Origin of the sequence: Streptomyces sp. NPDC047853 (genome assembly GCF_043204535.1) — a bacterium.
Taxonomy (GTDB): Bacteria; Actinomycetota; Actinomycetes; order Streptomycetales; family Streptomycetaceae; genus Streptomyces.
Genome location: NZ_JBIDCI010000008.1, coordinates 1 through 54410 on the forward strand (window position 1 = coordinate 1; position 54410 = coordinate 54410).

General features: G+C 70.2%; 53 protein-coding genes and 12 pseudogenes (1 of these 65 running past the window's edge). 28 read left to right on the forward strand and 37 right to left on the reverse strand.

All coding sequences use genetic code 11. The features are described 5' to 3' along the window. Window positions 1-348 precede the first annotated feature (348 nt). Window positions 349-636, reverse strand: a pseudogene (locus tag ACGF5T_RS16775) (transposase); the annotation flags it as partial. A 22-nt stretch (window positions 637-658) separates the two neighbouring features. Here ACGF5T_RS16775 and ACGF5T_RS16780 point away from each other — a divergent pair. Further along, window positions 659-1008 (forward strand): annotated as a pseudogene (locus ACGF5T_RS16780) (IS5/IS1182 family transposase); the annotation flags it as partial. A gap of 9 nt (window positions 1009-1017) precedes the next feature. On the opposite strand, the gene ACGF5T_RS16785 reads toward ACGF5T_RS16780, so the two are convergent. After that, window positions 1018-1248 (reverse strand): e9imm peptide, encoded by a 231-nt coding sequence (locus tag ACGF5T_RS16785; RefSeq protein WP_356609895.1) that lies wholly within the window; start codon window positions 1246-1248, stop codon window positions 1018-1020. Between the two features lie 35 nt (window positions 1249-1283). Between ACGF5T_RS16785 and ACGF5T_RS16790 the strand changes: the two genes are divergently transcribed. Beyond that, window positions 1284-1430: a hypothetical protein gene (locus tag ACGF5T_RS16790; protein WP_366767005.1), complete on the forward strand. Its 147-nt coding sequence runs from the start codon at window positions 1284-1286 to the stop codon at window positions 1428-1430. A 270-nt stretch (window positions 1431-1700) separates the two neighbouring features. Here the strand turns inward: ACGF5T_RS16790 and ACGF5T_RS16795 are convergent, their stop codons facing one another. Continuing rightward, entirely contained in the window at window positions 1701-2438 is a 738-nt protein-coding gene (locus ACGF5T_RS16795; RefSeq protein ID WP_366767006.1) for an NAD(P)-binding domain-containing protein, read from the reverse strand. 130 nt (window positions 2439-2568) lie between these two features. Here ACGF5T_RS16795 and ACGF5T_RS16800 point away from each other — a divergent pair, with 130 nt between their 5' ends. After that, the gene (locus tag ACGF5T_RS16800) at window positions 2569-3417 is read left to right on the forward strand and encodes a LysR family transcriptional regulator (protein WP_366767007.1); all 849 of its coding nucleotides are present in this window, start codon (window positions 2569-2571) and stop codon (window positions 3415-3417) included. 459 nt (window positions 3418-3876) lie between these two features. Here the strand turns inward: ACGF5T_RS16800 and ACGF5T_RS16805 are convergent. The 9 genes and pseudogenes from ACGF5T_RS16805 to ACGF5T_RS16845 all read right to left on the reverse strand — a co-directional run. Continuing rightward, window positions 3877-4164 (reverse strand): annotated as a pseudogene (locus ACGF5T_RS16805) (integrase core domain-containing protein); the annotation flags it as partial. Continuing rightward, entirely contained in the window at window positions 4092-4370 is a 279-nt protein-coding gene (locus ACGF5T_RS16810) for a hypothetical protein (RefSeq protein ID WP_366767094.1), read from the reverse strand. The gene ACGF5T_RS16810 and the pseudogene ACGF5T_RS16805, both read right to left, overlap by 73 nt. Window positions 4371-4641: 271 nt before the next feature. Continuing rightward, complete coding sequence (locus ACGF5T_RS16815; protein ID WP_366767008.1) at window positions 4642-5022, reverse strand: Rid family hydrolase; 381 nt, start codon at window positions 5020-5022, stop codon at window positions 4642-4644. Window positions 5023-5069: 47 nt separating this feature from the next. Next, window positions 5070-6563: a carboxylesterase family protein gene (locus ACGF5T_RS16820; RefSeq protein ID WP_366767009.1), complete on the reverse strand. Its 1494-nt coding sequence runs from the start codon at window positions 6561-6563 to the stop codon at window positions 5070-5072. 20 nt (window positions 6564-6583) lie between these two features. Next, window positions 6584-7498, reverse strand: a complete 915-nt coding sequence (locus ACGF5T_RS16825) for an MBL fold metallo-hydrolase (RefSeq protein ID WP_356609905.1) — start codon at window positions 7496-7498, stop codon at window positions 6584-6586. Window positions 7499-7852: 354 nt separating this feature from the next. Beyond that, complete coding sequence (locus ACGF5T_RS16830) at window positions 7853-8110, reverse strand: hypothetical protein (RefSeq protein ID WP_392888245.1); 258 nt, start codon at window positions 8108-8110, stop codon at window positions 7853-7855. 242 nt (window positions 8111-8352) lie between these two features. Then, a complete protein-coding gene (locus tag ACGF5T_RS16835) occupies window positions 8353-11136 on the reverse strand; it encodes an AAA family ATPase (RefSeq protein WP_366767010.1) in 2784 nt (927 codons plus the stop codon). A 617-nt stretch (window positions 11137-11753) separates the two neighbouring features. Next, window positions 11754-12782 (reverse strand): YdcF family protein, encoded by a 1029-nt coding sequence (locus ACGF5T_RS16840; RefSeq protein ID WP_366767089.1) that lies wholly within the window; start codon window positions 12780-12782, stop codon window positions 11754-11756. Window positions 12783-12953: 171 nt separating this feature from the next. After that, window positions 12954-13141: pseudogene (locus ACGF5T_RS16845) on the reverse strand (fic family toxin-antitoxin system, toxin component); the annotation flags it as partial. A 60-nt stretch (window positions 13142-13201) separates the two neighbouring features. Between ACGF5T_RS16845 and ACGF5T_RS16850 the strand changes: the two are divergent. Beyond that, window positions 13202-13414: pseudogene (locus tag ACGF5T_RS16850) on the forward strand (IS5/IS1182 family transposase); the annotation flags it as partial. Between the two features lie 252 nt (window positions 13415-13666). Here ACGF5T_RS16850 and ACGF5T_RS16855 read toward each other — a convergent pair. Beyond that, on the reverse strand, window positions 13667-14293 hold the full coding sequence (locus tag ACGF5T_RS16855; RefSeq protein ID WP_366767011.1) for a TetR family transcriptional regulator: 627 nt from the start codon (window positions 14291-14293) through the stop codon (window positions 13667-13669). A 144-nt stretch (window positions 14294-14437) separates the two neighbouring features. On the opposite strand from ACGF5T_RS16855, the gene ACGF5T_RS16860 reads away from it, so the two are divergent. Then, complete coding sequence (locus tag ACGF5T_RS16860) at window positions 14438-15199, forward strand: SDR family NAD(P)-dependent oxidoreductase (protein WP_356609911.1); 762 nt, start codon at window positions 14438-14440, stop codon at window positions 15197-15199. Window positions 15200-15303: 104 nt separating this feature from the next. On the opposite strand, the gene ACGF5T_RS16865 is transcribed toward ACGF5T_RS16860, so the two are convergent. Then, window positions 15304-17106, reverse strand: a complete 1803-nt coding sequence (locus tag ACGF5T_RS16865; protein WP_366767012.1) for an NAD(P)/FAD-dependent oxidoreductase — start codon at window positions 17104-17106, stop codon at window positions 15304-15306. A gap of 175 nt (window positions 17107-17281) precedes the next feature. Here ACGF5T_RS16865 and ACGF5T_RS16870 point away from each other — a divergent pair, with 175 nt between their 5' ends. Further along, a complete protein-coding gene (locus ACGF5T_RS16870) occupies window positions 17282-18310 on the forward strand; it encodes an SMP-30/gluconolactonase/LRE family protein (protein WP_361013531.1) in 1029 nt (342 codons plus the stop codon). A gap of 9 nt (window positions 18311-18319) precedes the next feature. Here the strand turns inward: ACGF5T_RS16870 and ACGF5T_RS16875 are convergent, their stop codons facing one another. The 3 genes from ACGF5T_RS16875 to ACGF5T_RS16885 form a co-directional block, all read right to left on the reverse strand. Next, entirely contained in the window at window positions 18320-18913 is a 594-nt protein-coding gene (locus ACGF5T_RS16875; protein WP_356609917.1) for a helix-turn-helix domain-containing protein, read from the reverse strand. A gap of 556 nt (window positions 18914-19469) precedes the next feature. Further along, window positions 19470-19919: a nuclear transport factor 2 family protein gene (locus ACGF5T_RS16880; RefSeq protein ID WP_366767013.1), complete on the reverse strand. Its 450-nt coding sequence runs from the start codon at window positions 19917-19919 to the stop codon at window positions 19470-19472. Between the two features lie 113 nt (window positions 19920-20032). Further along, window positions 20033-20377, reverse strand: coding sequence for a hypothetical protein (locus ACGF5T_RS16885; protein ID WP_366767014.1), 345 nt, complete (start codon window positions 20375-20377; stop codon window positions 20033-20035). A gap of 292 nt (window positions 20378-20669) precedes the next feature. Between ACGF5T_RS16885 and ACGF5T_RS16890 the strand changes: the two are divergent. Next, window positions 20670-21103 (forward strand): annotated as a pseudogene (locus ACGF5T_RS16890) (hypothetical protein). Window positions 21104-21149: 46 nt separating this feature from the next. Further along, a pseudogene (locus ACGF5T_RS16895) lies at window positions 21150-21493 on the forward strand (IS5/IS1182 family transposase); the annotation flags it as partial. A gap of 51 nt (window positions 21494-21544) precedes the next feature. Here the strand turns inward: ACGF5T_RS16895 and ACGF5T_RS16900 are convergent. After that, window positions 21545-22171 carry a TetR/AcrR family transcriptional regulator gene (locus ACGF5T_RS16900; protein WP_361013521.1) on the reverse strand — a complete coding sequence of 209 codons (627 nt, stop codon included), beginning with the start codon at window positions 22169-22171 and terminating at the stop codon, window positions 21545-21547. A gap of 99 nt (window positions 22172-22270) precedes the next feature. On the opposite strand from ACGF5T_RS16900, the gene ACGF5T_RS16905 reads away from it, so the two are divergent. Next, complete coding sequence (locus tag ACGF5T_RS16905; RefSeq protein WP_366767015.1) at window positions 22271-22924, forward strand: CatB-related O-acetyltransferase; 654 nt, start codon at window positions 22271-22273, stop codon at window positions 22922-22924. Between the two features lie 84 nt (window positions 22925-23008). Continuing rightward, window positions 23009-24178: a macrolide family glycosyltransferase gene (locus ACGF5T_RS16910; protein ID WP_392888389.1), complete on the forward strand. Its 1170-nt coding sequence runs from the start codon at window positions 23009-23011 to the stop codon at window positions 24176-24178. 241 nt (window positions 24179-24419) lie between these two features. On the opposite strand, the pseudogene ACGF5T_RS16915 reads toward ACGF5T_RS16910, so the two are convergent. The 3 genes and pseudogenes from ACGF5T_RS16915 to ACGF5T_RS16925 all read right to left on the reverse strand — a co-directional run. Further along, window positions 24420-24677: pseudogene (locus tag ACGF5T_RS16915) on the reverse strand (GNAT family N-acetyltransferase); the annotation flags it as partial. Between the two features lie 154 nt (window positions 24678-24831). Beyond that, window positions 24832-25674, reverse strand: a complete 843-nt coding sequence (locus ACGF5T_RS16920; protein WP_366767016.1) for a MerR family transcriptional regulator — start codon at window positions 25672-25674, stop codon at window positions 24832-24834. 179 nt (window positions 25675-25853) lie between these two features. Further along, a pseudogene (locus ACGF5T_RS16925) lies at window positions 25854-26091 on the reverse strand (hypothetical protein); the annotation flags it as partial. Between the two features lie 360 nt (window positions 26092-26451). Here ACGF5T_RS16925 and sigJ point away from each other — a divergent pair. The 3 genes from sigJ (at window position 26452) to ACGF5T_RS16940 (ending at window position 29560) form a co-directional block, all read left to right on the forward strand. Further along, on the forward strand, window positions 26452-27408 hold the full coding sequence (sigJ, locus tag ACGF5T_RS16930) for an RNA polymerase sigma factor SigJ (protein ID WP_366767017.1): 957 nt from the start codon (window positions 26452-26454) through the stop codon (window positions 27406-27408). A 142-nt stretch (window positions 27409-27550) separates the two neighbouring features. After that, entirely contained in the window at window positions 27551-28750 is a 1200-nt protein-coding gene (locus tag ACGF5T_RS16935) for an FAD-dependent oxidoreductase (RefSeq protein WP_361013506.1), read from the forward strand. Between the two features lie 357 nt (window positions 28751-29107). Further along, window positions 29108-29560, forward strand: a complete 453-nt coding sequence (locus ACGF5T_RS16940; RefSeq protein WP_366767018.1) for a hypothetical protein — start codon at window positions 29108-29110, stop codon at window positions 29558-29560. Window positions 29561-29686: 126 nt separating this feature from the next. Here ACGF5T_RS16940 and ACGF5T_RS16945 read toward each other — a convergent pair whose 3' ends face one another. The 3 genes from ACGF5T_RS16945 to ACGF5T_RS16955 all read right to left on the reverse strand — a co-directional run bounded on the left by ACGF5T_RS16945 (window position 29687) and on the right by ACGF5T_RS16955 (window position 31852). Continuing rightward, on the reverse strand, window positions 29687-30097 hold the full coding sequence (locus tag ACGF5T_RS16945; RefSeq protein ID WP_366767019.1) for a cupin domain-containing protein: 411 nt from the start codon (window positions 30095-30097) through the stop codon (window positions 29687-29689). Between the two features lie 57 nt (window positions 30098-30154). Continuing rightward, complete coding sequence (locus ACGF5T_RS16950) at window positions 30155-30997, reverse strand: SDR family oxidoreductase (protein WP_356609941.1); 843 nt, start codon at window positions 30995-30997, stop codon at window positions 30155-30157. 90 nt (window positions 30998-31087) lie between these two features. Beyond that, window positions 31088-31852 carry an SDR family NAD(P)-dependent oxidoreductase gene (locus ACGF5T_RS16955; RefSeq protein WP_356609943.1) on the reverse strand — a complete coding sequence of 255 codons (765 nt, stop codon included), beginning with the start codon at window positions 31850-31852 and terminating at the stop codon, window positions 31088-31090. A 237-nt stretch (window positions 31853-32089) separates the two neighbouring features. On the opposite strand from ACGF5T_RS16955, the gene ACGF5T_RS16960 reads away from it, so the two are divergent. After that, window positions 32090-32977 carry a helix-turn-helix transcriptional regulator gene (locus tag ACGF5T_RS16960; protein WP_361013493.1) on the forward strand — a complete coding sequence of 296 codons (888 nt, stop codon included), beginning with the start codon at window positions 32090-32092 and terminating at the stop codon, window positions 32975-32977. A 134-nt stretch (window positions 32978-33111) separates the two neighbouring features. On the opposite strand, the pseudogene ACGF5T_RS16965 reads toward ACGF5T_RS16960, so the two are convergent. After that, a pseudogene (locus ACGF5T_RS16965) lies at window positions 33112-34032 on the reverse strand (TIGR03564 family F420-dependent LLM class oxidoreductase). A gap of 220 nt (window positions 34033-34252) precedes the next feature. Between ACGF5T_RS16965 and ACGF5T_RS16970 the strand changes: the two are divergent. Then, window positions 34253-34429 (forward strand): hypothetical protein, encoded by a 177-nt coding sequence (locus ACGF5T_RS16970; protein ID WP_361013490.1) that lies wholly within the window; start codon window positions 34253-34255, stop codon window positions 34427-34429. 102 nt (window positions 34430-34531) lie between these two features. Next, complete coding sequence (locus tag ACGF5T_RS16975) at window positions 34532-35038, forward strand: N-acetyltransferase (RefSeq protein ID WP_361013488.1); 507 nt, start codon at window positions 34532-34534, stop codon at window positions 35036-35038. 263 nt (window positions 35039-35301) lie between these two features. On the opposite strand, the gene ACGF5T_RS16980 is transcribed toward ACGF5T_RS16975, so the two are convergent. Then, complete coding sequence (locus ACGF5T_RS16980; RefSeq protein WP_366767020.1) at window positions 35302-36213, reverse strand: SDR family oxidoreductase; 912 nt, start codon at window positions 36211-36213, stop codon at window positions 35302-35304. Between the two features lie 90 nt (window positions 36214-36303). Further along, a pseudogene (locus tag ACGF5T_RS16985) lies at window positions 36304-36748 on the reverse strand (LLM class flavin-dependent oxidoreductase); the annotation flags it as partial. Between the two features lie 301 nt (window positions 36749-37049). Between ACGF5T_RS16985 and ACGF5T_RS16990 the strand changes: the two are divergent. The 5 genes from ACGF5T_RS16990 to ACGF5T_RS17010 all read left to right on the forward strand — a co-directional run bounded on the left by ACGF5T_RS16990 (window position 37050) and on the right by ACGF5T_RS17010 (window position 40959). Next, window positions 37050-37625, forward strand: a complete 576-nt coding sequence (locus tag ACGF5T_RS16990; RefSeq protein WP_366767021.1) for a winged helix-turn-helix domain-containing protein — start codon at window positions 37050-37052, stop codon at window positions 37623-37625. A gap of 13 nt (window positions 37626-37638) precedes the next feature. Next, window positions 37639-38865: an acyl-CoA dehydrogenase family protein gene (locus ACGF5T_RS16995; protein WP_366767022.1), complete on the forward strand. Its 1227-nt coding sequence runs from the start codon at window positions 37639-37641 to the stop codon at window positions 38863-38865. A 178-nt stretch (window positions 38866-39043) separates the two neighbouring features. Next, window positions 39044-39133 (forward strand): putative leader peptide, encoded by a 90-nt coding sequence (locus ACGF5T_RS17000; RefSeq protein ID WP_356609955.1) that lies wholly within the window; start codon window positions 39044-39046, stop codon window positions 39131-39133. 377 nt (window positions 39134-39510) lie between these two features. Then, on the forward strand, window positions 39511-40410 hold the full coding sequence (locus tag ACGF5T_RS17005) for a TauD/TfdA family dioxygenase (protein WP_366767023.1): 900 nt from the start codon (window positions 39511-39513) through the stop codon (window positions 40408-40410). A gap of 90 nt (window positions 40411-40500) precedes the next feature. Beyond that, complete coding sequence (locus ACGF5T_RS17010) at window positions 40501-40959, forward strand: Rrf2 family transcriptional regulator (RefSeq protein ID WP_361013477.1); 459 nt, start codon at window positions 40501-40503, stop codon at window positions 40957-40959. Between the two features lie 311 nt (window positions 40960-41270). Here ACGF5T_RS17010 and ACGF5T_RS17015 read toward each other — a convergent pair whose 3' ends face one another. Both ACGF5T_RS17015 and ACGF5T_RS17020 read right to left on the reverse strand, forming a co-directional pair. Then, on the reverse strand, window positions 41271-41855 hold the full coding sequence (locus ACGF5T_RS17015; protein WP_361013474.1) for a YrhB domain-containing protein: 585 nt from the start codon (window positions 41853-41855) through the stop codon (window positions 41271-41273). A gap of 265 nt (window positions 41856-42120) precedes the next feature. Continuing rightward, entirely contained in the window at window positions 42121-42555 is a 435-nt protein-coding gene (locus ACGF5T_RS17020) for an Rrf2 family transcriptional regulator (protein WP_356609963.1), read from the reverse strand. Between the two features lie 119 nt (window positions 42556-42674). On the opposite strand from ACGF5T_RS17020, the gene ACGF5T_RS17025 reads away from it, so the two are divergent. Continuing rightward, complete coding sequence (locus ACGF5T_RS17025; protein ID WP_366767024.1) at window positions 42675-43433, forward strand: SDR family oxidoreductase; 759 nt, start codon at window positions 42675-42677, stop codon at window positions 43431-43433. A 345-nt stretch (window positions 43434-43778) separates the two neighbouring features. Here ACGF5T_RS17025 and ACGF5T_RS17030 read toward each other — a convergent pair. Continuing rightward, a pseudogene (locus tag ACGF5T_RS17030) lies at window positions 43779-44489 on the reverse strand (VOC family protein); the annotation flags it as partial. 155 nt (window positions 44490-44644) lie between these two features. After that, a complete protein-coding gene (locus ACGF5T_RS17035) occupies window positions 44645-44794 on the reverse strand; it encodes a hypothetical protein (RefSeq protein ID WP_361013467.1) in 150 nt (49 codons plus the stop codon). Between the two features lie 219 nt (window positions 44795-45013). Between ACGF5T_RS17035 and ACGF5T_RS17040 the strand changes: the two genes are divergently transcribed. The 4 genes from ACGF5T_RS17040 to ACGF5T_RS17055 all read left to right on the forward strand — a co-directional run bounded on the left by ACGF5T_RS17040 (window position 45014) and on the right by ACGF5T_RS17055 (window position 48241). Further along, complete coding sequence (locus ACGF5T_RS17040) at window positions 45014-46027, forward strand: serine hydrolase (protein WP_361013464.1); 1014 nt, start codon at window positions 45014-45016, stop codon at window positions 46025-46027. Window positions 46028-46243: 216 nt separating this feature from the next. Then, a complete protein-coding gene (locus tag ACGF5T_RS17045; protein ID WP_356609973.1) occupies window positions 46244-47017 on the forward strand; it encodes an SDR family oxidoreductase in 774 nt (257 codons plus the stop codon). Window positions 47018-47048: 31 nt separating this feature from the next. Next, complete coding sequence (locus tag ACGF5T_RS17050; RefSeq protein WP_356609975.1) at window positions 47049-47417, forward strand: nuclear transport factor 2 family protein; 369 nt, start codon at window positions 47049-47051, stop codon at window positions 47415-47417. After that, the gene (locus tag ACGF5T_RS17055; RefSeq protein WP_361013460.1) at window positions 47414-48241 is read left to right on the forward strand and encodes a MerR family transcriptional regulator; all 828 of its coding nucleotides are present in this window, start codon (window positions 47414-47416) and stop codon (window positions 48239-48241) included. Before ACGF5T_RS17050 ends, ACGF5T_RS17055 begins: the two co-directional genes overlap by 4 nt. 353 nt (window positions 48242-48594) lie before the next feature. Here the strand turns inward: ACGF5T_RS17055 and ACGF5T_RS17060 are convergent, their stop codons facing one another. Genes ACGF5T_RS17060 through ACGF5T_RS17070 form a run of 3 tightly spaced genes read right to left on the reverse strand, consistent with a single transcriptional unit; the run spans window position 48595 to window position 50076 of the window. Beyond that, window positions 48595-49221 carry a hypothetical protein gene (locus ACGF5T_RS17060; RefSeq protein ID WP_356609979.1) on the reverse strand — a complete coding sequence of 209 codons (627 nt, stop codon included), beginning with the start codon at window positions 49219-49221 and terminating at the stop codon, window positions 48595-48597. 4 nt (window positions 49222-49225) lie between these two features. Next, entirely contained in the window at window positions 49226-49879 is a 654-nt protein-coding gene (locus ACGF5T_RS17065) for a sigma-70 family RNA polymerase sigma factor (RefSeq protein WP_356609981.1), read from the reverse strand. Beyond that, window positions 49876-50076: a hypothetical protein gene (locus tag ACGF5T_RS17070; RefSeq protein WP_361013453.1), complete on the reverse strand. Its 201-nt coding sequence runs from the start codon at window positions 50074-50076 to the stop codon at window positions 49876-49878. The genes ACGF5T_RS17065 and ACGF5T_RS17070 overlap by 4 nt, the downstream gene beginning before the upstream one ends. A gap of 801 nt (window positions 50077-50877) precedes the next feature. Here ACGF5T_RS17070 and ACGF5T_RS17075 point away from each other — a divergent pair. After that, window positions 50878-51675, forward strand: coding sequence for a hypothetical protein (locus ACGF5T_RS17075; protein ID WP_366767025.1), 798 nt, complete (start codon window positions 50878-50880; stop codon window positions 51673-51675). A gap of 22 nt (window positions 51676-51697) precedes the next feature. Here the strand turns inward: ACGF5T_RS17075 and ACGF5T_RS17080 are convergent, their stop codons facing one another. Then, window positions 51698-52294 (reverse strand): TIGR03086 family metal-binding protein, encoded by a 597-nt coding sequence (locus tag ACGF5T_RS17080; protein ID WP_366767026.1) that lies wholly within the window; start codon window positions 52292-52294, stop codon window positions 51698-51700. Window positions 52295-52492: 198 nt separating this feature from the next. Here ACGF5T_RS17080 and ACGF5T_RS17085 point away from each other — a divergent pair, with 198 nt between their 5' ends. Beyond that, window positions 52493-53281, forward strand: a complete 789-nt coding sequence (locus ACGF5T_RS17085; protein WP_366767090.1) for a helix-turn-helix domain-containing protein — start codon at window positions 52493-52495, stop codon at window positions 53279-53281. A 63-nt stretch (window positions 53282-53344) separates the two neighbouring features. Here ACGF5T_RS17085 and ACGF5T_RS17090 read toward each other — a convergent pair whose 3' ends face one another. Next, on the reverse strand, window positions 53345-53953 hold the full coding sequence (locus tag ACGF5T_RS17090; RefSeq protein ID WP_366767027.1) for a type VII secretion system-associated protein: 609 nt from the start codon (window positions 53951-53953) through the stop codon (window positions 53345-53347). Next, window positions 53946-54410, reverse strand: partial view of a lonely Cys domain-containing protein gene (locus tag ACGF5T_RS17095; RefSeq protein WP_366767028.1) — the final stretch only. The gene runs 28347 nt beyond the window's last position; the window shows 465 of its 28812 coding nt (coding positions 28348-28812); its start codon lies off the right edge, out of view; the stop codon is at window positions 53946-53948. Before ACGF5T_RS17095 ends, ACGF5T_RS17090 begins: the two co-directional genes overlap by 8 nt.

The window sequence follows — 54410 nt, forward strand, 5'->3', positions numbered from 1 at the left end:
CACGATCCACGGCCGCGACTGACGGTTTCCCATAACCAGACTTACGAGACAGCAGGCCGAGAGTCTCATGATCAGCAGCTTTTGTTAGAGCCAGTTAGACGCACCGCGTCACTCACAGCGCCCCGCGGTGGCCCCCGGCCGCCCGAGGGCGCCGAATCGTGGGACCGGCTGCAAGAACGGCACTGCCATGACCACACTCCACCCGCGTAAACGCCCCCAGCGGCGCAGCGAGACCCCTCACGGCCCGCAACAGACCGTAGGCCTCCAGTAGGTCGGCGACAGCTTGCCGCCCGCCCTCGGCTCCTGCACCGTGCCCCGGCCCTTTCCCGGCCGGTGACGGAGCCCCCCGTGGACGACGTCGTCGGGGACTCCTGCGCGGCGGCAGCGATCCGGCTCGCCCGTCCACTTCCGCGGCAGATACAACTGCCAGTTCAGCGGGCATGAGACGGTGTCGGTGGCGGCATGGACGCTGACCGCGACCTGACAGTTTGCCCCCTTGCCGAGCGCACCGCAGCACTGCCGGGCCATGCCGGCCGACGCCTGCCCGCACTTGGGGAACGACACGTCGTCGATCACCCACACCTCTGGCATGACCGTCTTTGTGAGCCGCTCGGCGATCCGCCGTCTGACCGGCAGCAGTTCAAGCCGGTGCTGGAGAAAGATCCGCGTCCCCCGGCTCGGGCCAGGCAGGCCCCGCTCGAAGCCGGGCAGCGTCTCGGCGGCCAAGGCCTACAGCAACGCCCCGTCCGCGAGTACCTACGCGGGCGGGGTACCCGACACACGATGCCGGAGAAGACCGACAGCCGGGCCGCCCGCCTACGCAAAGGCTCACGCGGCGGACGGCCACCCGGCTCCAACGAGGAGCGGTACAAGAGACGCAACACGGTCGAACGGGCGATCAACCGCTTGAAGCAGCACCGCGCAGTCGCCACTCGCTACGACAAACGCGGCCACGTCTTCCTCGGTACCGCCACCGCGGCAGCCATCATGATCTGGCTCCGCAGCTGAGCACCGGCGTCACAAGGCAATGGGCCGGTACGCCAAGGCCAGGTCGACCACTTCCTCGGCCGACAACTCCCGCTCCAGCGGCCAAAAGATCAGGTCGTTGACGTGACCGGACGGACAGGCCAGAGCTCTGTCGAGCCTGTCGAGCCAGTCGTTCACCTCATCTTCGGAGACGTAGTCCGCTTCAATGATCCGCTGCACGAGCGCGACCGCTTCCGCCCGACTCAACCCCACTGCACGCATCCGGCCCCTCCCCCGACGTCACCATAGCGAGCGGCATGATCGGCCGGAGAAGCCTAGTCGGCACCCTCGCCTCCTACCTCCAGCGTCAGGGCCTCGACGCCGACCTGCTGCGGCGCTACCTGCAATCCCCCGACCCCGACCGCTCCATCACGTGGAGGCCGTCAAGCACCTCGACGGCCTGACCGGCGCCGTGCCCGAGGCAGCGGCCGAGCCGGTCTCGACCGGCGTCGGCCGCCACATGGACCGGCGTCGGCCCACATCGCCCGCGACGCTGCTGCTGGGGCACGGTGGAGCCGAGGTCCGCCGTGACGGCGACGGCTTCGCCCTGTTCGCGTGGGCCTGCTTCCGCCGCCACCGACGTGACTCCCGCGCCAGGCAGCGGTCACAGTCGGCCGTCCGGGCCGCGGCCGGCCAGAGCCGCCGATACGACAGAGCCCGAACCCAAGCCGCTGCTACATTCGGAAACCCGCCGGCCCCCGCACCGCAGCGGCGGCGAGTTCGTTGACCCGGGCGGCGGGTACGGGTACACCGGGCGCCTGCTGGACCCAAGCCACGAACTCCCTGACGGTGAGGCCGGACGGCGGCTGTCCCACGTACGGGAGCGCGTACAGAGGGCTGTTGGGTTCGCTGCGCCAGCTGTCGGCCAGCGTACCGAGGTCCACCGCATCAAACCCGAGGTCGTCCAGCAGGTCGGCCACCTCCTTCTTGGCGTCCGGGGCGTCGCCGGAAAGCGGCAGCGCGGTACGGTCGGAGGCTCCGGTCGGGCGGAACAGCTCCATCAGCTGCTTGGGGCCGATGTTGTGCAAGGCCTTCACCACTCGGGCGCCCTCGAGGTGGCGCTGCACCATTTCGCTGGAGGTCAGCTCGTCACTGTCGAGTACCGGTATCTCGAAGTCGGCATGGGGCGCGTAGTTCATCGGGTCGATCACAATCTTGCCGGCCAGCTCGGCTCGAGGCAGTTTCTCGTAGGCGGCCAGTGGCACGGAGGCGAGGACGAAATCACCGGCGCTCGCCGCTTCGGCCGGGGTGGCCGCGCGGGCCCGCTCGCCCAGCTCCGCGACGAGACCGGCCAGGGTCTCTGGGCCGCGTGAATTGCTCAGGACGACGTTCAGACCGGCGTCGACGGCGCGGCGGGCGGCCCCGAGGCCGACCATGCCGGTGCCGATGACGCCGAGGGTTGTTGTGCTCACTCTGTTCTCCGTTCGCGTGTCCCCGCGTCGCGGCATCCGGCGGGCTCCTACCCATCACAGCCGGATTGGCCGGTGCGAACAATGATCAGAAACGCTCGGCAGCAATCACATCATGTGATAGATCAGGCAGATGGAACTGAGAGCGCTGCAGTACTTTGTGGCCGTGGCCGAGGAGCTGCATTTCGGGCGCGCTGCGCAACGGCTGGGCATAGTGCAGCCGGCGGTCAGCCAGCAGATCGCCAGGCTCGAACGCGAGCTCGGCGTACGCCTGCTTGATCGCACCTCGCGCCGGGTACGGCTCACCCCGGCCGGCGAGCGAGTGCTCGCCGCGGCCCGTAGGACCCTCGCTGCGGCGGCCCGGGTGCGGGTGGTTGCCGGAGAACCGGCGGCCGTCCTGCGGATCGGTGTGGCGTCCTGCGTCACCCGACGGCTCGACCGTGCGGTGGGCCGCCTGAGCGCCGGCGAACGCCCCGCCGAGCCGAGACTGGTCGACCTGCCGGTGGCCGCGCGACTCGACGCCGTCCGCGACGGTGAGCTGGACCTGGCGCTGGTGCGGGGCACACTCACCTCCGCGGCGGTGACGGTGGTGCGCGCCTGGTCCGAGCCGCTGCACGCGGTGCTCCCGCGTGAACACCCGGCCGCCGACAAGGCCGTGGTCAGCCTGCACGACCTCGACCCGTACGGTCTGCGGCTTCCCGCCCGCGAAAGTGACCCGCCCATGCATGACGCGATCCTCGCCGCCGTGCCGGTGGTCCCGCTGCGGCCACCGGCCGGGGACATGCTCAACGTACTGTTCGAGGTCGGCCGGCATCTCGAGGGCTGGACTCTGATGGCTGCCGAGCAGCTCGACGTGTCCCGCTCCGAGCGGCTGCTCCAGAGGCCGCTCGACCCGCCGGTGACCGTCGACGGCCACGTCGTCACCTCACTGGCCACTCCGGAGCCGTGCGTGGCGTCGTATGTCGCCGCATTCGCGGACTGAACTGCCGCCTCTGGTACGTATTCTTTTTCCTGCTTCTCTGTCCCGGCTGGAACGCCGCACCGCTCCCGACCGGTGATCGACGGCACTCGCATCCCCCGCGTCGCACCGGAAGGGCCGCCTGACCCGAAGCACTCCGGTGAACACCGCCACCAAAGCCTGCGCTTGCAGGTCCTGGGGCACGCCCCGGGAGCTTCAGGACTACTTCAACCGTTGGCGGATGCGTTGCCGTGCCCAGAGCGCCGGTACCGTGGGCACGATCGCGGGGCGTTCAACACTGCCGGAGACGCAGGAACCAGCCGGCGGTCGGCCAGGTCCCGCGCGGCTGGGCCAGGGCCGGCGACAACAGGGGCTCCACGTCGTCCAGGCCCGCCCCCGGCGGCGGCCCGGGCCGACTCGGCCAGGGTACTGCGGGCGGCGTCGACCCCGGCCGGCCCGAGACGGTCCACCATGGCGGCGAGCGCCGTCAGCAGCCGCACCTCCGCGGTGTCGGCCGGATCGGAGGCAGGAGCGCCCGGTGTGCAGGAGATCCGCCAGAGCTTCGGTGCGTTCAGCCTGGCTGGAGTACGGGCGCACGTACGCCCATTCGTCGAGCAGGGTGCGATCCAGGCGCTCCCCCTTGCCGTTCGTTTGCGGACGGTAGGGCCGGGTGCGTTTGTGGATGATGCCTACGGCACTCACGGCCTGTCCGAACAGTGTGGATGCGTAGCAGGAGCCGTGGCCTGCGCGGCGATGTCGTCCAGAAAGTCCGGCTGCTCGTGGCGTTCTCCCGCCAGAGATGCGGTGACGCCCCACGCGAGGTCGTCGCGAGTCATGGCGGTACAGCGTGCCGGCGTCCACAGGTCGGCGGGCCGCAGGTCGTCGACCGTGTGCTGGATGCAACGTGCGATCGCGTCCGACAGCGGCGGGACGTGGGCGTTCGGGAGGCCGGCGCGCACCTCGGTGGCCGCGCTCACGTCGCCAGGTTGCAGCGCGCCCAGCGGCAGCGAGGTCGCTGCGTGAAGTACGCGCCCGTAGACGCGCCGTGCCGGACGAGGACCGGAGGGCGGTGCAGGGCGCCCCGACTGGGAGCACCAGGCGTCCAGCAGTTTCACCGGTGCAACCCTCAGGTCGACGCACGCTCTCGACGGGCGATCATCCATCGTGTCCCCCTCCATCTTCAGGGATGGAGCCCGGTCTGGCGCGGTCCCGGGGGCCGCGCCGGACCGGCCGCGCCCTGCAGTCGAGTCAGTCGTCCAGGACTGCCAGGGCGTCGATCTCCACGAGCAGTCCCGGAGGGAGCTGCATGGAGACGGTGGTGCGGGCGGGGAACGGTTCGCCGACGGCCGCCGTGTACGCCTCGTTCGGCTCCGGCAGGTGGGCGGGGTCGGTGAGGTAAGCGCGGAGCATCACGACGTCCTTCGGTCCGGCGCCGGCCGCCTTGAGGACGGCGATGACGTCGCGCTGGGTCTGCGTGGTCTGCTCGGCGACCGTGGTGCCGACGACCGCGCCGGTGGCCGGGTCGAACGGGAGTTGCCCGGGAACCTGAAGGATCGGGCCCTTGCTGATGCCCTGGGACAGCGGGGCTGCCGGAGTGGGTGCGTTCTCGGTGGTGATGACGGCTTTCATGGTGTGTCCTTGTCGGAAGGGCTCACAGAGCGATCTGTGCGACGGGGTCAGGCCCAGGCCCGTCGCTCCTGGCTGCGGGGGTCGTCGACCTGGGTCCACTCGGCGTCGATGTGCATCGTGGTCCGGCGTGTGGTGTCGTACTGGTCCCAGCCGGGGTTGCCGGTCCTGGCGAAGCGGATCCAGGCCTCGTGTGTGCGGGTGGCGAGGTCCCCGGGGGGCTTGTCGGGGCCGAGCAGGGCGCCCTCACCCGCCAGCTGCGGGAGTTCGGTGTTGTCGAAGACGAAGGGGAGTTCCATCGTGTGGGTGGCGCCGAGGTCTCCGCTCAGGGCCTGGGAGCGCCAGGCGAACTCGTAGCTGAACGTGGCGGACTGGGGGTGGGCGGCATGTGCGCCGGCCAGGGCCCAGCTGCCCGCTCCGAACAGCGCGTCGCCCATGATGGCCGACCGCAGCTCGCCGAAGGACGCCTCGGGGCGGGTGGTGCGGTACGTCTCCACAAGCTGGGCGGGCTGTGGGTGCGAGCGCGCCGCCGTATCGTCGACATCGCCGGCGGTCGAGGTGGCGTACTTCTCCACCGGGACCAGGTAGAGATTTCCCTCCTCGGTGTTGGTCCCGATGAGCAGGTCGACATCGGCGCTCAGGCCGGCGCCGACGGAGACGGCAGGCTGTGTGTCGAGCACCAGGCTGAAGGGGCTGAGGCCGATCAGCGGATCGTGGTGTGTCCCGGTCTGCAGGTCGATGCCCGCGAGCCGGGAGGCGGCCTCCACCAGGCGCTCGTCGGAGATGTCCGCGAAGGCGTCGGTATGCGGCTCGATGCCCAGTTCCTCGGCCACGGCCTTGGTGACACGGGCGGCCTGCTCGGAGGTGAACGCCCCCAGACCGCTGCCGCTCTGCACGATCGCCCGGCGGAAGAGGCCCGCGGCCTCAGGGGTGGCGAGGATGCCGCCGACGACGGTCGCCCCGGCCGACTGGCCGAAGAGGGTGACGTCGTCCGGGTCACCGCCGAAGGCGGCGATGTTCTCCCGTACCCAGCGCAGCGCCGCGACGACATCGAGCAGGCCACGGTTGGCGGGCGCCCCGGGGATGTCGAGGAACCCGGCGATGCCCAGCCGGTAGTTGAGTGTGACCAGGACGACGCCGTCGCGGGCGAAGGCGGAACCGTCGTACAGCGCGGACCGCGTCGATCCGGCGACGAACCCGCCGCCGTGGACGAACACCATCACGGGCAGACCGCTGTCCGCGGTGGTGGGCTGGAAGACGTTGACGGTGAGGTAGTCCTCGCCACGGCTCCAGCCGGCGCCGAAGTAGGGGGTCATGTCGATGCTGCCGAGCTTCCGCTCGGGCTGCGGGGCGTTGGGGCCGGGCGCGGTGGCGTCCCGTACGCCGCTCCAGGGCTCGTGCGGCTGCGGCGGGGCGAACCGGCCTGCGCCCATCGGAGGAGCGGCGTAGGGGATGTTCAGGAAGGTGGTGGTGCCGTTGTCCTGACGGAGACCGCGGACGGCTCCCTGTGCGGTGGTGACGACGGGCTCGGGTTCGTGGTTCACAGCTATGCCTTTCCGGGACGTCAGCCCTGCTCGGAGTACGGGGCGAAGGGCGCCCAGCCCTTGATGTCGAACGTGTTGCCGTTACGCGCGATCTCGGCGGCACCGTGACCACCCAGGTGCGCGGGGATCAGGAGCGCGTTGTTGTCGGCCGCCCAGCCCAGCACCTTGCGGCGGGTGGCGCGGGCGCCCGCGGGGTCCTCGCAGAAGCAGCTGTTGGCGTCCGGCTCGACGATCTGCACCGGGTTGTGCAGCAGGTCACCCACGAACACGGCGCGGTCCGTCCCGGAGCTGAGGGTCAGCACGGAGGAGCCGGGGGTGTGTCCGGGAGCCGCGTCCAGGCGCAGGTCGGCGTCGATTTGATGGCTGTTCTCCCACAGCAGCGTCTGGCCGGCCTGGTGCACCGGGGCCACGCTGTCCTCGAAGACATTCTGGTTGCCGCGCCCGGGCAGCGGCTCGTGGCCGTTTGCCGGGTTCCAGAAGTCGAAGTCGTCCTTCGGCATCAGATAGGTGGCGTTGGGAAAGGTGGGAACCCAACTCCGCCCGTCGAGATATGTGTTCCAGCCGACGTGATCGATGTGCAGATGCGTGTTGATCACGATGTCCACGTCCTCGGGCTGGACACCTGCCCGGGCGAGGTTGGCCAGGAAGTCCGTCTCCAGGTGGCTCCAGACCGGCGCGTACGGGCGCTCCTTGTGGTTGCCCACACCGGTGTCGACGAGGATGGTCCTGCCTCCGCTGCGCAGCAGCCAGGTCTGGATCGCGGAATTCACGATGTTGGTCTCGGAGTCCAGGAAATGCGGGGCCAGCCAGTGGACGCCGTCCTTCCAGACTTCCTGCGAGCTTTCCGGGAAGAAGACGTGGGGCTCCATTTCGACGGACCCGTAATATTCCCAGACGCGGGTGATGGAGACGTTGCCGAGCGTGATCTTTTCCATGTGAATTCCTTGGAGTCCCTAGGGTTTACCCCACCGTACGAGCGACTTCAGCGGGCGCGGTATCCGTCACATGACTGCACCGGTGTGTACGGCTCTGAACAGGGACTTCACTTCTTCTTGGACCAGGTGAGAGGCGAGGCGGCTCCCCGTTTCCAGTTCCGTTCCCGGATGTCTTGTGGGTGAGCGCGTGGCTACCTCACCGCGTTCACGAGACGGCAGCCGCATCCGTATGCCCGCTTGTCGGCCGTGTCGTGTGCGGTGGCTGTCCCTGCCTTGCACACCGACGGCTTTGATGCCTGCAAATCAGCAAAATGCAAGGGTGTGCGGTCGCCCCGTGATGCGTTCCGGCGGGTGTCAGACGGCTTGGGCGTTGCCGTGGCCCTCGGGATCGACGCAGCGCACCGCGACAACCGGGACCGGCCCGTGCGGCGACGGGATGTCAACGCGCTCGGGCGGGACCATGGTGGTGCGGCCGGGGTCCGGGACGAGCGGGTCCGCAGCTCGCACCAGCGCGGTCAAGGTCGCGTCGAGGCGACTGATGTGCTGCTGCAGGCGACACGACGAGGCCAGAACCATCTCAGCCCACCACCGGAAGCAGAGGGCGCCGTCCATCCACGGGCACCAGCGCGGGTGGAACACGCCCTGCCGCGGCTTCGGCAGCTGCCGCTGGCCTGACCGGACCACGACCCGCGCTGGGATTCTCACCTTCATCGAGACCTTCCAGCACCGCAAGCGGCTGCGGAGGCATCCGGTGTGGGGCTACCTCACCCCGCTGGAGACCCGGCAGCGACACGAGCACGAACACGCCCTCACAGCGTAGGCATCGAGTGTCCACAATTGCGGGCAAACGGCACTCAACCCTGGACGCCCGTGCCCGACAGGATGCTTTCGACCACGTCGCGGAGCTGTGAGCGGGCGGTGATGCCGAGCTTGGGGAACACCCGGTAGAGGTGAGAACCGACCGTACGCGGTGAGAGGAACAGCTTTCCCCCGATCTCACGATTCGTCAGGCCTCGGGCCGCCAGTCGGACGATCTGCTGCTGCTGGGGGCTGAGTTCCGCGAAGGCAGTGGGTACGACATCGCCGGCCTCGATTCCGGCGGCGCGAAGTTCTGCCTTTGCCCGCTCGCCCCACGGCCGCGCGCCCAGCCGCTGGAAGGTTTCGAGGGCGGAGCTCAGCAGCGGACGGGCCTCGGCGATACGGCGCTGCCGCCGAAGCCATTCCCCGTAGTCGAGCTGTGTCTGCGCCCGTTCGAACGGCCACTGCTCACCTGCGGGTTCCTTGAGCGCTGCGCGGAAGAACAGCTCCGCGTGCTCGGGTTCCGCCAGCAGGGCGCGGCCCCGGTCGATCAGTGCCCTCACCCGTGCCGACGTGCCTGTACCGAGGCGCCGCGCCGACCGTTCCAGGAGCTCTGCCGCGTGCTCCTGTCGTCCTCGGCGGGCGGCTGCCGCCGCCAGTTCGGCCAGGAGGGTGTAGGAGACGTGGTAGTGGACCGGATCGCCGTCATCGGTGAACGCGGAGCGGAACTGCGTGTACGCGGTGTCGTAGTCGCCCTCGGCCACGGCCGCCATCCCCAGGGCCCGACGCGCGAAGACCGCGACGGAGCGGCTCTCCAGTGGATCGACGAGAGCCAGGGTTCGTTCGACGAGCCGGCGTGCGGTGGCCGGATCGCCCCGCAGAGCGACCACCGTGGCATCGAGTGCGTGAGCACATGCCTCGGCATGGTCGAGTCCGGCCGACGATGCCATGGCCGCGATGTCAGTCGCCACCGAGCGGGCCTCGGCCCATCGGCCCTGCTCCAGGCGGGTCCAGCCGATCGCGCATCCCAGTCCGTCCGGGAGCCATCCACGGGCCTGCCACTGGTCGAACGCCTCGCCGAAGGTCCTGGCGGCGAGGGTGGTCTGGTCGAGCAGCCAGGCGACGATGGCCAGCATGGTCAGGCGACTGGCGTCGCCCCTGGCCTTGGCGATGAGCCCGGGCAGGGCCGGTGTGAGGACGGCTCCTGCGCCGCTGGGGTCGGAGACGGCCAGGACCCAGGCGCGCAGCGCCGCTGAGGCGGCATCGTCGGGCATGCGGGAGAGCAGGCTCTGGATCTGCCGCTGTTGGGACTCCTCGCCCGAGTAGTAGCAGACCACCGCCGCCGCGGCCAACGCGTCGAGAACGAGGGACGACCGGGCTTCCCTCGCCTCGTCGGCAACACGCTTGAGCAGAGCGAAGGCTGCTGTGTGAGGGGAGCCCAGGGACATGAGCTGTCCGGTGGCCAGCGCGGCTTTGCCCAGCAGTGCCTGGTCGTCGGTGCACTGGCGGACTGCGGCGGCCAGTTGTTCCACCCAGCCGAGTTGGCCGGTGAAGACGGCGGTGGTGGCGGCTTCGGTCAGAAGACGCGCCCGGTCCTCGCGGCGCGGGCTGAGTTCCGCGGCACGCTCCTGGGCCGCGGCCGCGGCCGCGAAACCACCCCGGCGCAGGGCCCGGTCGGCCGTCTGCTGCAGTGCGGCCGACACGTCCTGGTCGGGGCGTACGGTCGCGGCGGCGAGGTGCCAGGCGCGGCGGTCGGGCTCCTCGCGCAGCAACTCCGCGAGAGCGAGGTGGGCCCGGCGGCGCTCCTCGAACGACGCGGCATGGTAGACGGCGGAGCGGATGAGCGGGTGGCGGAAGGAGATCCGGGATCCGTTCTGGCGTACGAGACCGGCCCGGTCCGCGGGTGTCCATGCCTCGTCGTCCGCCTCGGGGAGTCCCACGGCCACCGCCCGAGCGTCCGCCGCGTCGGCGGCTGCGAGCAGCAGCAGGACGCGGCGGGTCGGTTCCGGCAGGTCCGCCGTGTGCCCCGCGAAGATCTGCTCCAGTCGGTCGGTGACCGGCAGCGGGCCCTGCACGCCACTGCCCTCGGGGTGCCGGATCGCGGTGGCGTGGGTCAGTTCCACCAGGGCCAGCGGGTTGCCGGCCGCCTCCTGGAGGATCCGCTCCCGGGCTCGGCCGGTGGGCGGCGTGGGTTGCCGGTCCAGCAGGAGGTTGGCCGCCTCAGCGTCCAGCGGGCCGAGTTCGAGGCGCTCGTATCCCTTGTCGAATCCAGGCAGGGCGGCCGCGGTGCGGACTCCGACCAGCAGCGTGACAGGCTCGCTGTCCATGCGTCGCGCCACGAACGCGAGAACGTCCAGTGATGCGCGGTCGATCCACTGGGCGTCGTCGACCACCACCAGCAGCGGGGCGGTTTCCGCCAGTTCCGACAACAAGGTCAGGACCGCCAGACCGACGAGCATTGCGTCGGGAGTCTCCGCACACTCTTCGAGCCCCAGGACGGCTCGGAGCGCGGAGCGCTGCCGCGACGGCAGTCCCTGCGCTTCAGCGAGTACCGGGCGCAACAACTGGTGAAGACCGGCGAATCCGAGGTGCGCCTCGGATCCGCTCCCCACCGCCCGCAGCACTCGGCCACCCGCGCCCCGTGCGCGATCGGCCGCGAGGTCGAGCAGCGTGCTTTTTCCGGCACCGGGGTCACCCGTGACGATCAGAACGTCGCTGTGGGACCGGTCGGTGCCCACACGCCGGATGATTTCTGCGGTCTCGGCTTCTCGGCTCACCACCGCCGGACCGGAATGACGCGTTGAGCGCTGGTCCCCATGAGCCCTTCCATCGTTGTGCACGGATGCTCCAAGGAATCGAGATACCCCAGACACTAACGTGGGGCTACGGCGGGAGCGCCGGCAGCGGTATCGAACCCAGTTCAGAGCATTCGGACGGTGACGGTCTGCTCGTCCAGGGCGGTTACGAGCTTGTCGTACCTCGTGGCCACGGCCCGGTGTCTCTTGAGGCGCTTCATGCCGCAGTCGACCACGTGCCGAGCCTTGTAGTCCTGCGGGTCGGACTTCGGCGGCCGGCCACCGTGCGAACCGCGTTTCGGTTGCCGGCCTGGCCGGCCTTGTCCGGGATGGTGCAGCGGATCCCGCGCCGCCGCATGTAAGCACGGTTCTTCCGGGGGCGTACGTCTTGTCGGCCCGCACACGGTTGGGCCTGGTGCGCGGGCTGCCCGGCCCAGGTTTCGCGGGAGTGGACACCCCGTCCGCTCGTGTCAGCGCGGTGCATCAGGCTCGTATGTCGTGGGGGCCGGCGTCGGTGATCCCTCGCCCGCAGGTCGCAGGCGGCTTCTCGCTGGACGATGTCGTACCGCTGCAGACCCGGGTGGTGTTCCGGCTTTTCGGAGTCGGCAGTTTCAGCGTATGTCCACGGGGTCGGCGGTTGCGTCGCTGAGAGATCTCGACTTTCAGGTGACGGCCCCTGGCGAGGGCCACCCCAGCCACCAGATGAAGAGGCCGCTCAGCAGGACGAGCAGGAAGAGTGCGGTGTTGGTGCGGCGGTAGGCGACCAAGAGGGCCACGAATTCGCGGATCATGGCGCTCGGCCAGAAGTAGGCGGCGGTCGGGGCACCGATCACGTGGCCCCGGACGCCGGTGCGGCGGGCGGTGATGGCGGCGCGGAAGACGTGGTAGTTGTTGGTGACTATGACGCACCGGTAGTTCGGATTCGCCCGCTCCATCAGGGCTTTGCTGAACATCAGGTTCTCGTCCGTGGTCGTCGAGCGGTCCTCGCGTTCGATCAGGTCGGCGGGGAAACCGCGGGTGACCAGGTAGTCGGCCATCGCGTGGGACTCAGGCAGCTTCTCGTCGGGCCCCTGTCCTCCCGAGGTGATCAGTACTGGGCGCCGGCCCTTCCGGGACAGCCTGGCGTGTTCCTTCCGGGCCCGGTCGAGACGGCCTGCCAGCAGCGGGGGCACGGTGGTGCCGCCGGTCAAGCCCGAGCCGAGGACCACCACGTAGTCCGCCCGGCGCCGGATGCGCAGACGTCCGTACAGGCCTCCGTAGACGAGGAAGCAGAGGAACAGGAAGGCGACGTACCCGGCGAGTGCCACCGCCGTCGCCGCGACGACCACGAGCGTGTGCGTGTGCAGCACCAGCGCGGTGATCAGCAGCGCGAGCAGGGCGACCAGGGCGATGCCCGCCCCCAGGGAGAGCAGGTTCGCCAAGCTCCTGCCCTCCTTGCGAACCATGGTCATCCCGTTGGCGATGAGGAACCACGCCAGCGTGACGACCCCCACGCCCGCCAGGGTCAGCAGCACGACGGCCAGGTCGCGGCCCAGTTGGGCCCGTTCGGAGGCCACATGCTGCAGGAGCGCGAGCACCGCGAAGACGGCGGACAGGCCCAGCAGGACCGCGTTGCTCACTCGGCGGCGGTCTTGTACCACACCAGCACAGAACAGGGTGAAGCAGACGAACGACGGTACGAAGGCCACCATGGCGCCGATCCTACGAGGCTCGGTGCCGTCCCGGGCAAGCCGGGTGGTGCCCACGCACCGGCCGTTTCGTGGGGCCGCCGACGGCGCACACTGCGGGGCGGTTACTGCGGAACCCTCGCCAGCCACCGGGGACCCGCGCAGGGCGGTCTCGGCACTGGCGAAGCGTGAGCGGCGGCCGGGATGCCGGAACGGTGCGGCCGCCTTGGCGTAGGGGCCGTCGTAGACGGGCTGCTCGAAGAGTTCGGCCCGGTGGCGAGCCACCGCTGAGACCGGGACGCCGTAGTCGTCGGGGCCGGGTCGTCGACCCCTGCGGCTTCTGCCAGCTGGAGGATCCACGGGACGTCGGTGTGCAGGTCCATCAACGACGGAGCCCACGGTCACGCAGCCATCGCCGCAGGTGGTCGTAGTCATAGCCCCATCGCATCGCCCGCAAGGGCATCGAATCTTCGCAGCGGCCGGGCCGACACCGCTGGGTGGTCGAGCGGACCGTGTCCTGGCTGGCCGGCTGCCGCAGGCTCCACCGGCGGTACGCACGCAAGGCCGAACACGGCCTCGCCTTCGTCGGCACAGCCGCAATCCTCATCGGCCACCGCCGCCTCGCCCGCCTGGATGCGCAAGGGCATTCAGTGTGATGTTCCAACGTTGCTGGTCCAGATAGGCAAAGGCGTGATCTCAGGCTCCGCCGTGGCGTGCTCCAAGTGGTCTTCCGCTTGGTCCAGGTCCGACCAGGCGACGACGCCGGGCATGCTGTCGGCCAGAAACCCCTCGACAACCGGACCGAGATGGTCGGCAACCACGTAGGTGCCGTTGGACGGCAACTCGTCCGGAGGAATCGAGCCGGTCGACCACCTCGTTCGAGGAGTGCGCGCCGTTACGGACGGCGTTCAGCCGAGGCCGGCCGCCGTGGCTGCCAGCGCGGTGCGCAGGGTCACGGCGAGTTCGGCGCGGGCGGCTGCGGCGTCGATGGCGGGCTCGGCCGTGCGGTACGCGTGGTGTTCGACGGCCGCGCGCAGCGCGGCGTTGAGCATGGCGGCCCAGATGGCGGGCCGTACATCGTCGTGGGGCAGCCCGGCCCGTTCGGCGAGGGCACGCGCGAAGACGGGTTCCGCCTCGTCATGGGTCTGCAGCCAGACGGCCCGCAACCCCGGTTCGTTCCGGGTCAGCCGCACGAGAGCGCCCACGTCCGGGCCCGGAAGGACGACGTCGGCGGCCCACAGGTGGTCGAAGGCCCTCTCCAGGGGTTGCCCGGGACCCCGCTGCCGCAGCGCGGCGGCGATCGCGTCGACACCCGTCGAGAAGAGCGGCCGTACGCAGCTCTCCTTCGTCGGGAAGTAGCGCCAGACCGTGCGTGCGGAGACGCCGACCGCCTGCCCGATCTGCTCTCCGGTCGTCGCGGCGACGCCCTGGGCGATGAACAGGTCGACCGCGGCCCGGGCGATCTCCAGCCGCATGGCGGTCCTGCGCTCCTCGGTCAGCGGAGGTCGCCCGGTCCGTCCACGAGCTGCGGTCATCTGAACCTCCGGCGCCGGTCGAGCAATGCCGTGGCCATTCTCCCCCGGTCCAGAGTTTATGTCACTGAGAGACATAAACAGGTAGGCTGGCGGTGCGGCGTGACATGGGTCCCCCGCGTCAGCACGTCCTGGATGGAGTACTTCATGACCGACGATCTGAACGGTCGCAGCGTGATCGTCACCGGAGGCGGCTCCGGTATCGGGCGCGCGGCCGCGCTCGCTTTCGCCGCGCAGGGTGACCGCGTCGTGGTGGCGGACCTCAACGCCGACGGGGCCGAAGCGGTCGTCGGGGAGATCGAGCAGGCGGGCGGCACGGCGGTCGCCGTCACGGGCGACCTGAGCGTGCAGGGAGTCGTCGATCGGGTGACGGCGACGGCGGTGGAGCGGTTCGGGGGCGTACACGTCCTGGTCAACAACGCCGGGATCATGGACAGCATGTCGGCGCCGGCCGACGTGAGTGACGCCGAGTGGGAGCGGGTCATCCGGGTCAACCTGACCGCGCCGTTCCTGCTCTCCCGCGCGGTGCTGCCCCACATGCTCGCCGCCGGCCGCGGTGCCATCGTGAACACCGCGTCCGAGGCCGCCCTGCGGGGCAGCGCGGCGGGTGCCGCCTACACGGCTTCCAAGCACGGTGTGGTGGGCCTGACGAAGTCGCTGGCGGTGATGTACCGCAAGAACGGCATCCGCGCCAACGCGATATGCCCCGGCGGCACCGCCACCGCCATCGCGGTCGAGGCCGACCGCACGGCGCACGGACCGGCGGCGATCGGCCCGCACTTCGTGAACCTCGGCCGCGTGTCGCAGCCGGAGGAGCAGGCGGCCGCGATCCTGTTCCTCGCCTCGGACGCCGCGAGCAACATCAACGGCGCGATCCTGCCCGTCGACGACGGCTGGTCCGCCGTCTGACGGCTGCTCCCCCACCTCGCCCGACGACGTGTCGCGGTGAGGAACCGTGCGGGGCCCGGCTCACGCAGCCGGGCCCCGCACCGCATCGTGTCCGTGCCGTGGGCTCAGGCAGGCCCGCCGACCCGGAGGACCTCACTCATGGATGTCTCACGCCACTGCTCCAGGAGGTCGTGGAAGGCGGCCGCCCCGTGGGGGTAGGCGATCGGCCCGTTCGGCCGGCCACGTCCCTCGCCGTTGTAGTACCCGGGTGTGCACTCGGCATGGAACCACTCGTGGTCGGGCGCGCCCTCGGCGAGGACCGCGAGCCAGGCGTCCTCGGCCTCACGGGACGGCTCGATGACGGCCCCCTCGGCTTCGGCTGCCGCGACGAGAGCCGCCGCGTGAACCGCGTGTTCGTCGAGTACGTGGGTGAAGTTGACGCTGCTGGCACTCTGCGTGGCCCCCAACTGGATCAGGTTGGGGAAGCCGTTGCTGGTGAACCCGTGCAGGGAGCGCGGTCCGCGTTCCTTCAGCGCGTGCAACAGCTCGACGCCGTCCCGGCCGCGGACCGACAGCTTCCCGGAGTGGATGCCGGAGACCCCGACGGAGAAGCCGGTGGCGAAGACCAGGCAGTCGAGCGCGTACTCGGTGCCGCCCACCACCACCCCGTGCTCGGTCATCCGCTCGATGCCGTGCGTGTCCGCGGTGTCGACGAGGGTGACGTTGTCGCGGTTGAACGCCTGGAGGTAGGCGTCGGAGAACGTCGGCCGCTTGCACGCGTACCGGTACCAGGGCTTGAGCTTCTCCGCCGTGTCCGCGTCGGCGACGATCCGCTCGACGCGCGCCCGTACCTCGTTCATCTTCGCGGCGTCCGCGACCTCGTAGGCCGCTTCGAACGCCTGCCGGTCGGCCGGACGACGGAAGCCCGGCAGCAGCTTCTCCAGCAGGCCGGCCGTGGCGGTCCACTGGTCCGCCACCAGGTCGTGCTCCACGGTCTCGCCGGAGACGATGCGCAGGAAGTTGTCCCGGCGCTCGCGGGCCCAGCCGTCGTGGTCGGCACCGACGTCCCGCGCGGTGGTACGGCGGTTGTCACGCACGTCGACCGACGAAGGGGTGCGCTGGAAGACGTAGACGTGCCCTGCGTCCTCGGCCAGCTTCGGAACGACCTGGACGCCGGTGGCACCGGTGCCCACGACGCCCACCCGCTTGCCCGCGAGCCCGGTGAGACCGCCGTCCGGGGTGCCCCCGGTGTAGCCGTAGTCCCAGCGCGAGGTGTGGAAGGTGTGCCCCTCGAACTTCTCGATCCCGGGGATGCCGGGAAGCTTGAGTTCGGAGAGGGTGCCCGTCGCCGTGATGACGTACGTGGCCCGGAACTTGTCACCCCGGTCGGTCGACACGATCCAGGCCTCGGAGCTGTCGTCCCAGGTCAGAGAAGTGACGGAGGTGGAGAACAGGGCATCCGCGTAGAGGTCGAACTTCTCCGCCATCCGTACCGCGTGGCGGCGGATCTCCTCCCCCGGCGAGTACTTCCACTCCGGCACGTACCCGGTCTCGTCGAGCATCGGCAGGTACACGTGGGATTCGACGTCGCAGTGGATTCCCGGGTAGCGGTTCCAGTACCAGGTACCGCCGAAGTCACCGCCCTTCTCCAGGACGCGGACCCGCTCGACCCCCTGCTGACGCAGCCGCGCGCCCGCCAGGATGCCACCGAATCCGCCACCGATCACGGCCACGTCCACACGGTCCCGCAGAGGTTCGCGTTCCTGCACCTCCGAGGCGTAGGGGTCATCGGCGTAATAGCCGAACCGAGCGTCGGCGGGCAGGTACTGCCGCGTGCCGTCGGGGCGTACGCGCCGCTCCCGCTCCTGGCGGTAGCGGCGCCTCAGCTCGGTCAGTGCCTCGGAGGAAAGTGCATCCGAGTACGTCATGTGGGGGGACCTCTGTCTTCCGGTTCGGTGCGAGGAAGCCGCTCGGTCCGCCAAAGACGCACGGGGGCGGCGGACTTGAGCCAGCATGCACTACCGTAACAAGACCCGGACAACACTGTCCGGTTGCGATGCGGACAGCTTCCGCAAACTTTCGGACAGGAAGAGTGAACCCCCCATGCAACGACTCCCGATCCGATCCCTCACCGGGCTCGCCGCGATCGGTCTGCTGGTCCTCACCGGCTGCGGTACGGACACCCGGGGCAGCGGCGGCTCGCAGCACGTGGGCGGCACCGAAGCGGACCGGAGCATCCGCGCCCAGAAGCTGATGCAGCTGACGAAGGTGCATCCCCAGACCGGCATGACCCTGCTGGAGGGTCCGACCTTCGACGCGGACGGGAAACTGCTCGTCGTCGACGTCACCGCACCGGCCGGCAAGCCCAAGGTCCTGCGCATCGACGTGAAGAAGAAGACGTCACGCCAGGTCCACACCGACGACCGCGGCACCTACACCTCGGCCCAGTTCAGCCCTCACGACGGGCGCATCTACCTCACCGACTTCTCCCACGGCGAGATCGTCAGCCTGGCTCCCGACGGCAGCGACCCGCGGACGTTCTTCTCCGGCCAGGTCGACGGAGCGGCGATGAACCCCGACGACCTCGCCTTCGACGAGGACGGCAACCTGTACGTCAGCGACTCGCGCGGCATGTCGGAGGGGAAGGCGATCGGACGCGTGGTGCGGATCGACCGCGAGGGGAAGAACGCCACCGTCCTGGCGGACGGCATGGCGGCACCGAACGGCATCTCCTTCGACTCCGAGTACCGTGGCCTGTGGGTCAGCGAACTCACCCAGAACCGCGTCTCCTACCTGCTCCTCGACGGCAAGGGCGGCGTCGCCTCACAGCACACGGGCATCCGGGTGGACGGCGGCATCGCCCAGACCGACTCGATCGCCGTGGACGCGGACGGCAACCTCTACCAGGCTCTGCACGGTCGCCCCGCCATGGCGGTGTACGACCGGCACGGTGAGCGCCTGGCGACCGTGGAGATCCCCGCACACGCCGCCGAAGGCCTGGAATCCGCGACCAACGTCGCCATCACGCCCGGGGGGACCAAGGCCTACATGACGGTCAGCGGGCCCGCCGGCGGGTACCTGTACACCTTCCAGGCACTGGCGGACGGCATCCGCCAGTCCAACGGCGGCTGACCGCCCTCCTCATCCCGTGAACGGGCGCACCGGCCCCACGTCCACGCCCAGCAGCCGCCACGCCGCCATCGCGCGGCGCTCCCGCTGCTCCCGGTTGGGGCCGGTGACGGCGCCCGAGACCATGGCCACGGCGATCATGAGGTCACCCTTCGTCGTGGCCAGTCGGTGACCGTCCGGGAGGTGCGCCCGCAGAGCCCGTTCGACCCGTTCGGACAGTGCCGCAGCAAACGCAGGCACGCCGACACCGTCGGCCGCCCCGTCGGCGTGCAGGATGCTGATGAAGGCCGCCGACTCGGCCTGATGCCAGGTCAGCACCCCGAGGACCTCGGCAAGGTCCACGTCCGGAACTGCCGCTGCCTGCTCGATCTGACGGACGTTCTCCTCCAGGACGGCGGACGCGACGGCTGACCGGTCGGGGAAGTGGCGGTACAGCACGCCCTGCCCCACCCCGGCACGCCGCGCGATCGCGGACAACGGGGCGTCGAGTCCCTGCTCCGCATAGATTTCACGTGCGGCGGCCACGAGAGCGGCCCGGTTGCGGGCAGCCACTCTGCGCCCGTCGTTCGCGGGCCGCCGCTCACCGGGTATCGATTGCTGGGTCACCCTCCAGAGCGTATCGCCGCAGCACGCTTCCCCCCGTTCAGTACCCCACTCGCCCTGGACGAGCGCGTCGCTTCCGGTGCGACCCCAGCCCTCGAGGAACGGCGCACGCGGCAGTGGCCACGCATCTGTGCCGGTCAGCCGAGGTCAGGGAGGCAGACCCGCCGGCAGAAGGTCGACCCGGTGCTCCATGCACGCGGGTGCCTCGTCGGCCGTACGGTGTGGATCTGCATGGCGGGGCCTGCCCCCCTTCCCGAGGGTGGTTGCGCCCAGAGACGACTCACCTCGAAGGGCGCCTCACCGCCGCCGCAAAGCGGTCACCAGCTGTGTTCCTGCGCGACGTGTCCGTCCTGGCCGCGCCCATGACCGAGCTGCTCCAAGACGGCGCCGCGACGCCGTCCGGCCACCTGTCACCCACCCGGCCGCAACAGTCAATGGACGCACACGCCACCCGTAAGCGGCCCGGTGGGCCCAGTGTGCAAGCCCTCTGCACAGGCTGGCCGCCCGGCCCGACCGCGACCACCCGACACCGCACCGGGCCCGGCCACACAGGTCGACCTCAGTCTGTCGACGCCGGACTTGCGCAGGCCTCGGCGATAGCTTTGGTGTCGTAGTAGAACGGACGGACCTCGGTGATCCGCCCGTCCTTGATCGTGATCGCTTGCAGAATCGGGAAGCTGAGTTCACGGCCGGTCGCGCGAGCGCGAGCACGGACCTGTGTGAGTACGACCGCTGTCTCACCAGTCGCAAGAAACTCCTGCTCCACCATGTCGAACGACTCCCACACCTCTCCCATCATGAGGAAGAACTGCGTCATGCCCTTGTGCCCACACCAAGTGCCGCCATAGGGCAGCGAATCTGCTTGATGCAGCTCGACATCCGGCGCGAAGAAGGGGGCGAGCAGGTCGAACGAAGCCTCGCCAGGGCCTCCCGCCGCCAGGTACTTCGCCTCAGCCGCATACATGCCGGTGAGAACTGCTGCTGACTCCGCAGTGGATGACATCGTCATGCCGCAAGCATGAGCCTCACAGCACGAGATTGCTGGCGGCAATCAGACATCGTTGTAGTCCGCGGTCGGCATTCTCCGCAATACGCCCCAGCCCGGGTCTCGGTCCGAGCGCGTCACAGAACTGCTCCGGCCCGCGCCATGGCCGGGAACCGGCTGACCGGCAGGGCTTCCTGAGCAAGCGACTCCCTACTGAAGATGCTCATGTTGGTGCAGTCGTCAGGGTCACCGATCCACGCAAACAGTCGTGGATCTTCACGGTTGCCGCAGATGTCAAGCCCGGACCCGTAACTGCCCGGATCGCCCTCATAGTCGTTGATCTCGTGGAAGGAGAAGCGAAACGTCGAAATCGTTGCGAGCGCCGCCGGTGAGTACCCACCGCCCACTGCCCCTTCTCCGGTCAAGGGGTCCCGTTGCATCGTCGAGGTCGGCAGGCCAAGCCACTGTCGTGAAGGAGCCATCGCCCCGCAGCGTTACCGAGCTTCCTGACGGGTTCCGGTAAGTGCCGACCAAGTCGCCACTGGCCAGGTCATCGGGGCGGCCGTCTTCCCCAGGACAGGCCCCGTAACGTGCGAAGCACCCAGTGATGGTGGGCGCAAGAACCACCACGAGGGCACAGAGTGTCGTCACCTGTCCCCGCCGCATCACACCCCCACTTGTGTTCCTCCCGACACATTGTTCCACGGCAGACCACACTCTGATCATCCAGTGGCCTGTCGACAGGCAGGTCAGGTCTGGGTATCCCTCATATCGTTGGGCGGCGTTGTCCTCGGCGGCGTGTTGTCCTACCTCGTCCAGCACAGGACTCAGCGGTCAGCCGAACGTGTCGAACAGCAACGGCAGCGGATCGCTTTGTCGGAGACCCGCCGCGCGGAACGGCTGGCGCTGCTGGAGCGGTTCGTCGAGGTCCCGGCAGAGGCGGAACGCTGCGCCTATACCCGGCCGTCCGAGCAGGAGGACACCGATGACTGGTACCTCACGACCCAGGACGTCATGAACAGGCTGTGGGTCGCGGATCGGCTTCTCCGTATCCAGTTCCCCCTGACCGTGCACGACGCCGCACACGCGCACTTTCTCGACCTCAACAGGACCGTGTGGCAAGGCTTGCCCGACGGTGAGAGCGTGCGGGACTACTGGAGGGCAACCGGTCGGCGTTCCTCGACGCGGCCCGCGGGGTCATGGGGTAGCCCAAGGCTCTGAAGGGTTGCCCCGTAAAAGAAGGCGGTGGGGCGGAAGGACCGGGTGTTGCTTCGGGCTGCGTACTGGCGGACGTATCCGGCCCTCAGGCAGCCAGCTCCGTTGCTCGGCATCTCGAAGCCCGCAGCCGACCGCATCATCGACTACCTCGGCCCGTCGTTCGCGCCACTGCCGCGCAAGCGGTTCCGCTGGGAGGCCGTACTGATCGTGGACGGAACCCTGGTACCCACCCGCGGGAGTCATCCGGCGCGAAGGCCGCCGTCGGCAGCACGACAGGCGTCGCCAACGGCGGCTACCGCGGCACCGGTCTGAACAGCCCGCACCGCCGCGAACCTGGCCGGCCCGGACTTCCGGCCTGGAAAGAAGCCGGACCGCGATCGAGGTCCTGTCGCGCTCTTGACTGTGCGTGCGTTCGCTCCCTGCCTCGTTGATCACACGCCCTCTTCCCGGCGTTCGCAGAAAGCACCCGCGGCAGCCGCCAGGACTGCTGCCTGCGCGGCTCGTTCCGGGAGCTGCGGGTCCGGATGGGCACGTAGGAGTACCAGTTGGTGGTAGAGCGGCGCCGTGGCGGCGATCAGCAGGCTTCGCGCGTCCGTGTGCTGTGCGGGGAGTTCACCGCGCTCGATGGCGCGCTCGACGAGGATCTCGCACTGCGCGTACCGGTCCGCCCACAGCTGTGTCTGGGCCCGCGCGGCCTGTTCGGAGTGGAACGAGGCGGCCATCAGGGCGACGGCGAGCGACGGCCGTACGACCAGGGACTCCTGGATCTCGTGGTTGAGGGCGGTCAGATCGCCGCGCAGCGAGCCGGTGTCCGGCGGCTGCCAGTCGATCTCACCGGCGGCGGCGATGACGTCGACGAGCAGGCCCCCGACATCGCGCCAACGCCGGTAGACCGTGGCACGGTGCACTCCGGCCCGCGTCGCGACTCCCTCCATCGTGAGTCCTTCGTGACCGCGTTCGGCGAGTTCGACGCGCACCGCGTCGAGCACCTGGGCGCGGACGCGGGCGGTGCGACCGCCCGGGCGGCGGTCCGTCGTCGTGTCCAGTGGGTCTGTCATCAGCAGTCTGTATCCGGTTGATCAGGGCGGCAGGGCTGTGCCAGCATCCTAATGCGACAGTTGTCGCTCTGCACTCTCGGGAGAGGAACCGCCTCCGCCATGCCGCCCGTTCCCGCTGACCCCACCGTGCTCCACCCGATGCCCGAGCACCCGCGCGTGGTTCTGCTCAAGCCGCTCGTGGAGTCGCCGCTGATCGAGATCGGTGACTTCTCCTACTACGACGATCCTGATGACGCGACGGCGTTCGAGACGCGCAACGTCCTTTACCACTACGGTCCCGAGCGGCTTGTCATCGGCAAGTACTGCGCGCTGGGGACGGGTGTCCGGTTCCTCATGAACGGCGCCAACCACCGCATGGACGGTCCTTCCACCTTTCCGTTCCCCACCATAGGGGGCTCCTGGGCGGAGCACTTCGACCTGATCACCGGCCTGCCCGGCCGCGGCGACACGGTCGTCGGCAACGACGTGTGGTTCGGCCACGGCGCCACGGTCATGCCCGGTGTACGCATCGGTCACGGCGCGATCATCGCCGCCGGCGCCGTGGTCACCGGCGACGTCCCCGACTACGGCATCGTCGGCGGCAACCCGGCCCGGCTCATCCGCACCCGCTACGACGCAGCGGACATCGCCCGCCTCCTTGCCGTGGCGTGGTGGGACTGGCCCGTACAGCACATCACCAGGCACGTTCGGACGATCATGTCAGGGACCGTCGCCGACCTGGAGCAGGCCGGCGCGCAGATCGACCGGCCCTGAGAGCGCGTTCTCGCCACTCCGCCCGCACCCGGCCCGCGCCAGAAACGAGTGATCACCGTGTCCCGTCGCCGCGCCCACATCGCCATGGTCGGCATCCCCATCGTCAGCCATGTCCTGCCCAGTCTCGCGCTCATCCGCGAGCTGGTGGACCGCGGGCACCGGGTCACCTACGCCAACGACCCGTTCGTGGCCGACCGGATCGAATCCACCGGCGCGGAGCTGGTGCCCTGCACCTCCACGCTGCCCGTCGCGGACAACGACTGGCCCGCCGATCCCATCGCCGCGGCGAGCCTCTTCCTCGAGGACGCCGTCCAGGCGCTCCCGCAACTGCGTGCCGCCTACGACGACGATCCGGCCGACCTGTACCTCTACGACATCGGCGCCTATGCCGCGCGCGCCCTCGCCGAAGCGCAGGGCCGTCCCCTCGTACAGCTGTCCCCGACGTTCGTCGGCTGGGACGGCTACCAGGAGGAAGTCGCGGCGCATCTGCGACAGCTGCCGGGCGCCGACGCGTACCGGGACAGGTTCGCACGATGGCTCGCCGACTGCGGGGCGGCCACCACGGACGTGGACACGTTCTCCGGCCCGCCCGCCCGGGCCCTCGCGCTGATCCCGCGCGCGATGCAGCCGCACGCCGATCGAGTCGACACCGCCACGGTGACCTTCGTCGGCCCCTGCTTCGACACGCGCAAGGACACCGACGGCTGGACCCGCCCGGTCGGTGCGGACAACGTGCTGCTGATCTCGCTCGGCTCGGCGTACACACGCCAACCCGCGTTCTACCGCCAGTGCGTCGCCGCCTTCGGCGAGCTGCCCGGCTGGCATGTCGTACTCCAGATCGGCAAGTACACCGACCCCGAGGAACTCGGCACCATCCCGCCCAATGTCGAGGTGCACTCCTGGGTCCCCCAGCGGGCGATCCTGGAGCAGGCCGACGCCTTCGTCACCCACGCCGGTATGGGCGGCTGCGGCGAAGGGCTCCTCGCCGGCGTTCCCATGATCGCCGTGCCGCAGGGAGCCGAACAGTTCATGAACGCGGACCGGCTCGTGGAACTCGGCGTCGCCCGCCGTGTCGACACCGCCGACGCCACCGCCGAGACCCTCCGCGCGGCGCTGAACGACCTGCTCACGGACCCGGAACGAATCAGCCGGTCCGAGCAGTTGCGGGCCGCCGGCCGGGCCGAGGGCGGCACCCCGCGCGCTGCCGACCTCATCGAGAACATGCTGGCCGACGCCGAGAACCCCACGCTCTGAACGCTGCCGCTTCCCTCCCGTCTGGTGCCGTCCTCATTCGAGGACCTGTACATGAGGAACAAGCGCGGGAAGACCACGTCAGGGCGGGGCGACCGAGTGGATTCAGGACAAGCACGCGCAGCGGCACACCCGCCCGACCATGCCTCCACCGTGCGCCAGGCGGGTGGTGCCGTGTCGCCCTGGCCTTCGGGAGCGGTCCGCTGCTCACTGAGGGCCTCACTCGTGCCGCACTCCCCGGGGACGGTGCCGCGGGCAGGAGGGTGTGGAAGTCGTAGCGGCTCTTCTGTGCAACCCGGCACGATGCCAGGTCGTCCCCCTGGTGAAGGAGCCCGAGACGTTCCAGCCCGTCAGCTTCGAAGCTCTCAAAGGCCCGGCCGGTGAGTGCCTCCGGAGCGCGCGAGGCCGCTCCCCGCCCACGAGCGCGCGCCGCGGTCGAGTAGCCCACTTCGGCTGCCGGTTTGCCGGAGGTGCCCCCCTTGACGACCGCGTTTCCCACCAACTATGCGTCAATCGTACTGAGTTGTGCCTGGGCCTGCGGCACGGCGGGAGGGGGCGGTGAGCGCGGGTGCGGCACTCACCGGCCGGCCCGGTCACCATGCTCGCCAGGTCCTTCGTCCGCGACGACCAGCCCCTCGGCGACACCGCCCGCCAGGTCAGCTGCCTGCGGAAGGGTCCCCGCCAAGGAGCTGTGCCGTCAGTTCCACGCATCGCGTCCGGGCGGCGGAGAAGCCGTAGGGCATCTTGCCCACCGCGTCGAAGGCACTCATACGGGCGTCCTCTTCGCCGCTCGTCCCGGCCTCATGGATCTCGAAGAGTTTCTCCTCGGCCACGTCCAGTCCGGCCGCTTCGATGGCCTGGAGCAGGGCCGTGTGGTGAGCGAAGTGCTGCTCGGCGAGTTCCTCGACCTGCGGGTCGTAGGGGTCGACGGTGTCATCGAGGGCGGCGTCGGCAGCGTCGAGGCGGTCCGCCTCGGCCCGTAGGCCGGGATGGGTCGCCAGGGTGATGAACACGCTGGCCTGGACCGCGGCTCCCAGCGGCCCGAAGATCCGTTCCGTGACCAGCAGCGTGTCCAGGTCGCCGGGGCGTAGGGCGCCGGAGGGCAGGTGGCTGAGCCGGTCCGTGACCAGCGGGGACAGCAAGCCCAGTGGGCTGCCCACCCTCCGCAGGCGCTGGACCGCCGCGCGTTGACGCTTGATGTCGGCCTCCTGGACGGCCAGGGTCTCCTCCAGTCGGCCCAGGACGTCCTCCACGTCTCGGGCTTCGTCGAAGGCTGCCCGCATGTCGTCGAGGCTGATGCCGGCCTCGGACATTTTGCGGATCCACAGCAGGCGAATCATGTCGTCGTAGCCGTAGCGGCGGCGCCCGTCCCCGCCCCGCTCGGGCTCCGGCAGCAGACCGATCTGGTGGTAGTGGCGAATGGCGCGCGGGGTGGTCCCGACGAAGGCGGCGGCATCGCCGATCTTGACCTCGCGGGGAGGCGTGGCTGAGGGGTACATCGCAGACAGTGCCTTTCGTGCTGTGGTGCCCTCGACGACACCACATACCGCTACGGCATGTGCAACTACACGCCACCCGTCCCCTGACGGGCCATTGGACGATTCCTCACCTCGCGCGGTTGCCCCCGCACAAGGACCGGCGCATCGACTTCCTGGTCGCTACCTGTTCATCATCGAAGCCAGCGGTACCGGCCCGGGCACTCTGCATCTGCCGGGCGAGACAGCACGACCTCCGCCCGAGGCACCGGAAGCACCGCCTCTCCCTCGGAGTGCTGGCCTTCCAGCCCTTCTCCGCGACCGGATGGAGGGCCGCCTGCCAGTCCTCCACCGAGGCTTTCGGGACACGCACGTCCGGCAATGCCCCCGTCAAGTCCGGATCAGGAAGGCACTCACGTCCTCCCACGGCAGATCAGCCACGCCGCCATGCTCTCCGGGCTCACCGACCCGACGCACCCCCGTTTCCCTTGACCCGAGCGTGCCGCGCTCACCGGTCCTGCCGCCCTGCGGCCCATCGGGATCGCCACGGCCGTATTGCAGGGCCGCGAGGACGTGAACGTCTTGTACACCGCGAGGGCATTGCCCCCTTTTCGCTCATCGACCTCCTCCACGCAGACGCCTGCGCGGTCGTCGCGGAGGAGATCGCCCAAATGGCTCCCTGACCCGGCCGCCAGGCGCGCGCACAAGCCCGCGCACGAACCACCGCACAAGCCCGCGCAAGCACCTGCGCCCGGGCCCGCTCACAGGTCCGTGTCCAGCCCCGTCGTTAGGATCGGTGCCATGCCGCTGACGATGACCGACGTGGACCGCTTCGAGGCCGCGCGCCCGCGCCTCGAAGCCATCGCCTACCGCATGCTCGGCTCCGCGGGCGAGGCCGAGGACCTCGTGCAGGAGACGTATCTGCGCTGGCAGGCGGCCGATGTCGAACGGATCGAGGTTCCCGAGGCCTGGCTGACCAAGGTGCTCACCAACCTCTGCCTCAACCAGCTGACCTCGGCCCGCGCCCGGCGCGAGACCTACGTCGGGCAGTGGCTGCCCGAGCCGCTGCTCGAAGGCGATCGGATGCTCGGCCCGGCGGACACGGCCGAGCAGCGCGAGTCGGTCTCGTACGCCGTCCTGACGCTCATGGAGCGGCTTTCCCCCAACGAGCGCGCGGTGTACGTGCTCAAGGAAGCCTTCGCGTACGGGCACCGGGAGATCGCCGAGATCCTCGAGATCAGCGAGGCCGCCAGCCAGCAGACGTTCAGCCGGGCGAAGAAGCGCCTCGCGGAGGAGAAGGCCGGCAAGGCGCGCACCGAGATCGACAAGGCGGCGGCGAAGCGGATCGTCGAGGAGTTCCTCGCGGCCGCGACCAGCGGACGGACCGAGCCGCTCGTGAAGCTTCTGACCTCCGACGCCATCGCGATCGGTGACGGCGGCGGGAAGGTCCCGGCGAAGGCCACGCCGTTCGAGGGCGCCCTGGCCGTGGCCACCTTCCTGCGCGGAATGTTCAAGCCCGCCGACAGCAAGCGCCGCCTGCTCGGCGGCGCACCACAGGCCTATGCCACCACGGCCAACGGCTCCCCGGCCCTCGTCATCGTGGTCGAGGGGCGAGTCTTCGGGGTCATGTGCCTGGAGCGCACCGAGGAAGGCATCGTCGCCGTCCGCAGCCAGGTCAACCCGGACAAGCTGGAGCGGGTCACGGAGGCCTGGGCCGCGTCCGAGCACGGGGAACCGCTGGTCCTGGAGGTCTGGTGACCGCACCCGGAAAGGTGTGATGTAGGTCACTTCCGCTGTCTGTCAGGAATCCGGGGGCTGCCCGGTTCAACGGGCGTAACCGCGAAACCGCGAAGGCGGGCCCCGATCCGAGAGCTCGGGGACTGACAGGCAGGGGCAGAAAATGACCGGTATCCGCAAGCACCGCATCGTCGTCCTCGGCGCCGGCTACGCCGGAGCGGCCGCAGCAGGCCGCCTCGTCAAGCGGCTGCACCGCGAGGATGTCGCTCTCACCCTCGTCAACGACCAGCCGGACTTCGTCGAGCGAGTCCGCAACCACCAGCTGGCCGTCGGCCAGGACCTCAAGCACCGCCCCTTCGACGCGATCTTCGCCGGCTCCGGCGTGGAACTGAAGATCGCGAAGGTGACCGCAGTGGACGTGGACCGCAAGGCCGTGGCCGTGACCGGTACGGCGGGCGAGGAGGAGCTCGGGTACGACACGCTCGTCTACGCGCTCGGCAGCCGCTGGAACGACCACGGCGTGCAGGGCGCCGTCGAGCACGCCCACGAGGTGGCGAGCCGGACCGGTGCGCTGAGGCTGCGGGCGCGGCTCGCAGCGCTCGCGCCCGGCCGGAAGGTCCTGGTCGTCGGCGGCGGGCTCACCGGCGTCGAGGCCGTGACCGAGATCGCCGAGAGCCGCCCCGACCTCGACGTCGCCCTCGCCGCCCGCGGTGAGCTGGGTGACTGGCTGAGCCGCAAGGGCGCCGCGCACCTGCGCAAGGTCTTCGGCCGGCTCGGCGTCACCGCGTACGAGCACACCGTCGTCGCCGCCGTCGAGGCTGACCAGGTGAAGACCGCGGACGGAGAGGCGATCGCGGCCGACGTGACCGTGTGGACCACCGGCTTCGCCACCCACCCGATCGCTGAGGCCAGCGGTCTTCAGGTCACCGAGGGCGGGCAGATCGTCGTCGACGCGATGATGCGCTCGGTCTCGCACCCGGACGTGTACGCGGTGGGAGACGCGGGCTACGCGATGGGCGCCAAGGACAAGCCGCTGCGGATGTCCTGCGCCACCGGCACCCCGATGGCCTGGCAGGCCGCGGACGCGATCGTGTCGGAGCTGACCGGTCGCAAGCAGCCCAAGGTGCCGCTGCGCTACTTCAACCAGTGCATCTCTCTGGGGCGCGGGGACGGCCTGATCCAGTTCGTGACCGCCGACGACACCTCGGTGGAGCGGGTCCTGACAGGCCGGACGGCGGCGCGCTACAAGGAGCTCATCTGCAAGGGCGCGGCCTGGAACGTGGGCAACCCGGGAGCCACCGTGCTCGCGCGCGGACGGCGCGTGGTGCGTGGGCGGGCCGCGGTGCAACAGGCCGCCGCCTGAAGGTGCCCGGCGGACGTCGCGCAGGAACGGACACCGTCGTCTGCGTGGACGAGACAGCTCAGAGCCTCATGGCGCCTCCACCGCGCAGCGCGCCACATCCACCGCGGATCATCCGGGCCTCGCAGCCGACAGTGGCGACAGCGCCGACAGCGGCGACAGCGGCGACAGCGGCGACAGCGGCGACAGCGGCCGGAACGCGAACGCGCCCTCGAACCGGTCGGCGACCACCGGGTGATCCGCCTGATACCGAAGCGGCTGCGGCCGTACGGCACGTGGCTGCCGCACGGTGTGGTCGTCCTGGCCGCCGGCCCAGTCCTGCTGACACTCTCCAGGCCCGTCGCGGCGTTCCGACCGTCCATGGCGATCAGCTCGTGCGCCGTGATCATCGACCTGGTCGGCTTCGACGGCGCGTATCCCTGGACGGTCGCCGGGTTCCCCGGCCACCTGATCGTCGTGACCCGGGTCGCGCTGCGCAGCCGGTCCCGGGTGGCGGCTGAGATGTGGCTGATCACGCTGGTCTTCGGTGTCGTCGTCGGTCATCCGGGCAGCGGCGACGACACCGTCATGGCGATGGTGGTCCTGTTCACCCTCGCCTTCGGCCACCGTCGCCCTTGGCCGCTGGGGTTCGGCCCGCCAGGAAGTGGCGGTCAGGAGGCCGAGTGGCCACCACGGAGGAGGACACCCTCGCCGAGCGCTCCAAGCGAGGAAGGCGGCGACGGCGCGGTAGGCGCGCTCTGCGGCAAGGCGGTCGTGGGGCCGGTCAAGCGCAGGGTGGTGCGTGCGCTATTCCCTCGTCGGACGGCGAGATGAAGGTGCAGGCGAATACAAGTAGCTCCGCCTGCATCGTCGGAGAGGCTCGAGTTCCGTACGGAGCAGGACTGCCCGCCGCCTCCCGGCACGCCGAGGTGCGAGGGAGACGCCGGGCAGGCGGACTGGTCAGCGGTGGCTGGTGAGGGCTTCCGCGTACTGCTGGTCGGTGACGGGCTCCAGCCAGGTGGTGCCGTCGCCGTTGCCGTCACCGACCACAAGGGCGATGTGGGCCATGAGGTTGGTGTCGGTGGCCCCGTGCCAGTGCTCCTCGCCGGCCGGGCACCTGACCGTCTCGCCGACGCTGACGCGTACGACAGTGCCGTCGCGGGTGCCGACCAGGCCGACGCCGTCGGTGATGTGCAGGACCTGGCCCAGGGCGTGGGAGTGCCAGTTGGTGCGGGCGCCGGGGGTGAAGCGGACCAGGGCGGCGGTCAGCCTGGACGGTTCGGACGGCGGCTCGATCATGGTGAGGTAAACGTCGCCGGTGAACCGGTCGGCCGGGGCATGCATGGTGGGAGACTTGGTGACGTGTGCCATGGCACCTGCCCTTGATCATTGCTCGGGGTAGAGGTCAGACGCTGGTGGTACTGCCGCTCAGGCAGCGTCGTCGTAGCCGAGGTTGCCGCCCAGCTCACGCGAGGCTTCGACCTGTGCGAGAAGCTCCTGGGCCTTGGCGGTGACGCCCTCGATGGCGTCGGCGCCGGCGACGAAGCGCAGCGGCGGCTGGTCCTGGCCGGCGACGGCCAGCAGGGCATTGGCGAGCTGCGCGGGGTCTCCGGGCTGCTGTCCGTTGATGCTCTTCCAGGCTTCGACCGTGGCGGTGGTGCGCTCGGCGTAGTCGTCGATGGTCGGCTCGGGCCATGTCGTGGAGGCGTCCACGAGCAGCTCGGTGCGGAAGTAGCCGGGCTCGACGATCGTGGTGCGGATGTCGTACGGCTTGATGTCGTGGTGCAGGGCTTCCATCCAGCCCTCGACGGCGAACTTGGAGGCCGCGTAGGCGGAGGTGAACTCCGTGCCGACCTGACCGGCGAGCGAGGAGAGGGTGATGACGTGGCCGTCGCGTTGGGCGCGCATGACGGGCAGGACGGCGCGGGTGACGTTCATCGGGCCGAAGAGGTTGGTCTCGATCTGCCGACGCATGTGCTCCGGGGAGATCTCCTCGAAGTAGCCGGCGAAGAAGTTCCCAGCGTTGTTGATCAGGACGTCGATGCGGCCGAACCAGTCGACGGCGGCCTGTGCGGCCGCGTGCGCGTCGTCGAGGCTGGTGACGTCCAGCTTGGTGACCAGCAGGTTGTCCTGCGGGCCGCCCAGGGTCTTCTCGACCTCCTCGGGGCGGCGGCCGGTGGCGACAACCTGGTGCCCGGCCGCGAGGGCCTGGCGGACGATGTCCGTGCCCAGACCGCGTCCGGCACCAGTGACGAAGATGACCTTGCTCATGAGGGATTCCTTTGGGGTTCGTAGGCGGGGCCCGGTGGGTTGGGGGAGTCGGCGGGTCGTACCGGCCAGGCTGTGCGGCGTTGGAGGGGCTCATGCCTGTTCGGTGGGCATGAGCCACAGTTCGCCGACAGCGGCGTGGCGGGGACGGGTGACCATGTAGGCGACGCCGTCGGCGATGTCCTCGGCGGCCAGGACTTCGGTCTCCTCGAAGTAGGGGTCGATCAGCTCGCCGCGGACCTCGGGCTTGTTGTGCGTGCCCAGTTCGCTCTCCACGGCGCCCGGCTCCAGTACGCCGACGCGCACGTGGCGCTGGGTGACTTCCTGGCGCAGGGACTCGGTGAAGGCGTGCACGCCGAACTTGGTGGCGTTGTAGACGCCGAAGCCCCGGCTGGCCACACGGCCGGCGACAGAGCCGATGTTGACGATGTCGGCGACCTGGCGTGGGTCCTGTTCGGCGGCCTTGAGCAGGTGCGGCAGGGCGGCGCGGGTGGTGTAGAGCAAGCCCCGGACGTTGACGGCGATCATGCGGTCCCACTCCTCGGCGTCCGCGCCTTCTACGGGGCCCAGGAGCATCAAGCCGGCGTTGTTCACCAGGATGTCCAGCCGTCCGAACCGGTCGAAGACCTGCTGTACGGCGTCCTCGGCCTGCACGCGGTCGGTGATGTCCGCTTCCACCACCGCGGCGGTGCCACTCGCCTGCTCGATCTCGGCGGCAAGAGCGTCCAGGCGGTCCTTGCGGCGCGCCACGAGCGCCACCGAGACGCCCTGCTCAGCGAGCCGCCGGGCAGTGGCGGCGCCGATACCGCTGCTCGCGCCGGTGACGAGTGCGACGGTGCCGGTCAGTTTCGAAGCCATGGGGGTGTCCTCTTTTCCAGACGTACGACGTGAGGGGAGGGCAGCGGCAGGCACAGTCTCGTGCCGACGGTTACGGCGCGTAGTGCTCGAATGATCAGTGCCGTGCACCGGGCCCGCTATCCAGGCAACCACCCGCGAACGCCCCGTGGACCGCTCAAAAGGGCACCGCTCTTCCGGGGGTCTGCCAGTACCCCCTTCAGCACGCTGACCTGCCGGGTACCGTCGTACGGTGGACCCATGGACCGCAGCAGCGAGATCCGCGAGTTCCTGCGCACCCGCCGGGCCCGGATCACCCCCGAACAGGCCGGCCTCGCCCCGCACGGCGGCCCCCGCCGCGTACCGGGACTGCGCCGTGAGGAAGTCGCCCAGCTCGCCGGCGTCAGCGTCGACTACTACATCCGTCTGGAGCGGGGCCGCACCCAGGGCGTCTCCGAAACCGTCCTGGAGGCCGTCGCCCGCGCCCTACACCTGGACGACACCGAACGCGCCCACCTCTTCGACCTCGCCCAACCCACCACCCCCCGGACCCGCCGCCGTCGCCCCCTCGCCCCGCAGAGAGTCCACCCGGTCCTGTACCGGACCCTGGACGCTCTCAGCGTCCCCGCCGTCGTCCAGGGACGACGCACCGACGTCCTGGCCGCCAACCGGCTCGCCCACGCCCTTTACACCGACTTCGAAGCCCGGCCCCGCCGCGAACGCAACTTCGCCCGCTTCGTCTTCCTCGACGAGGCCGCACGCACCCTGTACGCCGACTGGGAGCGGGTCGCCGGCGACTGCCTGGCCATGCTGCGCCTGTACGCCGGACGCCACGCCGACGACCCACAGCTCACCGAACTGATCGGGGAGCTGTCCCTGCACAGCGACACTTTCCGCCGCATGTGGGCCGACCACGACGTCCAAGCCCACACCACCGGCACCAAACGCCTCCACCACCCGCTTGTCGGCGACCTCACCCTCGATTACCTGGTCATGGCCGTCGAAGGCGACCCCGAACAGACCCTCACCGTCTACACCCCCGAACCCGCCTCCCCCTCCGCCGAAGCCCTCGGCCTCCTCGCCAGCTGGACCGGTACGCCGGCCACTGGGCCGCGCACCCGCGAAGAGAAGACCGACTCAGCCGGCTGACCAAGGGCGGCCCACGTCCCGGCGTTCAGCGCCGGCCCGGGCGCGGCGCCTCGCCTCATCGGCGGTGCCGGCCCGCCCGCTCACGACCGGCCAACCTGATCCGACGTACAGCACGCAGCGGGCGCGTGCCTCGGTCATCCCGTACTGCCGAGGAGTTCCCAGGTCCGGCGCCGGTCGGCGTCGCCCGTGAGGTCCGTCGTGGTGAACACCACCTCCGTCGCCCCCGCGTCCCTGTAACGCCGGACCTCGGCGGCGACGGCCGACTCGTCGCCGATCACCGCGACGTCGACCGCCCGCCGTCCACCGGAGAGTTCGATGACGCGGGCGTAGGACGGGAACTGCTCGTAGAAGGCGAGCTGTTCACCGGCCTTCTCGCGTGCCGCGGCCGCGTCGTCGGTGACGACGCCGGGCACGAGCGCGACGATGCGGGGTGCCGGGCGGCCGGCGGACTCGGCCGCCGCGGTGACGGCCGGGACGATGTGCTCGGCGAGGGCTCGGGGGCCGGCCAGATACGGGAGGATTCCGTCCGCGAATTCACCGCTGGCCCTCAGCGCCTGGGGTCCCATCGCGGCGACCAGGAGCGGGACCCTGGTTTCCGCTCCCGGCACACGTGCGGGCACCGGGGTGGTAGCGGTGAGCAGCTCTCCGTGGAACTCGGCCGTCCCGGTGTCGGTCACCTGTCGTACGACGGTGAGGAACTCACGCAGTCCGCGGATGGGCCGCTCGTACGGGATGCCGAAGCCGCGCTCGGTGAGCAACGCGGTGCCGAGCGCGAGTCCGAGGTGGTACCGGCCGTGCGTGGCCGCCTACGCCGTGAGGGCCTGGCCGGCGACGGTGAGCGGGTGTCGTCCGAAGACGGGGATGGCAGACGTGCCCACGTGCAGGTCCGGCACCACACGTCCGACGAGCGCGGCGAGCTGGGGTGAGTCGGCGCCGAAGTGCTGGCCGAACCAGACCGACCTCAACCCGGCTTCCGCCGCCTCCCTGGCGAGTCGCACACTGGCGTCGATCTGGTTGGCGGCGTTCGCCGCGTCGATAGCCACTCCTACAGTCATGACTGGGCCAAACCGGCCCCAGAGGGGCCGATTCCCAGTGCCCCATGACAGCTTCGTTGCCGGATTGTGAAGGTGATCTTTCGACAACCCGGCGGCGGGTGCGGGCGCAGCGCGCCTCCCCCGCCGCGGCATCCGTCGTGGCGCTGCTCGTACGGGTCGCGCGCTACTCCGGCGTGGCGCAAGGGGTGTGCCTCGGAGGCGGGGCGGCCTCCGAGGCACCGTGTTCACGACGGACGGTTGGTGGGCGGGCTGCGCCCGACGACCTGAGCTGCGTCAAGAAGACCACGAGTCGCAGGTCGCCTTCCTCACCGCCGAGCTTCTCGCGGAGCAGGGCCACGGAAGCCGTCCCGACATCAGCGCCGGTGCCGGTTGCTCGATCACCGTCGGCTCGTACTGACCGCGGCAGCCAGGCGAGGAAGACGTCAGCTTTGTTGGGCTCGGCGGTCCACAGAGGAAACCCAGGGGATCGAACGGCCGCGCGCTGCTACGGTCGGGCCCCATGAGCTGGCTTCCCGATGACTTCGTCCATCCCGTTCTGGTCCCGCTGCCGGGCGGTGATCATCACCTGCGGCCGATCCGGGAGGCGGACGCCCCGCTCGACTATCCGGCCGTGATGGGTTCGCGTGAGCGGCTGTGGACCATCTTCGGCCCGGCCTGGGGCTGGCCCGCAGCCACCATGACCTACGAGGCCGACCAGGCCGACCTGTTGCGGCACGAGAAGGAAATAGCCGCACACCAGTCGTTCAACTACGCACTGTTCGACGCGGCGGAGACAGCTCTCCTCGGTTGCGTCTACATCGACCCACCAGAGAAGACCGGTGCAGACGCTGAGGTCTCCTGGTGGGTGGTGGACGAGTTGGTGGACACCACGGTCGAGCAGGCCCTCAACACACTGGTACCACAATGGATCACCGCCGACTGGCCCTTCGAGCAGCCGCGCTTCATCGGCCGCAAGATCTCGTGGTCGGACTACCTCGCCCTGCCGGACATCCCGGCGGTCCAGTAGCTTCCCGCGTTACGGTTCCAGGGATTGATGACGAACAGCCACCTCGGCCATCGTTGTCGATGTGTTCGGGTCGTTGCCGCGGCGGGACCAGCGGCGGTGGGGCGAGTGTTGCCTGCAAGGTTTGCGACCTGTAGTTCCGCCGGTGTTCAGCGCCCGCCGGAGCTTCGCAGGCCCGGTCCGCCGTGTCTTCTGTGGCCGACTCTGTCCGCGTGCGGGGACTGACTCACCCGAAGCCAGGCCCTGCTTACGTGAAACGCTGGTGGTCAGGACTCGGGTTTGCTCAGAAGAGCCTCAAGACTTCGACGTCCAACGCCGAGATGGCCGGAGGGCATGTCATGGTCATCCCACGCGGACGCCCGAGTGAGGCCAGGAAGCGGCTGCGGGCACTGATGAGGGAGTCGCACATGTTCGGAACGATGGACGCTGGAGCGGTGATCAGCATGCTCCTTACGATCATGGCTCTTCTGGGACTCGGCATCGCTGCGGTCCGCTGGTTCAAGGCACAGGACCGGTAGTTTCGGAGCCGGGCGGTGGTGGTCGGTCGGGGAGCTAGCTGCCGCGAGGGGCGACGTGAAGTCGAAGGCCTCGGCGATCTCGCGCGGCTCACCCGGTCGCCCCAGTGGCAGCAGCCTGGTCACTTCCTCGTAGGCGGCCCCGGCTCCGCCGCCTTCCAAGTCCGCCTCCTCGGCGAAGCGCGTCATGCGACGGTCGGCCATCTCGCTGCGCACCCAGCTCGGGCACACGATGTTGGCTCGCACTCCCTGACGCCCGTAGTCGACGGCGACCGAACGGCACTCCTGGAACAGGGCCGCCTTGGACGTGGCGTACGGAACGTTGCTCGTGCCGTTGCGCAGGGCGGAGCCCCCTGAGGAGTACCCAGCGGCGGGCGGGCGCCTTACGGGGTCACGCGGAGCGGTGGCACAGGACGCCGAGGTAGGCGGCGGGGTCTGGTGCGCGGCAAGCCGTTCGGAGGCGCCGCCCTGCCGTGGGCCGAGCCCCACCGGCAGGACCGCGACTGGTGCCGCCTCGAACACGCCGCCGGGAAGCGGCATGGACTCCACCTTGCGATCACCCGCATCCAACAGGTCGACCAGGGACTCGACTGTTCTCTGGAGACGGAGACCGAACAACTCGACAAGAAACTCCTCGACGATGTGTGCGGCGGAGCCCGGCACGTCACCTCCTTCTCCCCGTGGTCTGAGCAGCGGGATACCGGTGGAGTCCGGCTCGATCGGCTCATCGGCGTTGCCACTCTTCTGCCAGGCGTCGACGCCGGTGGCCTCCCAAGGTGTTCGAGCTCGTCGGCGACACGCCCCGGAGAGCCGACGAACCGGGTGTCGACGCGGTCGGCCACCAGTGCCCGGTCGGCTTCGGTCCAGGCGTGGGCGCGGGCCTGCCCCGGTGTCGGGAAGGGGATGGCCCCTTCTGCGGTGCGGATGCTGCGGGGCCACGGGCCGTAGCCGATGGCCAGTTCGCGGGCGCTCTCGTCGTCCTCCGCGACTACACGTCGGCGGAGACACTGACGTAGGGCTTGTCGAGGTGGTCGGACGGCTGGAACGCGGCGCGATAACCCTCGGCCGCCTCCAGTACGGTGGCCGGGCTGACGTGGTAGTTGGCGGCGAAGTGCAGGCCGTACCGGCCGCACGTCGTGTCCGGCTGGAGAGGACGACCGCGCCCGGGGCCCGCCCGACGGCCGACGGTGGCCGGTGAGGGATGAGCGGTGAGTCCATCCACCGGCATGTTCCCTATATTTCCCATCGTTTTACTAGGGAAGTATTGACGGCCCGTCCCGCGGCCGCGCAGGATGGCCTCATGTCCCCCACGCAGCAACGACTCACTCGTCGTCGGCATGTCGACTTTGGTCACGTCGTCAGCGCCGCCTGCTGTAGCGCGTAGGGCACGCGACTCACACCTTGCGCGTGCCAGTCCGCTCCTTCTCTCTCATCCCAGGCGATCAGGTGCGTTCCGGCACCTCCCCTGACGGCCCGACATCTTCTGAAGGACGACCGCCATGACCACGGCACTTCCGGCCCAGGCCACCGCAGCGGACTCACCGCTCACCGACATGCGCCGTCTGCGGCTCGTGGGCGACACCGCGCACACCGGCGACGAGGGAAACGGTTCCGCTCCCCTCGTCGGCTACCTCGTGCTGGTCCCCCAGGGCACCGATCCCGCCCAGCTCTTCGCCGAGGACGTGACGCGGCCGGACATCCGGCCGGTCGCCTACACGGCCGCGCCTCCCGTGCAGCAGGCGGAGGCGCGAGACGGTGTCGTCCGCGTCGACCCCACGCGGCGTCTCGCCGAGGTGGACGGCCGTGAACTGGACCTCACCTACCTGGAGTTCGGGCTACTGGTCCATCTCGTACAGCAGCCGCACCAGGTGCATTCCCGCGAGCGGTTGATGGCCGACATCTGGGGATACGACCACATCGGCGACGGACGGACCGTGGACGTCCACATCGCGCGCCTGCGCCGCAAGCTGGGCACCGCCCACCGGCACCGTATCGTCACCGTGCGGCGCGTGGGCTACAAGTACGTGCCCGAACAGCCCGAGAGCTCCCACACCTCACTCTGCCACCGACCTTGAGGAGAGCCCTGCCATGGGCGTTGCCACCGCACCGTCCGGCCGCTCCGGCTCGGAATCCGACCGGACCGGGCCCGGCCGTGCGCACTGGCTGCGCGTGGCCCGCGAGACGGCGGACGACCTGGCCACGGACGCGGTGGCCAGGGAGCAGGCAGGCAAGGCCCCCTTCGACGAGGTGTCCCGGCTGCGCGAGGCGGGACTGCTGACGCTCCTCATACCGGCCGGGCTCGGGGGAGGCGGCGCGGACTGGCCCACCGCCTACGCCGCCGTCCGGACGATCGCCGCAGCTGACGGCGCGATCGCTCAACTGCTGAGCTGTCACTACCTGCTGTCGTGGAGTGTCCGGTTCTTCACCGAGCCCGCCCACACCGCTGAGATCGAGCAGAAGTCCGCGGCCGAGCAGTGGTGCTGGGGTGGTGGTTACGCCCATCGGCCTCTGACACTGACCAGAACAGCCGGCGGCTATGCGCTCGACGGCCGGCAGAGTCACCCCACCGGGGTCCTGGTCGCCGACCGGCTCGCCGTGCGGGCCGTGCGGGCGGGCACCGGCGAATCACTCGCCGTTCTCGTGGATCCCTCCCGTCACGGCGTGGGGATCCACGGCGACGCCGACACGTTCGGCCAGCGGCTCGCCGCCGGCGGGAGCCTGGAATTCGACGGTGTACCGGTCGCCGCCGACGACGTACTCGGCTCCCTGACCGTGGACGAGGCCGTCCTGTCGCCCCTGGCCGCCCTGACCTCTCCGCTCGGGCGGCTCCTCTCCGTCCAGCTCCGCCTCGGCATGGCTGAGGGAGTTCTGGCCGAGGCCCGTGAGTACCGCGGGGCCGGCCCGTCCCCCTGGCACCCTGACCACCCGGCCGGCTCCCCCCAGGACCCGCAGGTGCTGACCGCCTACGGAGAACTCACCGTCCTCACCCGCGCCGCGTCCGCGCTCGCCGATCAGGCACGGGAAGCCGTACACGGCGGACTGGTACGCGGCGAGGACCTGACCTATGACGAGTACGCCGAGATCTCGGTCCTCGTGGCCATGGCCGAAGCCGCCTCCTCCAAGGCTGCGCAGGAGTCCACCGCCCGCGCCCTCGACATCATCGGCGCCCGCTCCGCGTCCTCACGGCTGGGCTTCGACCGCTTCTGGCGCAATGCCCGCACCCACGCCCTGTACGAGCCCGTCGCTCACCAGCTCCGTGATGTCGGGGACTATTACCTCAACGGTGCGCACCCTGCGTTCACCCTGCCTGTCTGACCTCGTTAGGCCGCGTGGCTGTCCCCTGGCGAACTCGGCGTGATCGACATGCGCCACGCCACCCGACATCCGGACCATTGTGAACGCCGCGCTTCACGTACATGGCGGGCGGTGAGGAGTATGAGACGCCTGCGGAGACGACATTGACCCGGCCGTATCCCACTGAAAATCTTCTGCTGTGAGCAAGTCCGAGAACCTCGCCGCGCGCCTGCACGTCGATCTGCGACGCCAGGCCAGCGCCATCTGTGCCGTCGGCCACTCGCGCTGACGGGCGCCTGTCCCCCACGCTCCCTTTCGCCCGCCCGCCGGGCGTCCGCCCCGGTACCGGGCGCCTGGTGACGCAGCGGGCGAAGCCGGGCTCCGGCCCACCGGCGCCCCGAGCCCCGAGCCCGAGCCCCGAGCCCGAGCCCCGCCGGCAGCGTCGCGGGGACGTCATCGCCGCAGTCAAGGTGAAGTCCTGTCGTACGAGCAGAGCTTGCGGCGCCGCGGCCCTCACGAGCGGCGAGATCTGCGGCGTGGTCAAACGCCTGCACACCGGCTGGGGCCCCACGCCGCACCCCGCGACCAGCCCTTCCGCCTCACTTCCTGACGACCTCCCGACCGATCACCTCCCCGTGATCACTTCCCTGGAAGGAACACCCACGCATGACCACCAGCACCGGCTTCGACATCCGCAGGATGGGCGGCCGTATCGGCGCCGAGATCCTCGGTGTGGACCTCTCAGTCGCCCTGGACCCCGCCATCGTCACCGAGATCAACTCCGCTCTTCTGGAACACAAGGCGCTCGTCTTCCGCGACCAGGGCCTCGACGACGCGGGCCAGCTCCGCTTCGCCTCCCTCTTCGGCGAGCTGACCACCGCGCACCCCACCGTGCCTTCCGTCGACGGCCAGCCGCAGATCCTGCCGGTCGACGGTAACGAGGGCATCCGCGCCAACCACTGGCATACGGACGTCACCTTCGTCCGGACGCCCCCGAAGGCGTCCCCACTGCGCAGCATCGTGATCCCGCCCTATGGCGGCGACACCCTCATCGCCAACGCGGCCGCCGCGTACCGGGACCTGCCCGAGCCGTTGCGCGAGTTGGCCGACAAGCTGTGGGCGGTGCACACCAACGACTACGACTACGCCGCCCCCAGGAGTGAGAAGGCGGCCGAGCACCGCAGGCGGTTCGTCTCCCGGAAGTACCGCACCGCCCACCCGGTCGTCCGCGTCCACCCCGAGACCGGGGAGCGCGGCCTGTTCATCGGCGGCTTCGCCCAGAGCATCATCGGCCTCGGCCCCTCCGACTCCCGCGACCTGCTGCGCATCTTCCAGTCGTACGTCACCCGCCCCGAGAACATCGTGCGGGTGGCCTGGACGCCCGGCGATCTCGTCCTGTTCGACAACCGCATCACCCAGCACTACGCCCCCGACGACTACGGCGACGTTCCGCGCCTGCTGCACCGTGTGACGGTCGCCGGTGACGCCCCGGCCGGAGTCGACGGCACGCTCAGCCACGTCATCGAGGGTGACGACGCCGCCCACTACACCCCGGCCGCAGCCTGACCCTCGCGGGTCGCCGGGCAGGGCACCCGCCTCTGCCCGGCAACCCGCCCGCACCGGACACCGGCCGAGGCTCTACGGGATAATGGGCACATGCGGATCTCAGCCAGAGCGGACTACGCGGTACGTGCCGCACTGCAGCTCGCCGCGTCACGAGACGACGCGCCCCTCAAAGCCGAAGCCATCGCCGACGCTCAGAACATTCCGCACAAATTCCTCGAAAGCATTCTCAACGACATGCGCCGGGGCGGCCTCGTTCTCAGTCAGCGTGGCGGTAACGGCGGGTACCGACTGTCCAGGCCGGCCGAGTCCATCAGCATCGCCGACGTCATCCGCACCGTGGACGGACCACTGGTCTCGGTACGCGGAGTCCGCCCCCCGGAGTTGTCCTACACCGGCCCCGCCGAGTCGCTGCTCCCCCTGTGGATCGCCCTGCGGTCCAACGTCCGCGAGATCCTCGAGGGCGTATCGCTCGCCGACGTCGCCTCATCGAACCTGCCCGCCGATGTATCTGCGTTGACCAAGGCTCCGAGCGCCTGGGCAAACCCCTGACAGCTGGCCCCTCGCCACCGGTCCCGAAGAGCGACACAACGGCGTCCACCGAGCGAGAACCTGCCGCCGACAGCCGTAGCGGACGCGGACGAGGCCGCGCCGCGCGGCGGCACGACGCCCGAGGGGCCTGGCGGCGTGGCCGCATCGACGAGCGGCTCCGAGACATCGCCAACGACAAGGTGGCGGGCGTCCTCATCACCGACACCGGGTGCAGCGCATTCACCACCGCGCGACGGTGGCGTCGACGTCTTCCGCGCCACGTCCCAGGAACCGGACCGAGTGCGCGATCGGCATGCCGACCGGCTTTCCCGTCACCCCTCGGGTCTCTGACCGGCCCGGGACTTCGCCCCGCTCAGAATCGTCTCCACCGCAAGGACCGGGTCGAGAGGCTCCACGAGCTCTTTGGTGGCGAGGGCCACGAGACGCGCGGGCGCATCACCGTCCAGCAGGGTGCTCACGTATGCGATGGCCTCCGCAGGCGAGAAGATCGGCAGCTTCCGGCGTAGTGTCCGCGCAGCGTGCAAGCGTCCGTGACCTGTCGCGCATTCGCGGAGCGCGTCGTGCAGCTCGTCCACTGCGGTGCGCACCGGGAGCCCCCGTATCCGGGCTCGGTAGTCGTCCTCCCACTCCCCGGTCATCGCGGAGACGACGCCGACCCGATGCAGTCCCCCGTCGACACGGTCTACCAGGTACGGCCCGTTGCCTGCGAGCATGAACTCCGGATCTCGAGTGCGCACGAACTCCTCGGAGGTCCAGGAGACGATCCACACCAGTTCGTGCTCCTCGACGTCCACCACGGTCATACGCAGTGCCTCCGCTCCCTCGGCCCGCCACCTCTGACAGTCGCGTTCCAGTTGTTCCTCAACGGCCCGAACGGCGGCTTCTCGCTCGATCACGCATGCAGCTTCCCGCTCCGACCCCCCTCTCGACCAACGAATTCTGACCTCCCAGGGGCACGTACGAGGCGTCTGACGGACCTTTTCGGCCAGGAGTACCAGGGCATCTGCGCCAGCGTGACGGACGCCGCTGACGGTGGTCTGCCGCCCCGACGCCTGCCACCTGACTGGCGACCGTTGAGCAACAGGCCCTGGAAGTCAGCCCGGTCATGGTAGGTGGGACCGACAAGCTGTTCTTGGAGCGCGGAATGACGCAACGGAGAGGCTAGCGAGGTGCTGCGAGTACATCCCGGAGCACGTTCTCGAGCGTGACGCGGGCCAGCTCATGCCTCAGGGTCTCCTCGACGCCCTCGTAGATGGCCTGCATCGCCGGCTGGATGCCGTAACCCACCACGCATTCCTGGTCGGGGGTGGTGCGGTGCATGGCGAAGAGCGGGCCGGGTTCCACTGCCTCGTACACGTCGAGCAGGGTCATCGACTCCAGCTCGCGTGCCAGCGACCAGCCCGCGCCCACGCCCCGCCGGCTCTCGACGAGCCCTGCCCTGCGCAGGTCGCCGAGCAGCCGCCTGATCACGACGGGGTTGGTGTTCGCGCTGGTCGCGATCTGCTCGGAGGTGGCGACCTCATGGCCCTGGCGCTGGTAGAGGCCGATCCAGGCCAGCGCATGGGCGGCGATGGTCAGCCTGCTGTTGGCGCTCATGAACTGCTCCTCTCGGCCGCAACGCTTCATGTTACGACAGCACAGTCGTAACAGGTACGGTTGCAACAGCCGGTCGTAACAATTAATGTTCCGACTGTCAGGGAGAGTCAATCAACGAGGTGAGAAGATTGAGCAAGCCACTCACGGGCAAGGTCGCCCTGGTCACCGGGGGGTCGCGCGGACTCGGCGCCGCCACCGTACGACTGCTGGCCGAACAGGGCGCCGACGTCGCCTTCACCTACGTCAACTCCGAGCAGCAGGCGCAAGCCGTCGTCGACGAGGTCCACGGCAAGGGAGCCAAGGCCGTCGCCTTCCAGTCCGACCAGGCGGACACGAGCCGGGCACCGGCGTTGATCGACGACGTCGTCGCGCACTTCGGCGGCCTGGACATCCTCGTCAACAACGCGGCGATCTCCGTAGCCGGCGCGGTGGACGACCCGGACGCCGACACCGCCGCACTGGACCGGATGCACGCCACCAACTACCTGGGTGTGATCGCCGTCATCCGGGCCGCCTCCCGAGTGCTGCGCACGGGCGGCCGTATCGTCACGGTGAGTTCCGGGCTGGGGTCCCGGGTCGGAGCCCCCGGCCTTGCCGACTACGCGGCGACCAAGTCAGGGATCGAGCGGTACACCATGGGCGTCGCACGCGACCTCGGGCCCCGGAACATCACGGCCAGCGTCGTGGAGGCCGGACTGATGGAGGGCGGCATGGAACCGCCGGACCCCGAGACCCTCAAGACCCTCGTCAGCTCACTGTCCCTGCAACGCATGGGGCACCCCGACGAAATCGCCGCAGCGATCGCCTTCCTGGCGAGCCCCTCAGCGTCGTACGTCACGGGCGCGGTACTGGACGCCCACGGCGGCTACAACGCCTGAACCCGAAGGCCTGCCGCGCGCCCCGAAGAACATCACCCCTTCGGGGCGCGCAGCGCCGAGGCCCACGACGCGGCGTACGACTCGAAGGAGGAACGCGCGGTGAGCTGCGACGCCACCAGAACCAGGCACCGATCTGTCGCGACAACCCCCCGAACCCTGGCCCGCTGGAACGCGAGATCGCGGGCTCGGCCCGCATCGCCGCACGCGCCGTGAGCCACCTGTCGCGCACGCCCCTTCCCGGCCTGCGCGCGCCTGCCTCGGTTCGCCGGGAGCCGCTTCATCCCGACGTCCGACTCCTCGACCAGGTCGGTCGTGACTGCAGTCTGTCGTCGCGCTATCCGAGTGCTGTACGCGGAACTCGTTCCCGTCGGGATCCGTCATCGCTACCCAGCCGGCCTCGCCCCGGTCGGTGTCATGGCGAGTCGCCCCGAGGGAAACGAGGCGCTCGACCTCTGCCTGCGGGTCAGCGTGGGCGGGCGGGGCGAGGTCGAAATGCAGCCGGTTCCTGCCGCTCTTGGGCGCCACCGGCGGACCGCCCCACGTGAACTTCGGACCGCCGTGCGGTGAGCGGATCGCGGTCTCCTGGTCCTGGTCCCAGACCAACGGCCACCCAAGCGCCTCGCTCCAGAAGTACCCGACCGCCTGGGAACCGTCGCAGGCCAGCGCTCCGATGAAACCACAGTCGGCAAGGAACGTGTTGCCCGGCTCGATGACGCAGAACTCGTTGCCCTCGGGGTCGGCGAGTACCACGTGCTCGTCCTGAGGGCTCTGGCCGACGTCGATGTGCTGCCCGCCGAGCGCCAGTGCCCTGGCCACCGTCTGCTGTTGATCCTCCAGGGACGCACTCGTCAGATCGAAGTGCATCCGGTTCTGCCCGACCTTCTGCTCCCGGCTCGGAGCGACACGGATCCGGAACCCGGTCCCATCCGTGGGCAACAGTACGACGCCGTCCCGGGGACGGTCGTCCAGCTCCCAGCCCAGTAGCCCGGACCAGAACCGGGCCAGACGCAGCGGTCGACTCGCGCCGAGGCAGACCGCCAGCAGTTGAGAAGTCATGATCCCGTGCCTCTCCGATCCACCGACCGCCGGGCACCACCGGCCCCGCGGCGGAAGCCTAAAGGGATGCGGGGAGCTCCCGCAGCCGAGTTTTCACCCGGTCACAGCGACATCAGGGCTGAGCGGCGCCGCCGGCGGAGGAAGCGGGGCGTCGGTCACTCACCAGGCGGGCGGGTGAGACGGTGCGGGCGACGCAGGGCGTTCGCCCAGCGTCCCAGCAGAACCTCGACCGGGACCAGGACGAGCCAGCCCCACATGGCCACCGGGCCGATCGTCAGGGCGAGCGGGGTACTCAGCGAGAACACCACCACCGAGGCGGCGAGATCCAGGCCGTGGACCAGGAAACCCTCCTCGGGGACCCGGCGGTCACTGATCGCCGATCACGTTCCGGCGAGACGCGGGGCCTCTGCGACCGGTTCCGGATGTGGGCCGTCGACGGTACCGGGGAGCGAGCGGGTGTTTCACCGCATCGGTGGCCCAGAAACCTGGCGGTCTCGAACTTCGATTCGATTATGATCTCGTCCGTGGATGCGAACCCACCTGCTCGGCGACGCGGCCGCTCCCGCCGGGAGCAACGACGTCGCCGCAAGGCCAGACGACGCCGCACGACGTGGGCCGTGGCATCGGCCGTGATCCTCATCGGCGTCACCGTCCATGCCCTCACCGGGAGCGACTCCGGTGAGTCGTCCGCGTCCGCCCGGGCGAAGGCTCCCTCCCCACCGGCCGGTTCGGCCCGGGCGAAGGCAGGCGAGGCGCCCGCGGACGCAGCGGAACCGCTGCCGTCGCCCACCACGACGCAGAAGCCGTTCGATCTCGGACCGGCTCTGGCCCCCGTGACCGCGCTCTTCGGCGACAACCGGATGTCCGTGGCGATGCTGGACGTCGACAGCGGCGCCATGGCGACGTACGGACACGACGCCTTCGACACCGCCAGCATCGTGAAGGTGAACATCCTGGCGGCCCTGCTGCTCCAGGCCCAGGACCAGGGGCGGAGTCTGAGCGCCGAGGAGCGCCTCCAGTCCGCTGCCGTGATCCAGAAGAGCGACAACGACTCCACCAGCGCCCTGTGGACCCGGATAGGCAGCGCCACCGGGCTCGACGCCGCCAACGAACGGCTCGGCCTGTCTCGGACACGGGGCGGTGCGGGGACCGTCTGGGGTATCACCCAAACCACGGCGGAGGATCAGATACGCCTGCTCCAGTCCGTGTTCGGCGACAAGTCTCCCCTGAGCGAGGCGTCGCGTGCCTACATCCAGGATCTGATGCGGCACGTCGTGAGAAGCCAGGCCTGGGGCGTGTCCGCGGCGGCCGACTCGGGCACGACCGCACTGAAGAACGGGTGGCTCAAGCGGACTCAGACCGAGAAGTGGGACGTCAACAGCATCGGTCGCATAGAGCACGAGGGCCGCGTCTATCTGATGGCGGTACTTCTCGACGGCTGCAGCACCCAGGAGGTCGGCATCAGCATCGTGGAACAGGCGTCGCGCGCGTCCGCGACGGCGTTCTCCCGGAAGCTCAAGGAGAAGTCCACCACCTGACGCCGACCAGGACCCCGGGCCGTGTCGAGCACGGGTCCCACCGGGTCGGCTGTACACCTCTGCCGAGTTCCGCACACCCCTGGGGGCTCCCTCCGTGCCGCAGCACATGGGCGGGTGAACGGTGTGTGCCTCGTGCCGAAGCCGTGACCGGCAGCGCGAGCGGGTGCGGCGGGCGGACTTGAGTCTCCCCCCGGGAGAGGGCCCACGCTGGCGGACATGAACAGCAATGATCTCGACGGACGCGTCGCCGTGGTGGCGGGTGGCAGCAAGGGAGCCGGGCTGGCGACGGCACGGCTGCTGAGGCGGGCGGGGGCGAGGGTCGTCACCATCGCCCGTACGGCTCCGGAAACGGCCGACGTGGTCTTCGTGCCCGCCGACCTGAGCACACCCGAGGGCGTCACGACGTCGTCGGAAGCCGTGGCCCAGCTGGTCGGCGTGCCGGACATACTGGTGCATGTGGTGGGCGGCTCCCGCTCTCCGGCCGGTGGATACGCGGCGCTCGACGACGAACGGTGGGCGCAGGAACTGTCACTCAACCTCCTGCCCGCGGTCCGCCTGGACCGCGCGATCGTCCCCGGCATGGTGGCTCGTGGTTCAGGCGCGGTCGTGCACGTGACCTCCATCCAGCGCCGCATGCCGCTGCACGACTCGACCCTGGCCTACGCAGCGGCCAAGAGTGCTCTGACGACGTACAGCAAGGGTCTCGCCAACGAGGTGGCCCCGAGGGGTGTCCGGGTCAACTCGGTCGCTCCCGGCTTCATCCGCACCGACGGCGCGGAGGGCCTCCTGGCACGCCGGATGAGTGAGGGAGGCATCACCCGCGAGGCCGCGCTCGGCGAGCTGATGCGGGTACTGGGCGGCATCCCGCTGGGACGGCCCGCGGAGCCCGAAGAGGTCGCCGAGACGATCGCGTTCCTGGTCTCGGACCGGGCCAGTGGCATCACCGGAGCCGAGCACGTGGTCGACGGCGGCACCATCCGCACCGTGTGAAACATCCACCGTCACGACATGGGAGACAGCCGTGCAAGACATCCGTGCCTTCGTCGAGGAGTACGTCGCCGCGGCGACGGGTCCCGACCGCGAGCGCTACGTCGCTCTGTTCCACGACGACGCCACCGTGCACGACGACGGGCGCAGCCTCAGAGGGCTCGCGGACGTGCGCCGTTGGCGCGAGGGGACGCCGAACGTCGAGTACGACCTGCTGGAGGTGGCCGGCACCCCTGCCGTCTGCCGAGCCGTCGCGCAGGTCTGCGGGGACTTCCCCGGCAGCCCGGTCACCCTCCGCTTCGCCTTCGAACGCGACGCACGGGGGAAGATCACCGTGCTGACCATCACCCCTGACGACGCGCGGCCGGACGACGGGCCGCCCACGAGGAGGAGCGCACCATGACGCACAGACTGACGATCGGAGAGTTCTCCCGCATCACACACCTGAGCATTCGCATGCTCCGCCGCTACCACGAACAGGACCTGCTCGTCCCCGCCGAGGTCGACCCGGACACCGGCTACCGCTACTACTCCCCCACGCAGATCCGGCCGGCGCTGACCGTCAAGCGCTTCCGCGACCTGGACCTCCCCCTGGCGGACCTGCGGCGCTTCCTCGCCGCCGGGTCCGCGGACGGGCCGGACGACGGCACCGCCCAGCAGGTCGTCGCGGCCCACCTCCGCCGGCTCGAGGACCGGCTCGGCCGCACCCAACGGGCCGTCGAAGCACTCCGGGAACTCCTCGACCCGGAGGCGGAGCGGGCGGTGACGCTGGAGGAACTCCCCGCTCAGCGCGTCCTGGCGGTGTCCCTCGACGTACCGGAGGGAGCCGGCCTCGACTGGTACGACAAAGCCATGCGGGACCTGGACACGGCAACCGGAGAGCGCTCCGTCCTCCCACCGGGCGGTCGGTACGAGCACACCCTGTTCACCGAGGGCCATGGCCGTGCCACCGTGTACCTCCCCTCCGAAGCATCACTGCCTGCGGATGCGCCGGGCACGGTGCGGGAGCTGCGCCTGCCGGGGCGGAGGGCCGCGGTCGCCACCCATCAGGGACAGCACGACGACCTCGACCTGACCTATGGCGCCGTGGGCTCCTTCGTCGCCCGCAACGCCCTGCGCTCTCAGGACCTCGTCGAGGAGGTCTACCTCGTGGGACCGCGCGACACCGACCAGCCCGAGCGGTGGCGCACCGTCGTGGCGTGGCTGATCGCTCCGCAGAACGGCTGACCCGCGGCGGACGGTGCCGCCTGCCGCCCGCCCACCGCCGGTTCGAACGCGCGGCGTCCTCGGGGGGCGCCGGTGCCCGCGCTGCGGCGAGCGCCGAGCGCCTGGGGGAACCGAGCGGCGTCCTCCCGCGGCGGCATGAGGCACGTCCGCCCTGCCGACGCTCAGGAGGGGCCGGAGCGGCCAAGCCGGCCGAGCTTCCTGACACCGACCCGTCAGGCAGAGTCGACCGAGCCGACGGATACTTCCGTAGGGCGCCGACCCCGGCGCAGGGCCCGAGGCCCGTTGCCAGCTGCGGGCGGCAGGGCTCGGCCCGCCCTTCCCCGCCGCCGGGGCCGCCGGGGCCGCGGGGAAGATCAGCAGGCTTCGGCGAGTTCCTCGATCTGGTCGGCGAGGCGGCGGTCAGGGTGGTGGAAGGGGACGCCGGCCAGTTCTTCGACCTTGAGGCGTTCGACGGCTTCGCGCAGGGCTGGGGCGGGGTGGGCGGGGCAGGGGGTGGTGGTCGGGGTGCTGGGGGTGAGATGGATGTCGGTGTCGAGGTCCAGGGCTTGGTGGGCCCAGTGGTCGGCGTCGCGTAGTTCGCCTCGCAGGAGGTGGTGGAGGTGCAGGCAGTAGGCGGCGGTGGCATTGCCGGCGCCGGCGGCGAACTGCCACCACCACAGGGCGCTGTCGGGTTCCTGGGCGAGGTTGAGGAGGCAGCCGAAGTGGAGGGCGCCGTCGGCGTCGGAGGGGGCGTCGGCGATGCGGGCGAGGTGTTCGGCGGCTTTGGTGCTGTGGATGAGTTCGGCGGACAGGGCTATCAGGGCTTGTTCGGCGCCGTCGAGGGCGGTGGGGTAATGGCCTTCGGGGGCGGGGCGCGCGCCGAACATGAGGGTGGCGGTGACGTCGCGGACGATCTCGCGGTGCAGGGCGTCGAGGTCGGCGTCGGTGACGGTGTCCGCGAGGGCGGCCTGGTCGAGGTAGTCGTCGATGCTGCGCGGCACGGTGTTACTCCTTCTCCTCGTCGTCACCGAGGTCTATGCCGAGTTTGGTGGCGATGCGCTTACGGGCCAGGCGGCGGTGGGTCCGAGCGGTGGCCGCGGTGATGCCCATGATGTTGGCGGCCTGTTTGCAGGGGTAGCCCAGGACGTATTGCAGGATAATGACGTCGAACTGACGCTCCGGCAGGGTGGCGATGGCCGTGTAGAGGCCGAGGGGGGAGTCGATGGCCGCCAGCTGCGTGCGCATGTGTTCCAGCGTGGCACGGACGGCGTCGTGGACGGCGGTGGTTCGCGCGGTTCCGGCGGTGGTGGTGCTGCGCCCGTCGGCGGAGGGCCCGACGTTCATGCGCAGATGCATCTCGACGCGCATCTTCAGCACGCGCCAGGCGTAGGCCTCCGGTCCCCCGTCCTGGAGCAGGACGATGGACCAGTTGAGGGCGAGGTGGTTGTAGAGGCGGCGCACGACCTGGAGGGCGGCCTTCGTGTCGCCCAGCACGGTGGCGGCGTAGCGCAGCTGGGGGCGGGCGTACATGCGGTAGAAGGCGTCCAGGTCGGACGGCATCTCGTAGTGGATGCCCTGCAAGGCGTTCAGTTCCTTGGGCGGTGTGGGGAGGGTGTAGGGGGTGGGGGTGTTGCTGTCCTCGGGTACGGCCATCGTCATGCCTCCTCGTCCCGGGCGGGCACCGGGGCGAGGGCCTCGGTGCCCGCGGTACGTGCCGGCTGCGCGCTGAGCAGCTCGGCGACGCCGACCCGGGCGCCGGCGCGCAGCACCCGGCGCAGTCCCGCGACGACGTCGGGGAGGAAGACGCGCGCGGCGGTGGCGGCCGCCAGCAGCACGAACAGATCGTTCACGGACATCGGGACCTGGTCCTCTCCTGCCAACGCAGCATCAACTCGCCTTGTGCCGAGGGGAGATGACGCTGCGGAGGACGCCGCTCTGGGTCCTCGACTGCAGGATTTCGGATCGCGGGGGGCAAACGCGCATGCCCTTACCGACCAAATTTTGACGCAAGGTGATCACATCACCACGCACAGGAGTAGACCATAGCACTAAGTTACCGCTCAGACACCATACGTGACCTGCGGGAACGCTGGCCCCACGCCCCGGGAAGGGGCCACTCCCGCCCGATCGGACATTCTCTCGATCCATCGAACATGTGATGGGCATCACAGGACCGGAATGTTTCGCGAACTGAACAATTGGCGCGCCGAGCCCGTATGAAGGCGGGCGGGCCGTGCCCCGCGCAGTGCGGAGGGACGACGCCTCACCCGTGCAGTCGTGTACGCCCTTGCGGCCGAGCGCTTCGGTCGACCGGCTGAGCAGGCGGCTCAGCCGCCGCGGGCGCCCGCCCGGCCCGACGAGCCGGTGCCCAAGGCGCCTCAGGACACGCCCGCGCTACGCCTCCAGCGTGCAACGACCTGCGCACGCCGGGCGTTTTCTGCCATCGAGTCACCTTCGGCCATTTCGAGTCGAATAGCTCTCCCTGGCCGGTAGGCGTGCCATACGGTCGTCGTGCCACAACACCTCGCACGACCAAGTCGCCCTGCGGATCGAACCGCTGCGGGCATGCCGAGCACCCGGGGGGGTGTCGACGGGCATGCCGGGCTCCTGACCAGGGTTCCCACGTATCCCTCGACAGTGATGGGAGCTGATGAGTCATGACGACGGCGACACCGGCCTGGCCCGGCCCCTGGAGCAGCGAGATCAACGACATCGTGAAGGGCAACGGCGCCCTCGGTCCCGAGAACGGCATGGTCAAGAAGCTGTCCACCGAGCAGCGAGCCACCATCACCGAGCGGGGCAAGGAACTGGTCGCCAGTCTGCTCGACCCCGGCGTCCTGGCCCCCGAGGCCAAGCGCATCCTCATCCGACTGCATCTCGACCTGATCGACGCCGCGGCCGCGCAGAAACCCGCCATCCAGAAACTGATGGAGAACCCGGGCTACCGGCCGCCGAGCGCCCTGCACGGCACCTGCTACAACGCCGCCCTGGAACTCATCGTCGCCAAGGCCCTGTGGCAGACCGGACACACGGAGATCCTGCCCTGGCCCGTCGAGGGCACGGCCGCCAAACCCGACTTCGTGATCGACGGCCGCCACCCCTCACCGACCGGGCATGACGACAAGAGCTTCTACGCCGCCTGCACGGTGGTCGCCGACACCCTGAAGGTCGGCGGCTGCAAGACCGTGCAGGACCTGGTCACCGGACTCGTCAACGGGGTGACCAACAAGCTCGGCACGTATCAGGGCAAGACCGTGGGCGTGGTCCTGGAAGCGGCCGACAACCCCTGCCTCTACGAGGACGGCGAGCTGAGGACTGATGACGAGGACATCATCGACGCGTTCCAGGAACGCATCGAGGGCCTGGACGCCGGCATCCGGCAACGGCTGCTCTTCGTCCACGTCGTCCTGCCGGGCGCCGCGGTGGTGACCATGGACGAGACGGCCTGGCAGTGAGACGGGGCGCGCGTCTCGGTGCTCAGGGCCTCCAGCGCGGGTTCCGGCCCGTCAGGGCGAGTACCCGATCCAGTTCCGTGGCGTGCCCGGGCGGGGGCACCTCGGGGCCGAAGACGCCGTACTCGCGGGCCTGCGGGGCCATCGCCGCCACCGCACCGACCAGTTCGCCGACGACCACCGGGTCCGCCTCGTAGGGCTGACCGGTGGCTGCGGCCAGGTCCCAGGCATGGACGGTCAGGTCGAGCAGCGCCATGTGGGCGACGGTCCGCGCCGGCAGCCCCATCTGCCCGCTGGTGCCCTCCTCCGCGCCGGGTGCCGCCCACGCCTCCACCAGTGCTCCGGTCTCCCGGGCGAACGCGGCGCGCCAGTCGGTGTCCGGGCGCACGGTGGACGGGGTGGTGGAGAAGTCGGCTTCCTTCTTGGCGGCGAGTTCCTGGAACTGGACGACGACGTGGTGCAAGTGGTCCAGCAGCGCGCGCACGTCGTAGTCGGCGCACGGGGTGGGCACGGTGAGCGCGTCGTCCGCGATGCCGCGCACCACGGGTACGGCCTGGCGGGCGGCGGCGTCGAGGAGGACGGCGATGGGGGTGTGGCCGGTGGCGGGTGAGGTGGTGGTCATGCCTCCGACGCTAGGGGCGGGGCGGCACGCCGGCTTGAAGAAACGCGACACCGGCCCGGGGCCCGGTCCTAAGATCGCCCCGTGAGTCCCGCAGCCGCCACCTCCCCGGACCGGCCCGGTGACAGCGCCGCCCGCACCCCCGCCCCCGGCGGTCCCGGTTCCTCCAGGGGCACGGCGCCTCGTGGTGACACCCGGGGGATCCTCGATCCCTCGGCGTTGCTGCGCCGCACCTCCTTCCGGCGTCTGCCGCCGGCGCCCGCGCTCCGGCCATACGTCGAGCACTACTGGTTGATCGACTGGGACCTGCCCTCCCCGTACGAGGCGCGGGTGCTGCCGCATCCGTCGGTCAACGCCGTACTGCAGTGGCGCGGCGGGCGGTCCCGGTGCGAGGTGTCGGGGGTCGGGCTGCGGGTGCACGCCGAGCGGCTGGAAGGTGCGGGACGGGTGGCCGGGGTGCAGTTCCGGCCGGGTGGCTTCCGGCCGTTCGCGCCCGGAGCGCCCGTCTCGGAATGGACCGGGCGCCGGCTCCCGGCGGAGGAGGTCACCGGCGCCGGTCCGGCGCTCGCCGAGGCGCTCGCCGCCCTCGGCGAGGAGGGCGACGACGCCCGCCGCGCAGCCGCCGTCGACTCCTGGCTGCTCTCACTGGAGCCGCGCCCCGACCCGCAGGCCGCGCTCGCGGTGGAGCTGGCCGCCCTCGCCTGCCACGACCGCACGGTGCGCCGAACCGCCCGCCTCGCGGAGTTGGGCGGGCTCTCGGTCCGGGCACTCCAGCGGCTCTTCGCGGCGTACGTCGGAGTGAGTCCCAAATGGGTCATCCTCCGCTACCGGCTGCTCGACGCCCTGGAACGTGCCGCGGCGGACGGAGCAGCCGACTGGGCGGGGATCGCCGCGGAGCTGGGCTATGCCGACCAGGCCCATCTGGTCCGTGACTTCACCGCCACGGTGGGCGTCCCGCCGACCGCCTACGCGGCTCGGGGCGCCGCCTGAGGCGGTACGGGGCCGGTATCCACGGGCTTCACGCTGCACGCGTACACCCCCTGCGGGGACCGGTCATTCCGGCGGTGTTCCCCCTTCCAGCAGTGCGGCGAGGCCGTCCGTCGGCAGCACCATGCCGACCGGTGCGCTGCTGTTGAGGTAGAGGCCGTGGTCCGGGGGGACGCGGGCGAGGAGGGCGCTGACCGGGAGCTCTGCGAAGGCCAGGCGGCCGGCGGCGTGGAGGTGGCGGGGGGAGGTGTAGGCGAGGACCACCGGTGTGCCGTCGGGTGCCGAGGCGCGGACCGGTTCGCCGTCGGCGGTGACCAGGACGGCGACCTCGGCGCCGGACAGGGCCTCGGTGACGGCCTCGGCGGGGCCGTAGCCGGTGGTGGCCAGCTGGATGGCGCGGTCGATGTCGTCGGCGGGCTCGGGCCAGCCCATCGCTTCCGGGGACGGCCGGTACTCCGGGTTGTCCTCCCACTCGACGATCGTCCCGTCGGAGTCGGAACGCCACTGGCCGACGACGGCCCAGTCGGGCGGTGGTCCCTCGCCCTGCCAGGCGGGGTCGGGCAGGTAGAGCCAGTGGTCGGGGGCGAGTCCGGCGGCCCGGACGTACTCCTCCGGGGGCGCGGGGTCCAGGGTGGTGTCGGCGGCGGCAGGCGTCTTGGCGCCGGGCTCACTCATCTCGTCCTCTCGTCCCGTGTTCTGTCGGTGCGGGCGGGGCGGCGGCCTCGCTCACGTCGTCGTCATCGTCGTCGGGGTGCGGGCCGGGCCGGGCGGCGGGCCTCGCGAGGGGTGCCTGGATCGGGCGCGGTGCGTCGCCCGGGGCCGTGGCCTGGGCGGGGCGGGCCTTCTGCCAGGCGTCGGCGTCCGGTTCGGCACCGTCCGGCGTCGTCCGCAGGGTGAGGAACGGCTTGCCCGGGGCGCCGGGTGGGGACAGGTCCGCCGGGAAGCCGGTCCACCACACGGTGCGGCCGAGGCGCTGGGCGATCCGCTCGGCGAGGTCGCCGGGGTCGCCGTCGTGGGCCGAGAACGCGAGGACGACCGGGACGTCCAGTTCCCTGCCCGTCAACGACGTGTCGTGCGCGAGGAGTTCGAGGAACTCGCCGATCGGCACGCGGTACGTCTCCCCGTCGAAGGT

What these genes read in the sequence shown, in the direction of transcription:
- ACGF5T_RS16800 (WP_366767007.1), top strand. Translation starts at nt 2,569, where the DNA reads ATGGAACTGAGAGCGCTGCAGTACTTTGTGGCCGTGGCCGAGGAGCTG.
- ACGF5T_RS16945 (WP_366767019.1), bottom strand. Translation starts at nt 30,097, where the DNA reads ATGGCACACGTCACCAAGTCTCCCACCATGCATGCCCCGGCCGACCGG.
- ACGF5T_RS16960 (WP_361013493.1), top strand. Translation starts at nt 32,090, where the DNA reads ATGGACCGCAGCAGCGAGATCCGCGAGTTCCTGCGCACCCGCCGGGCC.
- ACGF5T_RS17070 (WP_361013453.1), bottom strand. Translation starts at nt 50,076, where the DNA reads ATGTCCGTGAACGATCTGTTCGTGCTGCTGGCGGCCGCCACCGCCGCG.
- ACGF5T_RS16825 (WP_356609905.1), bottom strand. Translation starts at nt 7,498, where the DNA reads ATGGAAAAGATCACGCTCGGCAACGTCTCCATCACCCGCGTCTGGGAA.
- sigJ (WP_366767017.1), top strand. Translation starts at nt 26,452, where the DNA reads ATGCCGCTGACGATGACCGACGTGGACCGCTTCGAGGCCGCGCGCCCG.
- ACGF5T_RS17055 (WP_361013460.1), top strand. Translation starts at nt 47,414, where the DNA reads ATGACGCACAGACTGACGATCGGAGAGTTCTCCCGCATCACACACCTG.
- ACGF5T_RS16865 (WP_366767012.1), bottom strand. Translation starts at nt 17,106, where the DNA reads ATGACGTACTCGGATGCACTTTCCTCCGAGGCACTGACCGAGCTGAGG.
- ACGF5T_RS16790 (WP_366767005.1), top strand. Translation starts at nt 1,284, where the DNA reads ATGATCGGCCGGAGAAGCCTAGTCGGCACCCTCGCCTCCTACCTCCAG.
- ACGF5T_RS16910 (WP_392888389.1), top strand. Translation starts at nt 23,009, where the DNA reads ATGGTCGGCATCCCCATCGTCAGCCATGTCCTGCCCAGTCTCGCGCTC.
- ACGF5T_RS16785 (WP_356609895.1), bottom strand. Translation starts at nt 1,248, where the DNA reads ATGCGTGCAGTGGGGTTGAGTCGGGCGGAAGCGGTCGCGCTCGTGCAG.
- ACGF5T_RS16870 (WP_361013531.1), top strand. Translation starts at nt 17,282, where the DNA reads ATGCAACGACTCCCGATCCGATCCCTCACCGGGCTCGCCGCGATCGGT.
- ACGF5T_RS16920 (WP_366767016.1), bottom strand. Translation starts at nt 25,674, where the DNA reads ATGTACCCCTCAGCCACGCCTCCCCGCGAGGTCAAGATCGGCGATGCC.
- ACGF5T_RS16955 (WP_356609943.1), bottom strand. Translation starts at nt 31,852, where the DNA reads ATGGCTTCGAAACTGACCGGCACCGTCGCACTCGTCACCGGCGCGAGC.
- ACGF5T_RS17065 (WP_356609981.1), bottom strand. Translation starts at nt 49,879, where the DNA reads ATGACGATGGCCGTACCCGAGGACAGCAACACCCCCACCCCCTACACC.
- ACGF5T_RS17005 (WP_366767023.1), top strand. Translation starts at nt 39,511, where the DNA reads ATGACCACCAGCACCGGCTTCGACATCCGCAGGATGGGCGGCCGTATC.
- ACGF5T_RS17010 (WP_361013477.1), top strand. Translation starts at nt 40,501, where the DNA reads ATGCGGATCTCAGCCAGAGCGGACTACGCGGTACGTGCCGCACTGCAG.
- ACGF5T_RS16830 (WP_392888245.1), bottom strand. Translation starts at nt 8,110, where the DNA reads ATGGACGGCGCCCTCTGCTTCCGGTGGTGGGCTGAGATGGTTCTGGCC.
- ACGF5T_RS16935 (WP_361013506.1), top strand. Translation starts at nt 27,551, where the DNA reads ATGACCGGTATCCGCAAGCACCGCATCGTCGTCCTCGGCGCCGGCTAC.
- ACGF5T_RS17075 (WP_366767025.1), top strand. Translation starts at nt 50,878, where the DNA reads ATGACGACGGCGACACCGGCCTGGCCCGGCCCCTGGAGCAGCGAGATC.
- ACGF5T_RS16815 (WP_366767008.1), bottom strand. Translation starts at nt 5,022, where the DNA reads ATGAAAGCCGTCATCACCACCGAGAACGCACCCACTCCGGCAGCCCCG.
- ACGF5T_RS16885 (WP_366767014.1), bottom strand. Translation starts at nt 20,377, where the DNA reads ATGGCTCCTTCACGACAGTGGCTTGGCCTGCCGACCTCGACGATGCAA.
- ACGF5T_RS16940 (WP_366767018.1), top strand. Translation starts at nt 29,108, where the DNA reads ATGGCGATCAGCTCGTGCGCCGTGATCATCGACCTGGTCGGCTTCGAC.
- ACGF5T_RS16860 (WP_356609911.1), top strand. Translation starts at nt 14,438, where the DNA reads ATGACCGACGATCTGAACGGTCGCAGCGTGATCGTCACCGGAGGCGGC.
- ACGF5T_RS16900 (WP_361013521.1), bottom strand. Translation starts at nt 22,171, where the DNA reads ATGACAGACCCACTGGACACGACGACGGACCGCCGCCCGGGCGGTCGC.
- ACGF5T_RS17045 (WP_356609973.1), top strand. Translation starts at nt 46,244, where the DNA reads ATGAACAGCAATGATCTCGACGGACGCGTCGCCGTGGTGGCGGGTGGC.
- ACGF5T_RS16975 (WP_361013488.1), top strand. Translation starts at nt 34,532, where the DNA reads ATGAGCTGGCTTCCCGATGACTTCGTCCATCCCGTTCTGGTCCCGCTG.
- ACGF5T_RS17020 (WP_356609963.1), bottom strand. Translation starts at nt 42,555, where the DNA reads ATGAGCGCCAACAGCAGGCTGACCATCGCCGCCCATGCGCTGGCCTGG.
- ACGF5T_RS16840 (WP_366767089.1), bottom strand. Translation starts at nt 12,782, where the DNA reads ATGGTGGCCTTCGTACCGTCGTTCGTCTGCTTCACCCTGTTCTGTGCT.
- ACGF5T_RS16950 (WP_356609941.1), bottom strand. Translation starts at nt 30,997, where the DNA reads ATGAGCAAGGTCATCTTCGTCACTGGTGCCGGACGCGGTCTGGGCACG.
- ACGF5T_RS16905 (WP_366767015.1), top strand. Translation starts at nt 22,271, where the DNA reads ATGCCGCCCGTTCCCGCTGACCCCACCGTGCTCCACCCGATGCCCGAG.
- ACGF5T_RS16880 (WP_366767013.1), bottom strand. Translation starts at nt 19,919, where the DNA reads ATGACGATGTCATCCACTGCGGAGTCAGCAGCAGTTCTCACCGGCATG.
- ACGF5T_RS17080 (WP_366767026.1), bottom strand. Translation starts at nt 52,294, where the DNA reads ATGACCACCACCTCACCCGCCACCGGCCACACCCCCATCGCCGTCCTC.
- ACGF5T_RS16855 (WP_366767011.1), bottom strand. Translation starts at nt 14,293, where the DNA reads ATGACCGCAGCTCGTGGACGGACCGGGCGACCTCCGCTGACCGAGGAG.
- ACGF5T_RS16990 (WP_366767021.1), top strand. Translation starts at nt 37,050, where the DNA reads ATGACCACGGCACTTCCGGCCCAGGCCACCGCAGCGGACTCACCGCTC.
- ACGF5T_RS17090 (WP_366767027.1), bottom strand. Translation starts at nt 53,953, where the DNA reads ATGAGTGAGCCCGGCGCCAAGACGCCTGCCGCCGCCGACACCACCCTG.
- ACGF5T_RS16995 (WP_366767022.1), top strand. Translation starts at nt 37,639, where the DNA reads ATGGGCGTTGCCACCGCACCGTCCGGCCGCTCCGGCTCGGAATCCGAC.